This window comes from Labrys sedimenti (assembly GCF_034424805.1).
GTDB lineage: Bacteria > Pseudomonadota > Alphaproteobacteria > Rhizobiales > Labraceae > Labrys > Labrys sedimenti.
The window spans coordinates 1-52,628 of the sequence record NZ_JAXOUF010000027.1 but is presented as its reverse complement, the minus strand read 5'-3'; the positions used below and the strand labels follow the sequence as shown (position 1 = coordinate 52,628).

General features: G+C 64.5%; 40 protein-coding genes and 1 pseudogene. 21 read left to right on the top strand and 20 right to left on the bottom strand.

Annotated features, from left to right (window positions below; genetic code table 11):
* The coding region (locus U1R88_RS32600; RefSeq protein WP_322435052.1) for a PqiB family protein at positions 1–1,424 on the bottom strand (1,424 nt) is incomplete at its 3' end.
* Positions 1,421–2,689 carry a paraquat-inducible protein A gene (locus U1R88_RS32595; protein WP_162275049.1) on the bottom strand — a complete coding sequence of 423 codons (1,269 nt, stop codon included), beginning with the start codon at positions 2,687–2,689 and terminating at the stop codon, positions 1,421–1,423. The genes U1R88_RS32595 and U1R88_RS32600, both read right to left, overlap by 4 nt.
* A 395-nt stretch (positions 2,690–3,084) precedes the next feature.
* Here U1R88_RS32595 and U1R88_RS32590 point away from each other — a divergent pair, with 395 nt between their 5' ends.
* Together U1R88_RS32590 and U1R88_RS32585 are read left to right on the top strand one after the other, a co-directional pair.
* The gene (locus U1R88_RS32590; protein WP_322435051.1) at positions 3,085–3,975 is read left to right on the top strand and encodes a phosphotransferase; all 891 of its coding nucleotides are present in this window, start codon (positions 3,085–3,087) and stop codon (positions 3,973–3,975) included.
* 92 nt (positions 3,976–4,067) lie between these two features.
* Positions 4,068–6,512: a GcvT family protein gene (locus U1R88_RS32585; protein WP_322435050.1), complete on the top strand. Its 2,445-nt coding sequence runs from the start codon at positions 4,068–4,070 to the stop codon at positions 6,510–6,512.
* A gap of 241 nt (positions 6,513–6,753) precedes the next feature.
* Here the strand turns inward: U1R88_RS32585 and U1R88_RS32580 are convergent, their stop codons facing one another.
* Together U1R88_RS32580 and U1R88_RS32575 are read right to left on the bottom strand one after the other, a co-directional pair.
* Positions 6,754–7,788: an aldo/keto reductase gene (locus U1R88_RS32580; RefSeq protein ID WP_322435049.1), complete on the bottom strand. Its 1,035-nt coding sequence runs from the start codon at positions 7,786–7,788 to the stop codon at positions 6,754–6,756.
* Between the two features lie 30 nt (positions 7,789–7,818).
* Positions 7,819–9,000, bottom strand: coding sequence for an MFS transporter (locus tag U1R88_RS32575; protein WP_322435048.1), 1,182 nt, complete (start codon positions 8,998–9,000; stop codon positions 7,819–7,821).
* A gap of 116 nt (positions 9,001–9,116) precedes the next feature.
* On the opposite strand from U1R88_RS32575, the gene U1R88_RS32570 reads away from it, so the two are divergent.
* Positions 9,117–10,025: a LysR family transcriptional regulator gene (locus U1R88_RS32570; RefSeq protein WP_322435047.1), complete on the top strand. Its 909-nt coding sequence runs from the start codon at positions 9,117–9,119 to the stop codon at positions 10,023–10,025.
* Positions 10,026–10,179: 154 nt separating this feature from the next.
* Here the strand turns inward: U1R88_RS32570 and U1R88_RS32565 are convergent, their stop codons facing one another.
* Positions 10,180–11,544 (bottom strand): trimethylamine monooxygenase, encoded by a 1,365-nt coding sequence (locus U1R88_RS32565; protein ID WP_322435046.1) that lies wholly within the window; start codon positions 11,542–11,544, stop codon positions 10,180–10,182.
* A gap of 450 nt (positions 11,545–11,994) precedes the next feature.
* On the opposite strand from U1R88_RS32565, the gene U1R88_RS32560 reads away from it, so the two are divergent.
* Both U1R88_RS32560 and U1R88_RS32555 read left to right on the top strand, forming a co-directional pair.
* On the top strand, positions 11,995–12,201 hold the full coding sequence (locus U1R88_RS32560) for a DUF1674 domain-containing protein (protein ID WP_322435045.1): 207 nt from the start codon (positions 11,995–11,997) through the stop codon (positions 12,199–12,201).
* A gap of 210 nt (positions 12,202–12,411) precedes the next feature.
* A complete protein-coding gene (locus tag U1R88_RS32555; protein WP_322435044.1) occupies positions 12,412–12,648 on the top strand; it encodes a hypothetical protein in 237 nt (78 codons plus the stop codon).
* 27 nt (positions 12,649–12,675) lie between these two features.
* On the opposite strand, the gene U1R88_RS32550 is transcribed toward U1R88_RS32555, so the two are convergent.
* Positions 12,676–12,891, bottom strand: a complete 216-nt coding sequence (locus U1R88_RS32550) for a hypothetical protein (protein WP_322435043.1) — start codon at positions 12,889–12,891, stop codon at positions 12,676–12,678.
* 434 nt (positions 12,892–13,325) lie between these two features.
* Here U1R88_RS32550 and U1R88_RS32545 point away from each other — a divergent pair, with 434 nt between their 5' ends.
* The 5 genes from U1R88_RS32545 to gyrB all read left to right on the top strand — a co-directional run bounded on the left by U1R88_RS32545 (position 13,326) and on the right by gyrB (position 21,477).
* Positions 13,326–15,806 carry a PAS domain-containing sensor histidine kinase gene (locus U1R88_RS32545; protein WP_322435042.1) on the top strand — a complete coding sequence of 827 codons (2,481 nt, stop codon included), beginning with the start codon at positions 13,326–13,328 and terminating at the stop codon, positions 15,804–15,806.
* A 157-nt stretch (positions 15,807–15,963) separates the two neighbouring features.
* Positions 15,964–17,496, top strand: a complete 1,533-nt coding sequence (tsaE, locus tag U1R88_RS32540; RefSeq protein ID WP_322435041.1) for a tRNA (adenosine(37)-N6)-threonylcarbamoyltransferase complex ATPase subunit type 1 TsaE — start codon at positions 15,964–15,966, stop codon at positions 17,494–17,496.
* Positions 17,493–18,215, top strand: coding sequence for a nucleotidyltransferase family protein (locus U1R88_RS32535; RefSeq protein ID WP_068283757.1), 723 nt, complete (start codon positions 17,493–17,495; stop codon positions 18,213–18,215). Before tsaE ends, U1R88_RS32535 begins: the two co-directional genes overlap by 4 nt.
* Positions 18,216–18,316: 101 nt before the next feature.
* Entirely contained in the window at positions 18,317–18,934 is a 618-nt protein-coding gene (locus U1R88_RS32530; RefSeq protein WP_068283760.1) for a LysE family translocator, read from the top strand.
* A 116-nt stretch (positions 18,935–19,050) separates the two neighbouring features.
* Positions 19,051–21,477 carry a DNA topoisomerase (ATP-hydrolyzing) subunit B gene (gyrB, locus tag U1R88_RS32525; protein ID WP_322435040.1) on the top strand — a complete coding sequence of 809 codons (2,427 nt, stop codon included), beginning with the start codon at positions 19,051–19,053 and terminating at the stop codon, positions 21,475–21,477.
* Positions 21,478–21,578: 101 nt separating this feature from the next.
* On the opposite strand, the gene U1R88_RS32520 is transcribed toward gyrB, so the two are convergent.
* The gene (locus U1R88_RS32520; protein ID WP_322435039.1) at positions 21,579–22,076 is read right to left on the bottom strand and encodes a DinB family protein; all 498 of its coding nucleotides are present in this window, start codon (positions 22,074–22,076) and stop codon (positions 21,579–21,581) included.
* A gap of 450 nt (positions 22,077–22,526) precedes the next feature.
* On the opposite strand from U1R88_RS32520, the gene U1R88_RS32515 reads away from it, so the two are divergent.
* From U1R88_RS32515 to U1R88_RS32500, 4 genes are all read left to right on the top strand, one after another.
* Positions 22,527–23,477 carry a phosphoribosylaminoimidazolesuccinocarboxamide synthase gene (locus U1R88_RS32515; protein WP_322435038.1) on the top strand — a complete coding sequence of 317 codons (951 nt, stop codon included), beginning with the start codon at positions 22,527–22,529 and terminating at the stop codon, positions 23,475–23,477.
* 707 nt (positions 23,478–24,184) lie between these two features.
* Positions 24,185–25,258 carry an acyltransferase family protein gene (locus U1R88_RS32510; RefSeq protein ID WP_322435037.1) on the top strand — a complete coding sequence of 358 codons (1,074 nt, stop codon included), beginning with the start codon at positions 24,185–24,187 and terminating at the stop codon, positions 25,256–25,258.
* Between the two features lie 460 nt (positions 25,259–25,718).
* Positions 25,719–25,949 (top strand): helix-turn-helix domain-containing protein, encoded by a 231-nt coding sequence (locus tag U1R88_RS32505; RefSeq protein ID WP_156771368.1) that lies wholly within the window; start codon positions 25,719–25,721, stop codon positions 25,947–25,949.
* A 390-nt stretch (positions 25,950–26,339) separates the two neighbouring features.
* Positions 26,340–27,071 (top strand): glycerophosphoryl diester phosphodiesterase, encoded by a 732-nt coding sequence (locus U1R88_RS32500; RefSeq protein ID WP_322435036.1) that lies wholly within the window; start codon positions 26,340–26,342, stop codon positions 27,069–27,071.
* Between the two features lie 4 nt (positions 27,072–27,075).
* Here the strand turns inward: U1R88_RS32500 and U1R88_RS32495 are convergent, their stop codons facing one another.
* The 5 genes from U1R88_RS32495 to U1R88_RS32470 form a co-directional block, all read right to left on the bottom strand.
* Positions 27,076–27,819, bottom strand: a complete 744-nt coding sequence (locus U1R88_RS32495; RefSeq protein WP_322435035.1) for an MBL fold metallo-hydrolase — start codon at positions 27,817–27,819, stop codon at positions 27,076–27,078.
* A gap of 81 nt (positions 27,820–27,900) precedes the next feature.
* Complete coding sequence (locus tag U1R88_RS35760; RefSeq protein WP_425545518.1) at positions 27,901–28,974, bottom strand: ABC transporter ATP-binding protein; 1,074 nt, start codon at positions 28,972–28,974, stop codon at positions 27,901–27,903.
* Between the two features lie 13 nt (positions 28,975–28,987).
* Positions 28,988–29,779 carry an ABC transporter permease gene (locus U1R88_RS32480; RefSeq protein WP_322435034.1) on the bottom strand — a complete coding sequence of 264 codons (792 nt, stop codon included), beginning with the start codon at positions 29,777–29,779 and terminating at the stop codon, positions 28,988–28,990.
* Between the two features lie 2 nt (positions 29,780–29,781).
* Positions 29,782–30,645 (bottom strand): ABC transporter permease, encoded by an 864-nt coding sequence (locus U1R88_RS32475; protein ID WP_322435033.1) that lies wholly within the window; start codon positions 30,643–30,645, stop codon positions 29,782–29,784.
* Positions 30,646–30,739: 94 nt separating this feature from the next.
* Positions 30,740–31,825, bottom strand: a complete 1,086-nt coding sequence (locus U1R88_RS32470; protein ID WP_425545517.1) for a polyamine ABC transporter substrate-binding protein — start codon at positions 31,823–31,825, stop codon at positions 30,740–30,742.
* A gap of 108 nt (positions 31,826–31,933) precedes the next feature.
* Between U1R88_RS32470 and U1R88_RS32465 the strand changes: the two genes are divergently transcribed.
* Positions 31,934–32,548, top strand: a complete 615-nt coding sequence (locus U1R88_RS32465; RefSeq protein WP_322435032.1) for a TetR/AcrR family transcriptional regulator — start codon at positions 31,934–31,936, stop codon at positions 32,546–32,548.
* 23 nt (positions 32,549–32,571) lie between these two features.
* Here the strand turns inward: U1R88_RS32465 and U1R88_RS32460 are convergent, their stop codons facing one another.
* On the bottom strand, positions 32,572–33,870 hold the full coding sequence (locus U1R88_RS32460; RefSeq protein ID WP_322435031.1) for a CynX/NimT family MFS transporter: 1,299 nt from the start codon (positions 33,868–33,870) through the stop codon (positions 32,572–32,574).
* A gap of 234 nt (positions 33,871–34,104) precedes the next feature.
* Between U1R88_RS32460 and U1R88_RS32455 the strand changes: the two genes are divergently transcribed.
* Complete coding sequence (locus U1R88_RS32455) at positions 34,105–35,772, top strand: amidohydrolase (protein ID WP_322435030.1); 1,668 nt, start codon at positions 34,105–34,107, stop codon at positions 35,770–35,772.
* Between the two features lie 95 nt (positions 35,773–35,867).
* Here the strand turns inward: U1R88_RS32455 and U1R88_RS32450 are convergent, their stop codons facing one another.
* The 5 genes from U1R88_RS32450 to xdhA all read right to left on the bottom strand — a co-directional run bounded on the left by U1R88_RS32450 (position 35,868) and on the right by xdhA (position 43,194).
* Positions 35,868–36,203 carry a hypothetical protein gene (locus U1R88_RS32450; protein WP_322435029.1) on the bottom strand — a complete coding sequence of 112 codons (336 nt, stop codon included), beginning with the start codon at positions 36,201–36,203 and terminating at the stop codon, positions 35,868–35,870.
* 163 nt (positions 36,204–36,366) lie between these two features.
* Positions 36,367–38,310 (bottom strand): solute carrier family 23 protein, encoded by a 1,944-nt coding sequence (locus U1R88_RS32445; RefSeq protein ID WP_322435028.1) that lies wholly within the window; start codon positions 38,308–38,310, stop codon positions 36,367–36,369.
* A gap of 172 nt (positions 38,311–38,482) precedes the next feature.
* Positions 38,483–39,355 (bottom strand): xanthine dehydrogenase accessory protein XdhC, encoded by an 873-nt coding sequence (gene xdhC / locus U1R88_RS32440; RefSeq protein ID WP_322435027.1) that lies wholly within the window; start codon positions 39,353–39,355, stop codon positions 38,483–38,485.
* Positions 39,348–41,717 carry a xanthine dehydrogenase molybdopterin binding subunit gene (xdhB, locus tag U1R88_RS32435; protein WP_322435026.1) on the bottom strand — a complete coding sequence of 790 codons (2,370 nt, stop codon included), beginning with the start codon at positions 41,715–41,717 and terminating at the stop codon, positions 39,348–39,350. Before xdhB ends, xdhC begins: the two co-directional genes overlap by 8 nt.
* Positions 41,710–43,194: a xanthine dehydrogenase small subunit gene (xdhA, locus tag U1R88_RS32430; protein ID WP_425545516.1), complete on the bottom strand. Its 1,485-nt coding sequence runs from the start codon at positions 43,192–43,194 to the stop codon at positions 41,710–41,712. The genes xdhB and xdhA overlap by 8 nt, the downstream gene beginning before the upstream one ends.
* Before the next feature lie 657 nt (positions 43,195–43,851).
* Between xdhA and guaD the strand changes: the two genes are divergently transcribed.
* Both guaD and U1R88_RS32420 read left to right on the top strand, forming a co-directional pair.
* Complete coding sequence (gene guaD, locus U1R88_RS32425; RefSeq protein ID WP_322435024.1) at positions 43,852–45,183, top strand: guanine deaminase; 1,332 nt, start codon at positions 43,852–43,854, stop codon at positions 45,181–45,183.
* A 388-nt stretch (positions 45,184–45,571) separates the two neighbouring features.
* Positions 45,572–47,029 carry an NCS1 family nucleobase:cation symporter-1 gene (locus U1R88_RS32420; RefSeq protein WP_068283823.1) on the top strand — a complete coding sequence of 486 codons (1,458 nt, stop codon included), beginning with the start codon at positions 45,572–45,574 and terminating at the stop codon, positions 47,027–47,029.
* A gap of 43 nt (positions 47,030–47,072) precedes the next feature.
* Here the strand turns inward: U1R88_RS32420 and U1R88_RS32415 are convergent, their stop codons facing one another.
* The gene (locus U1R88_RS32415) at positions 47,073–48,065 is read right to left on the bottom strand and encodes a carbon-nitrogen hydrolase family protein (RefSeq protein WP_322435023.1); all 993 of its coding nucleotides are present in this window, start codon (positions 48,063–48,065) and stop codon (positions 47,073–47,075) included.
* A gap of 526 nt (positions 48,066–48,591) precedes the next feature.
* Between U1R88_RS32415 and U1R88_RS32410 the strand changes: the two genes are divergently transcribed.
* Positions 48,592–49,554 carry a hypothetical protein gene (locus U1R88_RS32410; RefSeq protein WP_322435022.1) on the top strand — a complete coding sequence of 321 codons (963 nt, stop codon included), beginning with the start codon at positions 48,592–48,594 and terminating at the stop codon, positions 49,552–49,554.
* 11 nt (positions 49,555–49,565) lie between these two features.
* On the opposite strand, the gene U1R88_RS32405 is transcribed toward U1R88_RS32410, so the two are convergent.
* The gene (locus U1R88_RS32405; protein WP_322435021.1) at positions 49,566–50,468 is read right to left on the bottom strand and encodes a LysR family transcriptional regulator; all 903 of its coding nucleotides are present in this window, start codon (positions 50,466–50,468) and stop codon (positions 49,566–49,568) included.
* Positions 50,469–50,696: 228 nt separating this feature from the next.
* Here U1R88_RS32405 and gcl point away from each other — a divergent pair, with 228 nt between their 5' ends.
* Positions 50,697–52,472 (top strand): glyoxylate carboligase, encoded by a 1,776-nt coding sequence (gene gcl, locus U1R88_RS32400; protein WP_322435020.1) that lies wholly within the window; start codon positions 50,697–50,699, stop codon positions 52,470–52,472.
* 58 nt (positions 52,473–52,530) lie between these two features.
* Positions 52,531–52,628, top strand: a pseudogene (locus tag U1R88_RS32395) (hydroxypyruvate isomerase); the annotation flags it as partial.

The window sequence follows — 52,628 nt, the reverse complement described above, 5'->3', positions numbered from 1 at the left end:
GCGAGCGAACGCAGCGATTCCTTGATTTCCGGTCCGGCGGCCAGGTCCTGGAACGACTTCATGGTGTCGTTGGCCTGGAGCACCAGCTTGTCCAGCGGCAGTTTCGAAATACGGTCGAGAATGTCGTTGACCGAGCGCAGGGCTGAATCGAACTGGTTCGGATTGGTCGGGATCACCGGATAGGCGTCGCCGGTCCCCAATTGCGCCGGTGCAGCCTTGGGATCGATGTCCAGCGACACGACGCTCTGGCCGGTGAGGTAGTTGCTGGTCTTGATCTCCGCGCGCAGCCCCTTGGCGACCAGCGACTTCAGCACGGTCTCGGGATCGATCGGGCCGGTGGCGCCAACCACCTGGACGCGCTGAGGCTCGATCTCGATCAGCACGGGCGCGCGCGGCGCATTCTTGGTGACGTCATATTGCAGGTTGACGTCGACGACCTGGCCGATCTTGAGGCCATGCCACTCCACATTGGAGCCGGCCACGAGGCCGCCGACCGAGGAGTCGAAATAGACCAGATAGCGCAGCCGGATGGTATATTTGGCCTCGTCGGCGCTGGCCTTGTCGCTGTAGAGCGTGAAAGCCGTTTTGGAAGGCGCCCGCCCGCCCGCCGGCACGCCGGTCGGCGTATCGAAGGCGATGCCGCCCGCGAGCAGGGCCTGGAGGGAATCCAGCTGCAGCCGGAAGCCCTGCGGGCCGGTGGTGAGCGAGACGCCCGAGGCACTCCAGAAATGACTGGAGGTGAGCACCTCCTTGTCATAGGGGTCGCGCACGAAAGCACGGATGGTGATGCCCTCGGAGGCGTTGGAAGAATCGTAGCCCAGGACCTGGCCGACTTCGAGGCCGCGATAGAAGATCGGCGAGCCTACGCCGACCGAGCCGATCTGAGTGGCCTTGAGGGCGAATTCGGTGCCGGGGGCATCGGTGGGGATGACGGGCGGGACTTCCAGGCCGGTGAAGCTGTCGGTCGTCTCGCCGGACGTGGCCGGATCGAACTCGATATAGACGCCGGACAGCAGGGTCGACAGGCCCGACACGCCCGAACTCGCCGACAGGCGCGGGCGCACCACCCAGAACAGGGAGTTCCGGCGCATCAGGGGCGCTGCCTGCTTGGACATCTCGGCGGTGGCGATGATGTGGCTGCCGTCGGGCGCCAGCGTCACGCTCTTCACCGTGCCGAACACGATGGCCTTGTAGCGCAATTGGGTCTTGCCCGGTTCCAGCCCCTCGGCCGTGCGGAAGGAGATGGTGATCTCGGGGCCCTTCTCCGACAGCGTGACCCAGGCCAGATAGAGACCGACCCCGATCGCGGCCAGCGGCACCAGCCAGATCAGGGGCAGGCGCCGGCGCGGCTTGCCGATTTCGGGTGTGGCCGGGCCGTCGCCATGCTCGAAAGCGCCATTCTGGGGGGCATCGGAATCGGTCAATGGCTTGGCTTTCCCTTCTGGCGGTCGAGATTGTCCCACATCAGGCGGGGGTCGAAACATTCGGACGCGATCATGGTGATGATCACCACGGCGGCGAAGGCGATGGCACCGACGCCGGGCTGGATGCTGGCCACCCCACCCAATTGCACCAGCGCCACCAGGATCGAGATCATGAAGATGTCGACCATCGACCAGCGTCCGATGAATTCGATCAGGCGATAGGCGACGGTGCGGTCCCGCAGGCGCCAGGTCGAGCCGCGCTGGGTGGTGATCAGCAAGGTCGCCAAGCCCACCAGTTTGAGCGTGGGTACCAGGATCGAGGCGATGAAGACCACTGCCGCCACCGGCCACATGCCGGCATCCGCCAACTGGATGATGCCGCCGATGATGGTGGAGGGATCTCCGCGCCCGAGCATGTAGACCGCCATGATCGGGTAGATGTTGGCGGGGATGTAGAGGATGGCGGCGGTGATCAGCAGGGCCCAGGTGCGGTTGATGCTGTCGGGCTTGCGTAGATGCAGCGCCGCCTTGCAGCGCGGGCAGTCGCCATGGCCCGAATCGGGCAGGTTGGATGCAAGCCCGCAGGCTTCGCACAGCGCCACGGGTCGCCTGGGGTTCACCACCGGCGGCGGCGGCACCAGGCCCTTGCGCTCGAAGCTGCGCCAGATGGTCTCGTCGTCGAGCAGGGCGCTGGTCGCTACCGTCACCAGCATCAGTACCGCCACCGCGAACACGGCGGGGCCGAGTTCGATGCTGGCGAGCTCGATCAGCTTCACATAGGCGACGATCAGGCCGAATATGTAGACTTCGATCATCGCCCAGCGGCCGACGAAGCTGGAGCCGCGATGAACCAGAGGCAGCCAGCGCGGCGGGCGCCGCATCCTCAGCCCGGTCAGGACCGCGAGGCGGGCGAGAATCTGCAGGCCCGGCGCCACCAGCATGGTGATGCCGACCACGATCGCCAGTTCCCACAGGCCCTGGTCGTAGAGTGACTTGATGCCGGTGACGAGCCCGGCGACCTGTATCCGGCCGGAAATCTCCAGCTTGATGAAGGGCAGGAAATTGGCCATGGCAAAGCAGGCCGCGCCGGCCAGGCTGTAGGCATAGGCATGGCTCAGCGAGATGGCGCGGTAATGCTCCATGGTGGCGCCGCAGCGCGAGCAGCGTGCCCGCATGCCGTCCTGAAGCGGCGGCACGTCATGCAGCAGTCCGCAGTCGTGGCACTCCATGATCTGGGTGGCACTTCGCGTCGTCGGGGTGATCACCCGATCTGTCCGCCCGGTCGCCATGTTACCGTTGCACTCGAATCACAAAAGAACTCCGGCCTTACCGTGGCGTCATTCTGCCAATGGAGACGACGAATCTTCCCTGAAGTCTCCCTTCGGGCCGACCGTAACTCCGATGTTTTGAGCCCGAACGGCCCTTTCCAAACGTGCGCGAGCGGACGACTGCATTGCTGCAATACGCCGCTTCCGATCCCCTTTTGTCGCATGCGGCACGAAAAGCCAAGGCTTAGGCGGTATTGGAATTGACGAGGCACCGGCTTCGAAGGCACCGAAGGGGCTCCGCCACCACGACCATTGTCTGGCGTGCCGTCTGGACGATTTGATACCGATCGGGTTAGGCTGCCCCAACCTTGAACAAACCATCCGGAGCCGCCATGCCCAAGGTGCCGCTTCACAGCCCCCGGGAGAGGGCGGCGACCCTGGCCTGCTGGCGCGGCAGGGTCGAGCCGCAGCCGCTCGGCGGCGGTATCACCAACACCAACTTCACCGTGGTGGACGGCGACGGCAAATATGTCGTGCGGATCGGTGACGACATTCCTCTTCATCAGATCAGCCGTGCCAACGAACTGGCAGCGAGCAAGGCCGCCTTCGCCGCCGGGATCTCGCCGGAGGTGGTGCATCACGAGCCCGGCGCGCTGGTGCTGCGCTTCATCGAGGGTCGCACCTTTACGCCCGAGGATGTGCGTGATCCACGCAACCATCAGGCCATGATCGAACTTGTCAGACGCTGCCATCGCGAGATGCCCCGCTTCTTCCGGGGCCCGGCGGCGATCTTCTGGGTGTTCCAGGTCCTGCGTGACTATGGCCATACACTGAGGGAGGGTTCCAGCCGGCATCTGGCGCTGTTGCCTCGCCTGTTGGCCGAGAGCGAGCGCCTGGAGGAAGGCGTCGGCCCGGTCGACATCGTTTTCGGCCATAACGATCTGCTCGCCGCCAATTTCCTCGATGACGGCAAGCGCCTTTGGCTGGTCGACTGGGACTATGCCGGCTTCAACTCGCCTCTGTTCGATCTTGGCGGCCTTGCCTCCAACTCCGAGCTCGACGTCGCTGCGCGTGACGGTCTGACGGAGGCCTATTTCGAGCGGCCCCTCGATGATGGATTGCGCCGGCGCCTGGCCGCCATGACCGCCGCTTCGCTGCTGCGCGAGACCATGTGGAGCATGGTGTCTGAAATCTATTCCACCCTCGATTTCGACTATGCCGCCTACACCGCCGAGAATCTCAGGCGCTATGAGGCGGCGTATCAGGCATGGCGGGACGAATAATCCCCGGGAGCGCGGGCGTCCTCGCCCGCTCTTTCCCCATGCGCCGTATTTCCAAGAGCGGGCGAGGACGCCCGCGCTCCCAGGAGATTTCCATGTCCGACCTGCCTTCCTCAGCCAAGATCGTCATCATCGGTGGCGGCATCATCGGCTGTTCCACCGCCTATCATCTCGCCAAGATGGGGCTGACGGACGTGCTGGTGCTCGAGCGCGGCAAGCTCACCTCGGGCTCGACCTGGCATGCGGCCGGCCTGGTCGGGCAGCTCAGGACCAATGCCAACATCACCCAGTTGCTCGGTTATTCCGTCGCCCTCTATGACCGGCTGGAACAGGAAACCGGCCTCGCCACCGGCTGGAAACGCAATGGCGGCCTCAGGCTCGCCTGCAACCAGGAGCGTTGGACCGAGGTGAAGCGCCAGGCCACCACGGCCACCTCCTTCGGCCTGGAAATGCAGTTGCTCAGCCCGAAGGAGGCGCAGGATCTCTGGCCGCTGATGCAGGTCGACGACGTGGTCGGCGCCGCCTTCCTGCCGACGGACGGGCAGGCTTCGCCCTCCGACATCACCCAGTCGCTCGCCAAGGGTGCGCGCATGGGCGGCGTGACGTTCCGCGAGGGCGTCACCGTCACCGGCATTGAGGTTGAGGGTGGCGTCGCCAAGGCTGTCTTGACCGACCAGGGGCGTATCCAAGCGGAGAAAATCGTCATTTGCGCCGGCCAATGGTCGCGTGAGATCGGCCGCATGGCCGGGGTCAACATCCCCTTGGTGTCGATGCAACATCAATATCTGATCACCGAGCGGATCGAGGGCGTCACCTCCAATTTGCCGACCTTGCGCGATCCCGATCGCCTCACCTACTGGAAGGAGGAGGTCGGCGGCCTGGTGATGGGCGGCTACGAGCCCAATCCCAAGCCCTGGACCAATAGTGGTGCAACCGAAAAGTTCGAGTTCCAGCTGCTGGACAACGATCTCGATCATTTCGAGCCGCTGATGGAGCTCGCCATCGGCCGTGTGCCGGCCATGGAAAATGCCGGCATCAAGCAGTTCATCAATGGGCCTGAGAGCTTCACGCCGGACGGCAATTTCATCCTCGGCGCGGCGCCGGAGACCAAGGGTGTCTATGTCGGCTGCGGCTTCAACGCCTTCGGCATCGCCTCAGGTGGCGGGGCCGGCATGGCCCTGGCCGAATGGGTGGCCAGGGGCGAGCCGCCCTATGACCTCTGGGCCGTCGATATCCGTCGCTTCGGCAAGAACACGCTCGATACCGGCTGGGTGCGCCAGCGCACCATGGAGGCCTATGCCAAGCACTACACCATGGCCTGGCCCTTCGAGGAATATCAGTCCGGCCGTCCCCTGCGCCGCTCCCCGCTCTATGACCGGCTGAAGGCGCAGGGTGCGGTGTTCGGCGAAAAGCTCGGCTGGGAGCGGCCCAACTGGTTCGCCGCAGCGGGCGAGGAGGCCAGGGACGTCTATACCTATGGCCGCCAGAACTGGTTCGAGGCCGTCGGCCGCGAGCACAGGGCCTGCCGCGAGGCTGCCGTGGTGTTCGACCAGACCTCCTTCGCCAAGTTCACGGTGAAGGGGCGTGATGCCGACAAGGCACTGTCCTGGCTCTGCGCCAACGACGTGGTCAAGAAGCCGGGCAGCCTGACCTATACCCAGATGCTCAACCGCAAGGGCGGCATCGAGACCGACCTCACCGTGGCCAGGCTCGGCGACGGCAGCTACTATCTCGTCACCGGCACCGGCTTCGCCACCCATGACCTCGACTGGATCCGGCGCAACATCCCCGACGGGCGCGACGTGCAGGTCGAGGACGTCACCTCGCAATTTTCCGTGCTGGTGCTGATGGGTCCGAAGGCACGCGCCATTCTCGCTGCGCTCACCGGCGAGGATCTCTCCAATGCCGCCGCGCCCTTCGGCAGCGCAAGGCCGCTGCACATCGCCGGGGCACGCGTTCTGGCCCTGCGCGTGACCTATGTCGGCGAGCTCGGCTGGGAGCTGCATGTGCCGATGGAGTTCGCGCTGACGGTCTATGACGCGCTGATGGCCGCCGGCACGCCGCTTGGTCTCGTCAATGCCGGCTATCGCGCCATCGAATCGCTGCGCCTGGAAAAAGGCTACCGGGCCTGGGGTGGCGAGATCGGGCCGGATCATTCGCCCCTGGTGGCCGGGCTTGGCTGGGCGGCGAAGCTGAAGAAAGACATTCCCTTCCTCGGTCGCGAGGCCCTGATCGAGCAGGCCGCCAAGCCGCTGCCGCGCTTGCTGGCGGGTTTTACCGTCGACGATCCCAAGGTGATCCTGCTCGGCCGCGAGACCATCTATCGCGACGGCAAGCGCTGCGGCTGGCTGGCCTCGGCCGGCTATGGCTACACGGTGGCTAAGAATATCGGCTACGGCTATGTCCGCGATCCCGCCGGCGTCGATGCCGACTATGTGCTTTCTGGCAGCTATGAGCTGGAAGTCGCGACGGAACGGGTGAAGGCGGAGGTGTTCCTGGAGTCGCTCTATGATCCGAGGATGGAGCGGGTGAAGGGGTAACCGAGATGTCGAATATTACAAGGGGGGGGCGAGGGGGACGTCAGCCGCGCGACTGCTACCGCTGCCGTCCCATCCCGCGTGCCGGCCGAGACAGCCAGCGCTTCGCGTGAGCCGTGGCGTGTGGAGATCGAAGCTGGCCTTGCCGACGCCAACCGTGGGGACTTTGCTACCGAGGCTGAGATTGGGGCGGTGCTCGGCAAATATCTATGGTCCTAGCCGAACACCGACGTCCCTCCGCCCCTTACACCGCTGGCGGGTTCAGCCGAGCAAAGCCTTCCTGGCGGCGATAGGGGAAGTAGGGATAGGCCGCTTCCACGCTGCTGGCCGCGTCGAGCTTCTGGCGCTGTTCCGGCGTCAGGCTCCAGCCGATGGCGCCGAGATTCTGCCTGAGCTGGTCCTCGTTGCGGGCGCCGATGATCACCGAGGAGACGGTGGGGCGGCTGGTGAGCCAGTTGATGGCGATCTGCGGCACTGTCTTGCCGGTCTCCTCGGCCACTTCGTTCAGGGCGTCGATGACGCGGAACAGGCGTTCGTCGTCCACCGGCGGGCCGAAATCGGCGGTTTGGTGCAGCCGGCTTCCAGCCGGCAGCGCCTGGCCGCGCCGGAGTTTGCCGGTGAGGCGGCCCCAGCCGAGCGGGCTCCACACCAGCGCGCCGACCCCCTGGTCGAGGCCGAGGGGCATCAGCTCCCACTCATAGTCGCGGCCGATCAGGGAGTAATAGGCCTGGTTGGCGACATAGCGTGTCCAGCCATGCCGGTCGGCGACGGCGAGCGACTTCATGAGCTGCCAGCCGGAAAAGTTGGAAACGCCGAGATAGCGCACCTTGCCGGCCCGCACGAGGCCGTCCAGCGTCGAGAGCACCTCCTCGATCGGCGTGGCCGCATCGAAGGCGTGCAACTGCAGGAGGTCGATATGGTCGGTGCCGAGGCGGCGCAATGCCGCCTCCACGGAACGGATCAGCCGCTCGCGCGAGGTGCCGTAGTCGCGCGGCCCGTCACCCATCGGCAAGGCGGTCTTGGTCGAGATCAGCACCTCGCTGCGGCGGCCCTTGATGGCGGCGCCGAGAACTTCCTCGGACGCACCATTGGAATAGACGTCGGCGGTGTCGAACAGGGTTACGCCGGCCTCGAGGCAGATATCGAGAAGGCGGCGTGCTTCCTTCTCGTCCGTAGTGCCCCAGGCGCCGAACAGGGGCCCCGAGCCGCCGAACGTGCCGGCACCGAAGCTGAGGACCGGCACTTCAAGGCCGGACGCGCCGAGACGACGATAGTCCATGGTAATGTCCTTTCGAGAAACGGAACTAGATCAGGCCGACTGGCCGATGGGTTGGGGCTGGCGGTCGAGCGCGGCGCTCCACAGCGTCAGCACCAGGGCGATGGCGACCAGGGCGGCACCGACCAGGGGCGTCAGGCCGAGGCCGAGCGGCGAGGCCACCACCAGCCCGCCGACCCAGGCGCCCAGGGCGATGCCGAGGTTGAAGGCGGCGATGTTGAGGGCGGAGGCGACGTCGACGGCAGCCGGGCGATGGGCCTTGGCCAGCTGCACCACATAGAGCTGCAGGCCGGGCACATTGGCGAAGGACAGGAAGCCCAGCGCGGCCAGCGTCACCAGGGTCAGCACCGGCGAGGTTGCGGTGAAGGCGAAGGCGGCCAGTACGGCGGCCTGCAGGGCGAACAGGACGATCAGGGCCTTGACGGGATTGCGGTCGGCGATGCGGCCGCCCACGAGATTGCCCACGGCGATCGCCGCGCCATAGAGCACCAGGATCAGGCTGACGCTGCCGGCGGCAAAGCCGGTAATCTTCTCCAGGATCGAGGCGAGATAGGTGAAGGCGACGAAGGTACCGCCATAGCCGAGCGCCGTCATGGCGAAGACCAGCAGCAGGCGGCCGCTGCCGAGAACCCGGACCTGGTCGATCAGCCTGGCCGGCGGCGCCTTGCGCAGCGTGGATGGCAGCAACACGGCGATGGCCGCGAAGGCGATCAGGCCGAGGCCCGCGACGCCCCAGAAGGTGGCGCGCCAGCCGAAGCTCTGGCCGATGAAGGTACCGAGCGGCACGCCGGTGACGATCGCCACCGTCAGGCCCATGAACATCATGGCGATGGCCGAGGCACGACGATCGGGCGCGACAAGATCGGCTGCGATAGTGGCGCCGACCGAGAAGAACACGCCATGGGCAAAGGCCGAGAGCACGCGCGCGACCAGCAGCAATTCATAGCTGGGGCTGAGCGCGGCCGCGCTGTTGCCGATGATGAAAAGCGCCATCAGGCCGAGCAGCAGGCCCTTGCGGCCGAGGCGGCCGGTGAGGGCGGTCAGGATGGGGGCGCCGAAGGTCACGCCGAGGGCATAGACGCTGACGATCAGGCCGGCGAGCGGCAAGGTGATGCCGAGATCGGAAGCGACCGTCGGCAGCAGGCCGACGATCACGAACTCCGTGGTGCCGATCGCATAGGCCGCGATCGTGAGGGCAAGGAGGGCAAGGGGCATGAGAAAGGTCCCAACAAGGGTGAATGAATATTGGGGCGAATATGATCGCTGCGCATTGCTATGATAATCGGGCATAATGAGCGAATAGCTTTGAATTCAATTCATAAGGGATGGCCATGGACAATCGGGCGGGTGAGATGGAGGTGTTCGTCACCGCGGCCGAATTGCGCAGTTTCTCGGCAGCCGGACGCAAGCTGCATCTCTCGCCCTCGGCAGTGAGCAAGCTCGTCACCCGCATCGAGGACCGGCTCGGAGCCCGCCTGCTGGTGCGCACGACGCGAACCTTGCAGCTCACGCCGGAAGGGGAAACCTATCTGGGGCGTGCCCAGGCCATTCTGGCCGACATCGCCGAGACGGAGCGCATGATCTCGAGCGGCGGCGAGGTCGTGCCATCGGGGCGGCTACGCGTCAGCGCCTCGGTGGGATTCGGCGCGCGCTGCGTCGTGCCGGTGCTGCCCGACTTCCTGGCGCGTTATCCCAAGGTGGAGCTCGACCTCTCGCTCACCGATGACGTCATCGACCTCGTCGAGGAGAAGGCCGACATCGCCATCCGCTCAGGACCCCTGCGCGATTCGACGCTGAAGGCGCGCAAGATCTTGGAGAGCCGCCGAGTGATCACCGCTTCGCCCGGCTATCTCGCCCGTCACGGCATGCCCGCTACACCCGAGGATCTCGAGCGGCATAACTGTCTGCTGTTCAACTTCCGGCGCGGCCTCGACAGCTGGCCCTTCCGCGATCCCGGTTCGGCTTCCTTGCGGCGGGTGCAGGTCTCCGGCAATCTCCAGGCCAACAATGGGCCGACTATGCGCAAGCTCTGCCTGGACGGTCTCGGCCTGGTGCGCCTCGGCCGTTTTCATGTTCAGCCCGACATCGATGCCGGCCTGCTGGTGCCGCTTCTGGAGGACTACAATGCCCTCGACGTCGAGTTGATCCACGCCGTTTTCGTCGGCCACGATCACCTGGCCGCCCGCATCCGGGCCTTCGTGGATTTCCTGGCGGAGCGGATCGGGGGAGCGGGGCACTGACCCACCCCTGCGACCGCCAGCATCATGCTGGCTCTTCCTCCCTGCCAATGCAACGGCTCCAAGAGCGGGCAAGATGCCGGCGGTCCCAGGAAACGCAAACGCCGGCCCCGCATATCTCGGGGCCGGCGTCACAAATGCCTATCATCTAGAGGCCTTACGCTACCTTGGTGGCCGCCTCCGGCTCGGTGCGCAGATAGGTTTCCATACTGTCGTCGAGCGCCTCGACCCAGCGCGTATGGTGCTTGGGCGCCATGGTGCCGGTCATCAGCGAGCGATAGCCATGGTCGCGGAAGCCCATGATGTCCTCCATCTTGTGGTGCTCCCACTCCATGAAGGTCTTGTTGGTGTTCTCGATGTCGAATTGCGGATAGTCGGTCTCGGCCAGCAGCTCCTTCACATAGTCGCCCTGGAACCAGATCATCTGCTCGGCATTTTCGAGGGTTTCCTCGCGAGCACGCCAGGCGTCAAAATTGGCCTGGAGCTCGGCTTCCGGCGGCAGATTGATACGGCCCATGATCACGTCGCGGGCCCACCAGGCCTGCACGTCGAACATGTTGAAGGTGTAGAACTGATCCTGCATGCCGATATAGAAGAGCTGCGGGTTCTTGTCGAAGATCACGCCCTTGTAGAGGTGGTCGGCCCAGAGCCGGTTGGCCGTCTTCAGGCGCAGGTCATCCGGCAGGAACGGGAAGTGGTGCTGGTAGCCGGTGCACAGGATCAGCGCGTCGACTTCCTTGCTGGAGCCGTCGGCGAAATAGGCCGTACGGTTTTCCAGGCGCTGCAGCAGCGGGCGCTCTTCGAAATTGGCCGGCCATTTGAAGCCCATCGGCTTGGAACGGTAGCTGGTGGTCACCGATTTGGCGCCATATTTCCAGCACTGCGAACCGATGTCCTCGGCCGAATAGGAACGGCCGACAAGCAGGATGTCCTTGCCCTTGAATTCCAGGGCGTCGCGGAAGTCGTGTGCATGCAGCACGCGGCCGTTGAAGCTCTTCACGCCTTCGAAATAGGGCACGTTCGGCGTGGAGAAGTGGCCGGAGGCCACCACGACATAGTCGAACTCCTCGTCATACATGCGGTCTTCGGTGCGTTCATGGGCGGTCACCGTAAACTTCTTGGTGGCCTCGTCGAAACGCACCATGCGCACCGGCGTGTTGAAGCGCACCCATTTGCGCACATCCGCCTTCTCGACGCGGCCCTTGATGTAGTCCCACAGCACCGCGCGCGGTGGATAGGACGGGATCGGCTTGCCGAAATGCTCCTCGAAAGAGTAGTCGGCGAATTCCAGGCATTCCTTGGGGCCGTTCGACCAGAGATAGCGATACATGCTGCCATGCACCGGCTCGCCATATTCGTCCAGGCCCGTGCGCCACGTATAGTTCCACAGGCCCCCCCAGTCCGACTGCTTTTCGAAGCAGACGATTTCGGGAATGGCAGCACCCTTGCGGGCAGCTGATTGGAAGGCGCGGAGCTGCGCCAAGCCCGAGGGACCGGCGCCGATGACGGCTACTCTTGTCATATATTCTTCCCCTCTGCCGATATGGCGGTTGGTTTGAGCTTCTGGATTTCTGTAGTTATTGGCGCTCCGCCAGCCTCCTCCGAAGCCGCCGTAGCACGACTTGACCGCCGTTGGCCTGAGGGAGCCTGACTGCATGGCGCCGGATGAGAGATGCTCGCCTGCCTGCAATCCAAGTCCCGCAGACTTCACTGCGGATAATATTTATTTCCTGACTATAATCTCACCTGCCGCCATGACAAGTCGGCTCTTCGTTTTTTTGATCCAGGCTCCCATCTATGAGAAGCCTGCAATGCGGACATGCCAGCCCGGTATCGTGAACTTTGGTTCCCAAAGGTCAAGTCTCACGGCGCGTTGTCCGCGGGCGGGGCACCCGTCGGTGCCGCCCGTGTAACCGAGCCAGTTTTCATAGAAGTGCTTGATCGAACATACCATATTTGCGATGGAGAACCCATGTCCGCTCCCGAATCCGACATGCCTCTCCATGCCGCGCCTGGCAAGACCTTGAGCGAAGCGGCCAGGCGCGCGCTCGCGGAGGCTGCCGAGCGCCGCAAAGCGGAAAAGCCGGCCGAGCGCCCGCGCGAGATCAATGGCCGCGACGGTCCCGAGCCCGTGCGCTACGGCGATTGGGAAGTGAAAGGCATCGCTTCCGATTTTTGAGGCAGCTGCAGCCGAAGCGATCGCATTTTTGCTGATCGCGGAATTGCCATAAGTATTGCTGGATTGTTTCCGGTCTATCTCTCTCGGTAAATTCGCCATCACGAATAGTTCACGCTTCATATCTCGCTCGTGAATTGCGAGATGGGACAGCGTGCCGTAGATTCAGATCATTGCTTGTTCGACCTCCTATGGATTTTCAAGGAGAAGATCATGAAGATCTTTACGATTTCTACGATTGCAGCGTTTGGTATTGTCATTGCCGCTACGGCTGCCAATGCCCATGGCCGTCTCGTTACCGGGCCTGAATTGTATGGCGCACCTGCGGCGGTTCAGCAGGCGGGCGAGAATGATCGCCAGATTGGCGCGAGAGACAATAGCGCTCAACCCCGCAAGGTCCATGCGGTTCGGCATGTCACCCGTCGATTGAGCAATAGTGAGGCCTACTGAGCCCGTTCGCGTCGGACGTTTCATCACCTAGGCGTAGAAAGACAGTCTTTTCCAGCCGATCATAGTGAAGCGATATTGCGCGCCGCCCCGCTTGCCGGGGCGGTTTTTTGTTGGAGTGCCGATCCGTGTTCCCTCGGCGATTTCCCGAGTGAACAGGGGTTTGTTAAGCCCGTGGTAACCATGATCGGTGCCAAGATGACGGGTCGCTTCGTCATGTCTGGTTCCCTCATCGGGAGCCTGCACCTTCAAATTTCCTTGCATAGCCGCCGAATGGCCTCTTCCGGCGGGAGTCAAGGGGAGGGTAAAGTGAACTGATTCGGAGGACGGGTTCACGGTCGTGCAGACCGGGAGGCCGTGCTTCCGCGCAAGACTGGATGTCATTCACAATGACAGCCGGTTCCCTTTGCGGGCAGGGCCGGTCTCCATTCGGTCCGCGGTGCCTGCAAATGTGCGAGGGCGGGGCGCATCGGTGCCTGCGCCCTTGGCAGACGGGGTCGCAGCAGCCTGGTGGTTTCCGCTCGTTCGAAGGAGGGGCGAGGCCGCCGCGGTCCTGCCAACGTCGCGTTGCGTTTCAGGGTGAGCGGAACGTCATTCGCCGGCGCCTGTCCGGTACCGAAGGGATTCGTCGAAGCAAGATGCGACAGGACAGACGGCAAGGCAGGCGACAGGAAGCGGGGTTGTCGGGGAGGGCCCGGCTCTCGGCCTTGCTGTGCACCGGCATTTTCCTGGCGGCCATGCTGCCGACGTCCGTCGCCCTGGCGGCCGATACCATGCCGGCGGCATCAGGCCTGTTCGGCAATCTCTCCAGCGCCGATCGCCGCATCCTCGCCATGCTGGCCCTGTTCGCCGGTCTCCTGATCCTGGCGACCGGCCTGGCCGTGTTCTATCTGCGCGCCCGCAATGCCTGGCTCCAGCGTGACCGGGCCGCCAAGGCCGAGGCGCAGGCCCTCGCCGCTCGCGCCGAGCGTGCCGAAGCCCTGCTGATGTCCGAGCCGCAGCTGATCGCGGTCTGGTCCGGCACCGAGGACCTGCCGCTGCTTTCGGGCGAATTGCCGGGGGTCACCATCTCGTCCTCCCGCCGCGGCCTGATCGGTACGGGCTGGCTCGACTATCACGATACCCGCGCGCTGGAAGAACAGATCGCGGCGCTGCGCGGGCGCGGCGAGAGCTTTCACATGGTGGCACGCTCGCGTCATGGCGGCTATATCGAGGCGGATGGCCGCGCCATCGGCGGGCGGGCCGTGCTCCGATTGCGCGACGTCACCGGTGACCGCCTGGAACTCGCCCGCCTCGCCGACCGGCATCGCCGCGCCAGCGAGGAGATCGAGGCGATTCGCTCCCTGCTCGACGAGGCGCCGGTGCCGCTCTGGCTGCGTAATGCCAATGACAAGCTGGTCTGGGTCAACAAGGCCTATGCCCGGGCTGTTGACGCCCAGGACGAGAACGACGTCCTCAGTGGCGACGTCGAGCTGCTCGACCGGCCGGCCCGTGAGGAGGCCAATGCTGCGCGGCACGACGGCAAGCCCTTCCTCAAGCGCGTGCCGGCGGTGGTCGGTGGCGCCAGGCGCACGCTCGACGTCATCGATATCCCTTCTTCGCGCGGCTCGGCCGGCATGGCGATCGATGTGTCGGAAGTCGAGACGATGCGGGCCGATATCGGCCGCCAGATCGAGGCGCATGTGCGCACGCTCGACCAGCTCGCTACCGCCGTGGCGATCTTCGACGCCGACCAGCACCTCACCTTCTACAACGCGTCCTTTGCCGCGCTCTGGCAGCTGGATGCCGCCTTCCTCGACGGCAAGCCGACTGACAGCGAGATCCTCGACCGCCTGCGTGCCCAGCGCCGCCTGCCCGAACAGGCCGATTTCAGAGCCTGGAAATCGAAGCTGCACGAGGCCTATCGCGCCTTCGAGCCGGCCGAACACTGGTGGCACCTGCCCGATGGCCGCACCTCGCGAGTGGTCACCACGCCCAACCCGGCCGGCGGCGTCACCTATCTGTTCGAGGATGTCACCGAGCGCATCGATCTGGAGGCCCGCTACAAGGCCTTGTCGCGCGTCCAGGGCGAGACGCTGGAGAATCTGAAGGAAGGCGTCGCCGCCTTCGGCTCCGACGGCCGCCTGCGCCTGTCCAACCCGGCCTTCGCCGCGATCTGGCGGTTGCCGCAGGAGATGCTGGAGCAGCGTCCTCATATCGACGACGTGGTGTCGCGCTGTTCGGTGCTGTTCCGCGACGAGGCGGTGTGGCAGGCGCTCAAGGGCGTGATCACCTCCTTCGGCGATGCCCGCCATTCCACCGACCAGCGCATGATGCGGGTCGACGGCACGGTCATCGACGTCGCCACCGTGCCGCTGCCGGATGGCGGTACGCTGGCCACCTTCACCGACGTCACCGATTCGGTGAATTTCGAGAACGCCCTGGTCGAGAAGAACGAGGCGCTGGAGGAAGCTGCCCGCCTCAAGAACGACTTCGTCCACCATGTTTCCTACGAGCTGCGCTCGCCGCTCACCAACATCATCGGTTTCGTGCAGCTGATGGCCGATGGCGCTGCCGGGCCGCTGAACGAGAAGCAGCGCCAATATGCCGGCTACATCAAGACCTCGTCCGATGCGCTCTATGCCATCATCAACAACATCCTCGACCTCGCCACCATCGATGCCGGCGCGATGACGCTGGACCTCGGCAAGGTAGACATCCGCGAAGCCATGCAGGGCGTGGCCGAGGCGGTGCAGCCGCGCCTGGCCGAGACCGGCGTCCGGCTGGAGATGAAGGCGAGCCAGGCGATCGGCAATTTCGAGGCCGATGGCCAGCGCGTGCGCCAGGTGCTGTTCAACCTGCTCTCCAACGCCATCGGCTTCTCGCAGGCCGGGGGCACCGTGACGCTCTCGGCCCTGCGCAAGGGCCAGGAGATCGTCTTCCGGGTCGAGGATCGCGGCCGCGGCATTTCCCAGGCGGTGATCGACCGCGTCTTCGACCGTTTCGAATCGCATGGCGGCTCGAGCGGCCATCGCGGCGTCGGCCTCGGCCTGTCCATCGTGCGCTCCTTCGTGGAACTGCATGGAGGCACGGTCGAGCTGGTCTCCGAGGAAGGCCGTGGTACCATCGTCACCTGTCGCTTCCCGGTCGACGCCTCCGTTCACAGGGAGGCGGCCGAATGAGAGGCCGGGGTCATCCCGGACGCGGCGCAATATGCAATATTGTGCCGCAGATCCGGGATCGCATGACAAACAAGTCTCACATCCAGAGCGGTCCCGGATCTGCGAAGCGTCGCTGCGCGCCGCATCGCGTCCGGGATGACATTAAAGGCCCAGCCCATTGACCGATCTCCTGACCCACCAATGGACCGTCGACCTGCCGAGCGAAGCGGCGACCGAGCTGCTGGCCCGTGACCTGGCGGCGACGCTGCGGGCCGGCGATCTCGTTACCCTGTCGGGCGATCTCGGTGCCGGCAAGACCGCCTTTGCCCGCGCCCTGATCCGCGAGATCGCCGAGGATCCGGAGCTGGAAGTCTCCAGTCCCACCTTCACGCTGATCCAGCTCTACGACACGCCGACCTTCCCGATCGTGCACGCCGATCTCTATCGTATCGGCCATGCCAGCGAGCTGGACGAACTGGGCTGGGACGAGGCGCCCGACGGCGCGCTGGTGCTGGTCGAATGGCCCGAGAAGGCCGGTGAGACGCTTCCCGCCGACCGGCTCGACATCCGTTTCGTGCATGCCGGCCGCAGCGAGACCGCCCGGCGCGCGACGCTGACGGGGACGGGCGATTGGTCCGCCCGGCTGCGCCGCTTTTCCCAGACCGGCGATTTCCTGCGCCATGCCGGCTGGCAGGATGCGGCGCGCGAACATGTCCAGGGCGACGCCTCGACCCGTTCCTATGCCCGGCTGAGGCGCGGGCAGAACACGGTAATCCTGATGAATTCGCCGGCCCGGACCGACCGCACGCCGGTGCGCTATGGCAAGACCTACAGCCAGATCGCCCATATCTCCCAGGATGTGAAGCCCTTCGTGGCGATGGCCAGGGGCTTGGCGGAACGCGGCTTTTCGGCCCCGCAGATCCTCAAGGAGGATCTGCTGCACGGCCTGCTCCTGCTGGAGGATTTCGGCACGGACTTCATTGCCGAGGACGGCAAGCCGGTGGCCGAGCGCTATGGCGTGGCCGTCGACCTGCTCGCTCACCTGCATGGCATGGAGCTGCCGGATACGCTGCCGGTCGCTTCCGCCATCAACCACAGGATCCCGTCCTTCGACCATGGCGCCCTCGATATCGAGGTCGAGCTGCTGATCGAATGGTACATGCCGATGATCGGCGCGCCGCAATTGTCGCAGCGCAACCGCGACCATTTCACGGCGCTCTGGCGCTCGGCACTCGCGCCCGTCGTCAAGGGCGAGCAGAGCTGGCTGCTGCGTGACGTCCACTCGCCGAACCTGATGTGGCTGCCCCGGCGCGAGGGCATCAAGCGCATCGGGCTGCTCGACTTCCAGGATGCGATGATCGGCCCGCCTGCCTATGACGTGGCCTCGCTCTGCCTCGATGCGCGGGTGAGCGTGGACCAGGAGCTCGAGCTCCAGCTGCTGACGCGCTATGTGAAGGCGCGCCGCGGCGCCGATGCCGCTTTCGATCCCGCCGGCTTCGCACGCGCCTATGCGGTGATGGCGGCCCAGCGCAACACCAAGCTGCTCGGCCTGTTCGCCCGCCTCGACAAGCGCGACGGCAAGCCCGCTTATCTCAAGCACATCCCGCGCATCCGCGCCTATCTCGACCGTGCTTTGGCCCATCCCACCTTGGCCGACCTCAGGGAATGGTTCGAGACCTTCGTCTTCGCGATAGAAGCCAGAGTATCATGACCCGCCCCTTTTCGACCGCCATGCTGCTGGCCGCCGGGCTCGGCAAGCGCATGCGTCCGCTGACCGACGTCCGGCCGAAGCCGTTGATCGAGATCGCGGGCAAGCCACTGATCGATCACGTGCTCGACCGCCTCGCAGCATCGGGCGTGGAGAAGGCGGTGGTGAACGTGCACTATCTCGCCGAGCAGATGGAAGCCCATCTTTCCGGCCGGCAGCATCCGAAGATCCTGATCTCCGACGAGCGTGCAGGCCTGCTGGATTCCGGCGGTGGCGTGCGCAAGGCCCTGCCTCTGCTCGGCAAGGCGCCCTTCATCGTCTGCAATTGCGACAGCTTCTGGATCGAGGGGCCGCAGAACAATCTCGAGGCCCTCGAGGCGGCCTGGGATCCCGAACGCATGGACATCCTGATGCTGGTGGCGGCGACGGCGACCAGTATCGGCTTCGACGGCCGGGGTGACTATCATCTCGACAGCGCCGGGCTGCTCTCCCGCCGGCGGGAGAACGAGACCGCGCCCTTCGCCTATGCGGGGGTGCTGCTGATCAAGCCGGACCTGTTCGAAGGCACGCGCGAGATCTTCTCGCTGAACCGGCTGTTCGACGCGGCCGAGACCAAGGGGCGGTTGTTCGGCCGGCGGCTCGACGGCATCTGGCTGCATGTCGGCACGCCCGAAGCGGTGGGAGAGGCAGAAGCCAAGATCGCGCAGTCGGCGGTGGACTGACTGACCGCCCTTTCCCGCAAGCCTGCGGGAGGCTGGCGGTTCCGGAAAGCTTCCCACTCCGGCCGCGACCGGCTATAAAGGCCTCCCACCGGAGCCTCCCCATGCTCGATCCCACCGCCCTCGCCGTCTATGCCGGCGCGCTGTTCGTGGCTGCGGCCCTGCCGGGGCCGGGCATTGCGGCGCTGGTGGCGCGCGTGCTCGGCAAGGGCGCGCGCGAAAGCCTGGGCTTTGCCGTCGGCATCGCTTTGGGTGACCTGGTCTGGCTCGGTTTCGCAGCGGCGGGCCTGGCCGTGCTGGCACAGAGCTTTTCAGGTGTCTTCCTGGCGATCAAATATGCAGGCGTCGCCTATCTGCTCTATCTGGCCTGGAAATTATGGACGACGGCGAACCTCGTCCAGGCCGTCGAGCGTGACACAAGCCGCGAGAACGGCTGGCGCAGCTTTCTGGGCGGCCTGTCGATCACCCTCGGCAACCCCAAGGTGATGGTGTTCTACACCGCGCTTCTGCCCAACCTGATTGATCTCGGCCATCTCTCGCCGGCAAGCTTCGTCGAGCTTGCCATCGCCACCGAAGCGGTGCTCGCCGCCGTGTTCGGCTTCTACATCGTCCTGGCCGGCCGGGCTCGCTCGCTGCTGACCAGCCCGCGCGCCATGCGTCTTCTGGCCAGGAGCTGCGGCACCGTGATCGCCGGCACGGCCGTGACGATCGCAACGCGATGAAAGATCGCCGTCATCCACCGATAAATATCTGATAAATCACAAAAATGTGCCGTTTTGGCATGAAATTCGGCACGGGAATCCCTATATTCCTTCCGAATCAAGGAATGAGTTGCTCAATGGCTGAACCCGCTTTGTCCGAAACGCCCGAAAATGACTACGGCGCCGACAGCATCAAGGTGCTCAAGGGCCTGGACGCGGTGCGCAAGCGCCCCGGCATGTATATCGGCGACACGGATGACGGCTCGGGCCTGCACCACATGGTCTACGAGGTCGTCGACAACGCCATCGACGAGGCGCTGGCCGGCCATGCCGACATCGTCACGGTGACGCTGAACCCCGACGGCTCGGTCACCGTTACCGACAATGGCCGCGGCATCCCCACCGCCATCCACGCCGAAGAGGGGGTCTCGGCGGCCGAAGTGATCATGACGCAGCTTCATGCCGGCGGAAAGTTCGACCAGAACTCGTACAAGGTCTCGGGCGGCCTGCATGGTGTCGGCGTATCCGTGGTGAATGCGCTCTCCTCCAAGCTCACCTTGCGCATCTGGCGCGACGGCGGGGAGCACACCATGAGCTTCAGCCATGGCGATGCCGATGCGCCGCTCAAGATGGTGGGGCCTGCCGGCGACAAGCGCGGCACCGAGGTGACCTTCCTGCCCTCGACGCAGACCTTCACCAAGACCGAATTCGACTATGCCACGCTGGAGCGGCGCCTGCGCGAGCTCGCCTTCCTCAATTCGGGCGTGCGCATCGTGCTGACGGATCGCCGCCATGGCGGGGAGAAGAGCGAGGAATTGATGTATGAAGGCGGCCTCGACGCCTTCGTGCGCTATCTCGACCGTTCCAAGACCGCCCTCGTGCCCGCGCCGATCTATGTGAAGGTCGAGCGCGACGGCATCGGCGTGGAAGCGGCGATGTGGTGGAACGACAGCTATCACGAGACGGTGCTGTGCTTCACCAACAACATCCCCCAGCGTGACGGCGGTACCCATCTCGCCGGCTTGCGCGGTGCGCTGACCCGCCAGGTTACCGGCTATGCCCAATCCTCCGGCATCTCCAAGAAGGAGAAGGTGGAGATGACGGGCGACGATTGCCGCGAGGGCCTGACCTGCGTGCTCTCGGTGAAGGTGCCGGACCCCAAATTCTCGTCCCAGACCAAGGATAAGCTGGTGTCCTCCGAGGTGCGGCCGGTGGTCGAGAGCGCCATGAACGAGGCGCTGTCGACCTGGTTCGAGGAGCACCCCGCCGAGGCCAAGACCATCGTCGGCAAGGTGGCCGAGGCCGCCGCCGCCCGCGAGGCAGCGCGCCGGGCCCGCGAGCTCACCCGCCGCAAGGGGGTGCTCGATGTCGCTTCCCTGCCCGGCAAGCTCGCCGATTGCCAGGAGCGCGATCCGGCAAAGGCCGAACTCTTCATCGTCGAGGGTGACTCGGCCGGCGGCTCGGCCAAGCAGGGCCGCTCGCGCGAGTTCCAGGCCGTGCTGCCCCTGCGAGGCAAGATCTTGAACGTGGAGCGCGCGCGCTTCGACAAGATGCTGTCGTCGGAACAGATCGGCACGCTGATCACCGCGCTCGGCACCGGCATCGGTTCGGAGGAGTTCAATCCGGACAAGCTGCGCTACCACAAGATCATCATCATGACGGACGCCGACGTCGACGGCAGCCATATCCGCACGCTGCTGTTGACCTTCTTCTTCCGCCAGATGCGCGAGATCATCGATCGCGGCCATGTCTATATCGCTCAGCCGCCGCTCTATAAGGTCTCCCGCGGCAAGTCCGAGCAATATCTGAAGGACGAGCGGGCACTGGAGGACTATCTGATCGACACCGGCGTCGAGGGCTCGGTGCTGCGGCTCGGCAGCGGCGAGGAGCGGGCCGGCCAGGACCTGCGCGGCGTCATCACCGATGCGCGCACCATCCGCACCCTGCTCGGCCAGCTCCACAGCCGCTATGACCGCGTGGTCGTGGAACAGGCCGCGATCGCCGGTGCGCTGAACATCGCCGTGGTTGCCGATCCCGAGCAGGCCCAGCAGGCCGCCGACGAAACGGCGCGGCGCCTCGATGCCATTGCCGAGGAATTCGAACGCGGCTGGACCGGCCGGGTCGACAAGGGCGGCTATGTCTTCGAGCGCATGGTGCGCGGCGTCAAGGAAGCCCATACGCTCGATGCCCAGTTGCTTGCCACCGTCGATGCCCGGCTGCTCGACGAGCGTTCGACCGCGCAGCGCGAGGTCTACGGGGTTCCCGCCAGCCTTACCCGCCGCGGCGAGGAGATCGAGATCCACGGTCCCGTGGCCTTGTTCGAGACGCTGACCAATGCCGCCCGCAAGGGCCTGTCACTGCAGCGCTACAAGGGCTTGGGCGAGATGAACCCCGACCAGCTGTGGGAGACCACGCTCGACCGCAATGTCCGTTCCCTGCTGAAGGTACAGGTCAAGGAAGTGGTCGAGGCCGAGGACATCTTCACCAAGCTGATGGGCGATGTCGTCGAGCCGCGCCGCGAATTCATCCAGGACAACGCGCTGACGGCCCAGGTCGACGCCTGAGCCTGACGGCCGACGCAATTTGCAGAAGAAGTTGGGGGGGCGCGCTTCAAAAGGAAGCGGACCTTCACCCTGGGTCCGAAGCCCGGCGGCGGCCGGGTTGGCTATGGCATGATCTCGAGATCGGTCGGTCCTGGCTGCGTCCCTGCTGCCGTCAACATCGCGTGGACCTGGCCGCGGTGATGGGTCAGGTGGTTGAAGAGTTGAACGGCGCACAGCGCCTTCGGCTTCTCGATCCGGGTTGAACCCGCTCCCGGACGCCAGGCGACCATGCCGGCGAGGTCCGCGTCGAGCAGCAGGGCTGCCCATTCCTCGATCTCTTCGTCTCGCCGCGATCGAAGCGTCTTGAAGTCATCCCAGTCCGATGGGCTGGTGAGAGAGTGCTTGATGTGTTCCTCCGGGCGCTCATTCCCTTTCAAGCGCTGCAGGATCAGGGCATCGGCCCAATAGAGATGGTTCAACGTCGCCGCGATCGATTGGAAGAAGGCGCCTCGATCCTTCCAGCGATCCGCAGGCGTGAGCTTATCGGCGGCAGCGAGCAGGGCGGCGTTCTGCCAGCTGTTGTACCGGGCCATGAGGCGGCAATAGGCAGCTGAGATCATCGTTTCAGGCTCCAAGGGCTGAGGGCCGCTGGTTGCGGATCGAGAGTTGGCACAAGCAGGGACCGCCGGCGCGCAAGCGGACCGTTGATCCCGGGCAAGCCAAGCGAATGCAGGGATGGCAGAGGAGAGAGGGAGGGAAGGGGCGGTTTGCTCTGAAGCCGCCAAAGTCGCGCCTAGTCATCCGGCGTTCGATAGGCCTGAGGCCTCATGGACTGGTTTGACCTGTCCTTGGCTGAGTCTATGGGCTCAGTCATCGAAACGGATCCGGTTCCCCACGATCCGTCGCCATCTACAATAGCAGAACTTCGGTGCAAGTTGAACCCTGGAATCACCTCCCGAAATCCATGTCCGGGAATCGCCTGACGCGGCCCGCAGCGAGGCGGACGGCGGGTGTGACAGGACGGGCTGGCCGTGCCATAAGCGATTTTCCCATTTCGACACGGTTACGCCATGCCAGATATTGCCGCCCTGCAAGATGCCTTCATCCCGGAATTGCCGAACTACTATCGTGGCAAGGTCAGGGAGAACTATGATCTTGCCGACGGGCGCCGCATCATCATTGCCACGGACCGCCTGAGCGCCTTCGACCGGGCGATCGCCAGCATTCCCGGCAAGGGGCAGGTGCTGACGCAGACCGCCCGCTACTGGTTCGAGCATACCGGCGACATCTGCCCCAACCATGTGCTCGACTATCCCGATCCCAATGTCGTGGTGGGGCAGAGATTGACGATCCTGCCGGTGGAAATCGTGGTGCGCGGCTATCTCGCCGGCACGACGGGTACTTCCATCCTGACCCTCTACAAACAGGGCCAGCGTGAAATGTATGGCGCGCGTTTTCCCGACGGACTGCGCGACAACCAGGCCTTGCCGCAGGCGATCATCACACCCACGAGCAAGGCCTTCGACGGGGGGCATGACGAGCCGCTTTCCGCCGATGAAATCATCGCCAAAGGCCTGCTCGGCCCGCGGCAATGGGAGGAAGTATCCGGTTATGCCCTGGCGCTGTTCGCACGCGGCCAGGCCCTGGCGCAGGAGAAGGGGCTGATCCTGGCCGACACGAAGTATGAGTTCGGCACCGATGGCGAGGGGCGCATCATCCTGGCCGATGAAATTCATACGCCCGATTCCAGTCGATATTGGTTTGGCGCCAGCTATCCCGCCCGCTTTGCCGCCGGCGAGAAGCCCGAAAGCTTCGACAAGGATTTCGTGCGCAACTGGGTTGCTGCGCGCTGCGATCCCTATAAGGAAGCGATTCCCGCTATCCCCGCCGAGCTGATCGCCGAAACCTCGCAGGTCTATATTCAGGCCTATGAGACGATAACCGGGCAAGCCTTCGAAACCCCACCCGGCGCAGAGAACCCGCTGGAGCGTATCCGTCGCAATCTCGCCCGTTATTTCTAGACCATCCTACCGGAAGACCGGCGCCGTTTCTTCGCAAATGGGACGTGATCTCAAAGGCCTGCTTCATCGGATCCGGTGAAGCGGGAAGCGAGGCCTGCTGACATCTTCCCCAACCCGTCAGGGCAGGTGCCTCCGTGCGAGGGGGCAGGCTTTACCGTCGCCTATGTTGCGGAGCCGGGGCAGCACTACTTAAGGGCAGGATACGGGATGGAACGAAGATCCCCTTCCCCGGAGCAAACTTCCTACAGGTGCATCTGCATTGCAGGCTGCTGAACTTGAGCGAATTTTCGTACGCCTTTTCTCAAGAAAACAAGAATCTTTAGATGTGTATTAAATATTGTTTCTGATGATTTGAATTTACTTTTTATATGAACAGCAAAAAGAACAATTATATATAAGATTGTTATTTTAAAGATAATGAGAAATGTTGCAATTGCTGAGCTCATGTGCAAATGTTCCTCTGCGTTATGAGGAAATTGCGGTGCGAACAAAATGCCGGGCCGCAATGCGGGCCAGTTGATGAGGCGGGTGCAGCCGGCGGCGATCAGGTGGGGCCGTCACATAGTTCTGCGGCTGTTGCCGGCAGGGCGGATGCTTCTTGAGCCTGGAAGGCACCTCGCATCGTTAAAGACGCGTGGAAACAAAAAGTTGGAACAAATAGGCGTCCAGGCGCGAGCGCGTATTGTTCTGGACAGGACGAGGTCAGGATGCAGCGTCATTCCATGTTCCCCGGCAATCAGGCGGCCAAACCGCATTTCCTGCTGCTCGACGGTTTGCGCGGCTTCGCTGCATTTTGCGTGATGCTGATCCATCTCGGCAGCTGGCTGGCTGTGCCGTGGGTCGCGAGGAACAGCTATCTGGCGGTCGACCTGTTCTTCTGCCTCAGCGGATATGTGCTGTCCTATGCCTATATGGGCCAGGCCCGCACCATGGATAGCTTCGAATTTCTGCGCGTTCGCCTGCTGCGCCTGCTGCCGTTGACGGTGCTCGCCCTTGCTATCAGCGCCAGTTACCTGGTCGCTCGCGGCGTCTTCGAGCACGCGCCTGTGCCCTATGCCGAGTTGCTGAATGCGCTGATGCTTTCGACCTTCAGCCTGCCGAACTTCAGCGCTCCCGCCGAGATCGGGGGGCCCAGTTTCTTCCCGCTGAACGCGCCACAATACACCATTCTGCTGGAGCTCGCCGCGAATCTAGTGTGGTGGCGCCTGCGACACACCAATCTGGAGAAGGTGGCGGCCGCTCTTGCCTTGGCCTGCCTGTGCATTCTGATGGTCACCGGTCTGGGCGGGGATACCCCCAATACCTTCCTCTCCGGCTTTCCGCGTGTCGGCGCCTCGTTCTTCATCGGCGTCGTACTCTACCAGATGCGAGACAGGCTGCCGGCGTGGCGGGGATGGACCGTGACATTCTGGCTGCTGGCCGGCGCAATGGCCGTCCTGTTCTTCTGGCCGGCGGAACTGCCGCGGGCCGTACAGCTCACCTGGGTGGCGCTACTCTCGCCCGCCCTGGTCGCCGTGGGCGCCAGGGTCCAGTGCTCGGGCGGGCTTGCCTCATTCTGTTCGGCGGCAGGCACTGTATCCTACCCGCTCTACTGCCTGCATTTCCCGATCTTCTGCTGGATCAATGGCCTCTACCGTTCCTTCTTCGGGGCGCAGAATTTCTATGTCGAGGCTCCCATCGTCGCGGTCGTCGCGATCATCGTCAGTCTGCTGGCGCATTACTGCTACGATGTGCCCCTCCGCCGCTATCTCGGTGCCCGGGCAAGGCGCGTGCATGCCTGATGCTTTGCGCGCTAATGCGTTGTTTCGAAAGGTTTTTGTAATTTCCCGTGACTGCATCGAACCGCAACATGCCGCGGCAGCGGCAGCCCGGGCAAACGATGGCTTGATCTCTCGGGCATGAGCTGTCAGTATCCGCGCCGGGCAACCATGGCAGGCGGGGTATAATCCCGCTGCTGGTCAAAAAGCCTGATTCGCTCCTGATCCAACCAAGACTGATCAAAGGCAATACCTAAGGAAAGGGCTGTTCTCCCGAGGCCTTTTCCGGCGTTTGATCGATATTGCAAAGCTGAAACAGTAACTTAAGTAGTCCCTCGCGCAGTTGTGTGCTCGCAATGCACATCTCGCGCAGCCCGATACTTGGCAAATCGTTAATTGGAAGGCATGTTGTGCCGCCTTCACCATCCAGGACGGGAGACAAATAGCAAATCCATTTCCCCGGTTCTCAACAAGGAGGATTTACATGTCCCATACCGGAAGCGATCATACCCTTGCTCAGACCTGCACTTCCTCGGTGCCTGTCGGGACGGACCTCTTCAGGCAGGCCCGTGAGGCCAAGGGATACAGCAGGGAAGACCTCGCGGTCACCTGCGGTCTCACGGTCGATGAGATAGAAGACCTCGAACTGGGCAACAATGCCAGCCCCGCCCATCTGCGTCGCGTCGCGGCCGCACTCGGCCTGCCCAGCGAATAACCGGCTGAGCTTCCCTTCCGAACCCCTCACGAGCCCGACGTCCCAAGCAGGCACGGGCCTTTAACGGCGGTTCAACGTAGCGAGCCGGTCCAAGAACCGAAAACCGGTGTCGCTGCAGTTCATTCAATCGTCTCATGACCAAAGATTTCAGGCTGGCGTTTCCCGGGGGGTAAACCCAGCCGATCCGAGATCGGTCTGAAGCACGGTCTTACGGAAAATCTGCAAAAACGAAACTGCGTCCCCGCCTCCATCCGGATGCGGGGACGGCGCGCATGAACCGGCCTGTCTTCGCGTGAAGAAGTGGGGGCACCCGGATTCGTGATCTTGCCATTGGCGGCACTTCGGGCCATGGAGCTTGTGATCCTCTCGATCCGCTTCTGGAGACCGGCGATGCCCCTCACCCTTCCTCGTGTCATCGGGCATCGCGGCGCCGCCGCGCATGCACCGGAGAACACGCTCGAATCGATCCGCTGCGCCGCAGCCTTCGGCGTTGCCATGGTCGAGATCGACGTGCAGCTCAGCAAGGACGAAGTGCCCGTCGTCATTCATGACGATACGCTTGAACGCACCACCACCGGCCGTGGCCCGGTGATCGACCTGACCTTCCGCGAACTCCAGGCCTTGGATGCCGGTTCTCCCTTCGGCCGCCCCTTTACCGGCGAACGCATTCCCGATCTTGCCGCGGTGCTCACTTTGTGCCGCGAGCTGAAACTGGGCCTCAATGTCGAGATCAAGCCCTCGCCCGGCACCGATGTGCGCACCGCCGAAGTCGCATTGAAGGCGATCGAAACCTTTGGCTCCATTGGGGCGCCGCTGGTTCTCTCTTCCTTCTCGGTCGAAAGCCTGGAAGCGGCCCGGGATCTCGCCCCGTATCTGCCGCGGGGCTATCTGATCTGGGAGCGGCCGGCCAATTGGGCCGACATCGCCGACAGAGTCGAAGCGGCTTCCATTAATTTCGACCATGAACAAGAGACGCCTGAGAGCATCGCCGCCTACAAGGCGACGGGGCGCCCGCTGCTGTCCTACACCGTGAATACCGCCGAACGGGCACGGGAATTGTTCGCTTTGGGCGTCGCCGGCGTGTTCACCGACTTTCCGGGCCGGATCCTGCGGGTGGCCTGAAGCGTCACGCCGGTGGCACGGTTCTGCCCTTGCCTTCGAGCCAGGCGCGGATCAACTGGCGGTAGCGCGCACCGTCGAAGCTCGGGAAATGCCCGCCATGCACGGTGCGGACGGGCAGGCGCAGCAACCGTTCTATCGAGGCCACATAGTCCCGCGCATTGGCGTGGTAGGTGTCCTCGATCAAGGGGCCGTCATAGAGGATGTCGCCGGAAAACAGCGTCGCCGTGTGCGCCTCCCATAGCGCGATGCCGCCCGGCGAATGGCCCGGCGTGTGGATGACCTCGAAGACGCGGTCGCCGAGATCGATGACGTCGCCGTCTTCCAGAATTCGGGTAGCCGGCGCCCGTTTCACCGCATAGCAGGCCGAGCAATAGGGCTCCGGCGGCAGGGCGTCGAAGATCTCGTCGGTGACATAAGGATCGGCCAGGGTGTTCTGTCGGGTCGGATTGGCGAGGAGATCGGCCTCGGCGGCATGCACCGCGCGGCACTCGAACTCGTGATGGCAGCCGATATGGTCGAAATGGGTGTGGCTCGCCACCGCGATCAGGTCGCGCTCGGTGACCACAGGCACCCATTCGCGCAGGGAGACGACGCCCATGCCGCTGTCGACCAGCATGTCGCGGTCACGCCCGCGGACATGCCAGATGTTGCAGCGATAGAACTCCTGGATATAGGGCTCGCCGATCGCCGTGACGTCGTCGGCGAGACGCCGCATTTCATACCATTTGTCGGGGCTGATCCGCTGCATCGGGTGTTTTCTCTTCTGGGTCATCCCGGACGCGCTGCGGCGCAGCATTGCATGCTGCACCGCGCGCGGGATGACAAGGTGCTACAAGATCACCACATCATCCGGCTTGACGGCAAGCGCCAGGGACTGGCCCTCGGCGAGGTGTGCCGATTGCGGCAGATGCGCCACCAGGGTCGGCCCGCCGGCAGGCTGGAGATGGCAGCGGTAATGCGTGCCGAAGAAGGCGCCGCCCGTGACCCTGGCCTCGCCCAGCGAGATCATCGGCTCCTGCTCGCCTGCCGTCGGCCGGAAATGCTCGGGCCGGATGCACAGCGTCACCGCGCTTTTCCTGCGGGGCTCGCCCGTGGTGAAACCGGCGCTGGGCAGCACGAGGCTGCCGAGGGCCGTGTCGATGCTGATATGGTCGCCCTGGAGATCGGCGACCTCGCCGGCAATGAAATTGGCCTCGCCCATGAAGCCGGCCGAGAACAGCGAGCGCGGCCGCATATAGACCGTGGCGGGCGGGCCGACATCCTCGATATGGCCTGCATTCATCACCACGATGCGGTCGGCGATGGCCATCGCCTCCTCCTGGTCGTGGGTGACATGCACGAAGGTGGTGCCCACCCGCTTCTGGATCGCCTTCAATTCGTCCTGCATCTGGCGCCGCAGCTTGAGGTCAAGCGCCCCGAGCGGCTCGTCGAGCAGCAGCACGTCGGGATCGACAGCGAGAGCCCGGGCGAGGGCGACGCGCTGGCGCTGGCCGCCCGACAATTCATGCGGCTTCTTGGCGGCAGCCTTGTCGAGGCCGACCAGGGCGAGATAGCCGAGTGCCTTCTCGTCGCGCTCCGCCCGGCCCATGCCGCGCATGCGCAAGCCGAAACCGACATTGTCGATCAGGCGCATATGCGGGAACAGGGCATAGTCCTGGAACATGGTGGTGGTCGGCCGCCGCGCCGGCGGCACATTCGTCATGTCCTGGCCGCCGATCAGCACCTGCCCGGAGCTCGGCGTCAGGAAGCCGCCCAGGATCGAGAGCAGGGTGGTCTTGCCGCAGCCGGAGGGGCCGAGCAGCACGATGAACTCGCCGGCCGTGATCTCGAGGCTGACATCGTCGAGGGCGGTGAAGGCGCCGAAGGTCTTGCTGGCATTGCGGACGGAAATCGAGGCGGTCATGATTTCGGTTCTCTCATGATTTCTTGGCCCTTCCGAAGACGGTGAGTTCGACGACGACCAGCACCAGGATGGAGATGAGGAAGACCAGCGAGCCGATGGCGTTGGTCTTGGGATTGAGCCCGGAGCGCAGGAGGTTCCAGATCTCGACGGGCAGGGTGACGTCGAAGCGCGAGAGCAGGAACGCGATGATGAACTCGTCCCAGCTGAAGGTGACGGACAGGAAGAAGGCGGCGAGGATCGACGGCATGAGCATCGGAGCGGTGACCAGCGCCATTACCTTGAGGTCACTGGCGCCGAGGTCGCGGGCCGCGCGCTCGATGTTGATGTGGTGGTCGCCCATCGAGGAATAGATGATGGCAAAGCAGAGCGGCAAATTGATCACCACATGGCCGATGCCGACGGTCCACAGCGAGAGCGGCAGATGCAAAGCGTTCAGCACCGTCAGCAGGCCCAGCGCGATGATGAGATAGCTCACCGTCATCGGGGCGATCAAAAGGCCCCGCTGCAGCGCCGAGCCCGGCAGCCTGTAGCGCGCCAGCGCATAGGCGGCGAGGAAGCCGAGCAGGCAGGCGGCGATCGAGGAGCCGATGCCCACCATGAGGGAATTGAGCATGGCGGCCATCAGCTTGCCGTCGACGAACACCGCCCGGTACCATTGCAGGGAGGCGCCGTTGAAGGGCGGTACCGGCAGGCGCCCGTCCTGGAAGGAGAACAGCACCAGCACCGCCACCGGCAGGAAGATGAAGCCGAAGATCGCGATGGCATAGAGGCCGGAGAGAGCATCGAACAGGGTCTTGCGCGTCATGCTCAGGCCCTCTCGATCTTCAGCCAGCGCGCACAGGCGACATAGGCCAAAGTCACCACCGCCATCAGCACGATGGACAGGGTGGCGGCCATGGGCAGGTCGGCCCGGCGTCCGAGCTGGAGCATGATGATCTGCGGCAGCACCAACTCGTTGTTGCCGCCGAGGATCTGCGGGGTGACATAGTCGCCGATGCAGAGCACGAAGGTGAGGAAGGCGCCGGTCATGATGCCGGGCAGGGTGAGCGGCAGCACCACGTGCCAGAAGGTCTGCAACCCGTTGGCGCCGAGATCGGCCGCGGCCCGCCGGTAGTTCGGGGAGAGCTGGATCAGATTGGCGTAGATGGTCAGCGTCAGCAGCATCACGAAGAAATGCACGAAGCCGATCACGGTGGCGGTGCGCGTGGAGGCGAGGTCGAGCGGCTCTCCGATTACGCCGAGCCCCAGCAGGGCCTGGTTGATCACGCCGGCCTTGGAGAGCACCAGCAGCCAAGCATAGGACCGCACCACATAGGAGGTCCAGAACGGCAGCACCGCCAGAATGAGGGCAAGGCGCTGATAGCGCTTGGGCACGCGCTCGGCGATGATCCAGGCGAGGGGATAGGCGAGCAGTACGGAGAGCACGGTCACCATCGCCGTGATCTCCAGCGAATTGGCCAGGCCCTTGAGCAGGGACGCCTTCTGAAAGAAGGCGAGGTAGTTGTTCAGGTCCCAGCTCTGGACGATCTGGCCGCCCTGCAGCGACCACAGGCTCATCGCCGCCATGAAGCCGAAGGGGACGACGAAGAAGGCCAGCGTCCAGCCGAGCGCCGGCAGGACGAAGCCCCAGGCCTTGCGACGCTCCGCCGCTTCGAGGCTGGATGCGGTCATGGTGGCTCTCCTGGGAGCGCGGGTATCCTGCCCGCTCTTGGAACTGCAGTGCTTGCAAAAAGGGAAGAGCGGGCAGGATGCCCGCGCTCCAATCTCACTGCTGCATCATGTCGGTCCAGGCGTCCTGCATCTTCTTGTCGAGCTCGGGATTGGGCGCGGGATAGAGCTGGGCCTTGGCGAGATAGCCGGCCTGGTCGTTCCAGCGCAGCGCCGCCTTCTGGGCATCGGTCAGGTGCTCGCCGGCCTTCTTGTTGGCAGGCATCGCCCAGTAGCAGGAAGAGGTGGCGAGGCGCGCCTGGCCTTCCGGGCTAAGGATGTACTGCACGAATTTCAGGGCGAGATCCTTGTGGGCGGCATCCTTCATCACCCCGATCGACTGTGCCCAGCGCACGGCGCCCTGATCCGGCACGGTCCAGTCGAGATTGGGCTTTTCGGCTGCGAGCGCGGCGGTGATCCATTCGCCGCCGCCGACCAGGATGTCGACTTCGCCGGTGGCCAGCGCCGTCTGCGAAGCGGTGACTTCGCTGACCTGCTTGGAGACCTTTTTCATGGCGGCGAGCTTGTCCTGGATGGCCGGCAAATCGGTCTCCGACAGCTCGGCCGTCTTCTTGCCGAGGCCGACCTGAACCAGGCCCATCACCGGCAGGTAATAGTCATAGATGGCGATGCGGCCCTTGTACTTGTCGGACCACATCACGCTGAGGTCCTTCATGTCCTTCGGGTCGACCTTGGTCTTGTCGTAGGAAATCGTGTTGTAGCCGAACTTCTCGGTGGCGGCGTAGATCTTGCCGTCCTTGGCGTTCTGCGCCTCCATGCGCACTTCCGGGAAGGTGTCGGCCAGCGGCAGGGCATCGGCCGGCATTTCGGCGAGGAGGTTCTGGTCGACGGCGCGCTTGACGTCGATGGCGTCGATCACCAGCACGTCCCAGTCGCCAGGCCGGGACTGGGCGATGATGGAAAGGCCCGCGCCGGTGCCCTCATAGGTCTTCAGGTTGACCTTGACGTTGTTGGCCTTCTCGAAGGGCTCGATCAGGGCCGGATCGGTATGGTCGCACCAGACCAGGGCGTTGAGCTCGTCGGCGGCACGGGCGGATACCGTGGCGGAGAGGCCGGTCATGCCGGCGAGAGCGGAGGCGAGGAGGAGACGGCGCGCGAAGGCGCGGCTTGCGGGCGATGTCATGGTTTACCTCTGGCTGGCGGCACGTCTTGATGGTGCTCTAATAAAGAAATTGAGTGAGTTCATTTTTTAAGTCAATATCAATTTTAGAACATGTTCAGAGGATGCGAGATGGCGGGGTTACGCGCAAAGCAGAAGGCGGACAGGAACCGGCGCATCCTGGAGGCCGCCACCCGCCTCTTCCGCGAGGGGGGCTATGACAGCGCGCGGATCGAGGACATCGCCGAACTTGCCGAGGTCTCGGTCGGCACGCTCTACAATTATTACCAGAACAAGGGCGACATCCTGCTCGCTGCCGTCACCATGGAGGTGGAGGAGGTGCTCGAGGCCGGGCGCCGGATCGTGGCCAATCCGCCACCGACCGTGCAGGCGGCCCTGCAGGTGCTGATCGCGCAATATTACGACCATTCCCTGGTCTATCTGTCCAAGGAGATGTGGCGGGTCGCCATGGCGCTGTCGATCCAGCAGCCCGACAGCCCGTTCAGCCGGCGCTATACCGAGCTTGATCGCCGTCTGTGCGGCCAGGTCTCCAGCCTGGTCCTGACCCTGCAGAAGCGCGGCGCCGTGCGCGCGGATGTCGATGCGGCGGCGGCCGGGGAAATGTTCTTCAACAACCTCAATCTGATGTTCATCGAATTCGCCAAGGACGAGGCGATGCCGCTGGATGCGCTGAAGGCCCAGGTCGAGCGGCAGAACCGGCCGTTATCGGGTTTGATTGCGGCGTGAGGCCATCGGGGCGGCAGTCGAGGCTATTGCTCGACCTGCACGATCTTGTCCTGCCCCGCTTCCAGGGCGCTCCAGGCGGCGACGAGGGCGAAGGCGATGAACAGGAGCGTCGGCGCGGCAAAGCTGCCGGTGATGCCACGCAGCACGCCGGCAAGCAGCGGGCCGAAACCGGCAATGATATAGCCGAAGCCCTGCGCCATGCCGGACAGGCGGGCCGCGACATGCGCATCGGGTGAGCGCAGGATGATCAGCGTCATCGCCACGGCGATCAGCCCGCCCTGGCCGATGCCGCAGAAAATGGCGCCGATCCAGGTGAGCGGCAAAGGCAGCCAGTAGCAGCCGGCAAAACCCACGGCGCCGCAGGCAAGCAGGGCAAGGCAGACGAGACGCTGGTCGCGCCCGCGCATGGCCAGGGGCGGCACCGCCAGGCAGGCCAGCATCTGCACCACCACGGAGCCAGACACCAGGAGGCCGGCACTGGTGCCTTCCATGCCGCGGTCGCGCAGCATCGGCGCCATCCAGCCGAAGACGATATAGGCCATGGCCGATTGCAGGCCCATGAACAGCGTGACCTTCCAGGCGAGCCTGTCGCGGAACAGCCCTTTCACGGCCGGCTTGGCAGAGGCGTGGTCATGGCCCGCTCGGAGGGCCTGCGGTGCCCAGATCACGGCCGCCGCGAGCGCCGGCACGCCCCATAGCGCCAGCGCAGCAGGCCAATTGCCCGACAGCGCCTTTTCGAGCGGCACGGTAAAGGCCGCGGCGGCGGCCGCGCTGCCGCACAGTGCCATGGTGTAGAGCCCCGTCATCAGGGCGATCTGCCTGGGGAAGTCGCGCTTGACCAGCCCGGGCAGCAGCACGTTGATCATGGCGATGCCGGCTCCGGCCAGGAAGGAACCGACGAAGAGGAAAGGCGCCTGGCCGAGGCCGCGCAAACCCGTGCCGAGCGCGATGGTCAGCATGGAGGCGAGGATGACGCGCTCCGCCGAGAAGCGCCGTGCGAGGCTGGGAGCCGGGAAGGAGAAGATGCCGAGGCAGACCACCGGCAGCGTGGTCAGTACGCTCGACCACAAGGAGTTGAGGCCGGTATCGCGCACGATTTCCGGCAGGACCGTCGACAGGCTGGAGAACACCGCCCTGAGGTTGGCGGCAATCAGCACCAGGCTGACACCGAGCAGGATGCGTGCCGCCAGGCTCGCGCCACCGGGCTCCGGACCTTCTTCGACATCGATCAGCGGCTCTCCCGGCGGCTGATGAAGCTGCGGATGGAGTTCCTGGGAATCCGCAGAAGGCCGGAGCTGCTTCTCGAAGGATCTGTCGGTCAAAGAATGTTCGATTCGAAATGGAGAAAATCGGGGCAGCCAGGATCGGAAAGCGGCGCGAATACCCTTATCAATAAAGAGATCGGCCTGGGCGCTCAACCATCCTGCATCCCGATGCGTGCAGGGGAGGCATGCGCCAAAACGCGGCAGGCCGTCGGCCTCTGTCCTGCTTGCCCGGCCTGCCGGAATAGGCTCTGTTGCGCACCAAACTGTAAAGGCAGCATTCCGGGGGCGCACATGCCGCAGGCCGATCTCATCATCCACAATGCCCGCATTCTCACCATGGACGAGCAGCGGCCGCGGGCGCAGGCCCTAGCGGTCGTCGGAAACCGGTTGCTCGCCGTGGGCAGCGACAGCGAGATCCTGGCTTTGGCGGGCGAAGGCACGAGGCGCATCGATGCCGGCGGCGGCACCGTGTTGCCCGGCTTCAACGAAGCCCATATGCATATTTTCGGTGGTTCGGTGTCGCTGACCCAGCTTTCCCTGTTCGGGGTGAAGGGCTTCGAAGCCCTCAGGCAGGCGGTCACGGCCTATGCGGCCGCCAATCCCGATCTGCGCCTGCTCGTCGGCCTGTCGGCCGACTACACCATCCTGTCGGAGACCGAGAAGGTTAACCGCCATCATCTCGATGCCATCCTGCCGGACCGGCCCTTCATGATGCTGGCGCCCGACCGCCACACCGCCTGGGCCAATACGGCCGCGCTGAAGGCCGCCGGCATCCTGGAAGGGCGCGACGTCGGGGTGGGCAACGAGATCGTCATGGGCGAGGACGGCCTGGCCACCGGTGAGCTCAAGGAAACCAATGCCATCGATCCGGTGGCGGAAATGGGCGTCACCGCCGGGCGTGACCATCTCGGCATCGGCACGGGTGGGGATCCCGACCATGTCACGCCAGAGGAGCGGGCTTCCGATCTCGCGCTGATCCGCCGGGGCCTGGCCTATTGCGCCGAGCTCGGCCTCACCAGCGTGCAGGCGATGGACGGCAATCTCTACCAGCTTGAGATCCTGGAGGAGATCGAGCGCGAGCATGGCTTGCCGGTGCGCGTGCGCATGCCTTTCCACATGAAGAACTTCATGGATCTTGATATGATCGAGACGAAGGCGGCCGGCTGGCGGCGGCGTTTCGACAGCGACAGGCTGCGTTCGGACTTCGTCAAGGTCTTCGTCGACGGCGTCACCGAATCCGGCACCGCCGTGATGGTGGACGACTATGCCGACGAGCCCGGCTGGAAGGGCGAGCCGCTGTTCACGGGCGAGCACTTCGCGCAAGTGGCGGTCGAGGCGGACAGGCTCGGCCTGCAGGTCGCCGTGCATGCCATCGGCGACGGCGCCGTGCGCATCGTGCTCGACGGTTACGAGGCCGCGCGCAAGGCCAATGGGCCGCGCGACAGCCGGCATCGCATCGAGCATGTCGAGGTGGTGCATCCCGACGATGTCGGGCGCTTTGCCGAGTTCGGCACGGTGGCGTCCATGCAGCCGACGCATCCGCCCGGCTCGGCGGGCCTGCCCCTGGAGCCCTATCTCACCCGCATCGGCGAGGCGCGCTGGCCGCTCGCCTTCGCCTGGCGCACCCTGAAGGATGCCGGCGCCCGCATCGTTTTCGCGACGGACTGGCCGGTCTCGCCGCTGTCGCCGCTCGGCTGCATCCAGGATGCGATGACCCGCCAGCCCTGGAAGGAGGGCATGCCCGACCAGCGCCTCAGCCTGATGGAAACGCTCGCCGCCTATACCAGCGAGGGGGCCTTCGTCGAGTTCATGGAAGACCGCAAGGGCCGGCTCAAACCCGGCTACCTCGCCGATATCGTCGTCCTCTCCGGCGATATCGAGGCGACGCCCGCGGCAGAACTGGCGGCCCTGCGCCCGCTCGTGACGATCTGCGACGGCAGGATCACCCACCAGGCCTGAGACCCGGTTCGTTCAGGCCGCCGCCACGATCTCGGTCGTTTTCTGCTTCGGAAAGAGCCCTGGCGTCATCGCCAGGCCTTACAGGCTATCGGGCCTCAGCCTTTTTTGGGCTTCTTCTCCGGCAGGGGCAGGCTTGCGGCCTTGGAGTCGGAGGCCTTGGCCTTGCCGGAACCCTCTTCCGCGGCTTCTTCGGCTTCATCTGCGCCGCTGCCGGCAAGCCTATGCTTGATGGCCAAAGCATAAATCGTGTTCAGTACATTGCGATCAGTCAGCGCTGGATCACTGAGAGCAAGAAATCCTGCCCTGGCGATGCGTTTGCTGTTAGCCTTCGAGACGCGCCCGACGATATACGTATAAAGAGCTTCGTCAGCGAGGCCAGACGTCGCTCCTTCGATCAAATATTCATAAATTTTCTTCTTGGTGTCACCCACGTGCCGGTCCTTCGATTGTGAATCGGGCAGACCATGCGTCATCGGGGTGTCACAAACAACCCTGCTCGGATCGGGCAGGCGTGAGGCGGAGATTACAAATGCCGAAAGCCCCCGGCGGGGTGTGCCGGGGGCTTTCCTTGCGATCGCTCTGGCGCAAGACGCTCTAGGCGAAGCGCTCCTGCAATTGCACCAGGTGGGAGGAGGCGATCGGATTGGCGTTGGCGACGAGCTTGTCGAAGCGATGGTTGGCGATCTTGGCGATCTCGATCAGGCCCGAGGAGCGCTCGACGGTTGGCGAGTTGGCCATGCGTGACCAGCCGGTTGCCAGCACCCGTTCGTAGCGCTCGACTTCATGCGCGCAGATGATCAGCGGGAAGCCGAAATGCTTGCGATAGGCCACGGCCAGCCTGTTGACCTCGGCCAGGTCCTCATTGTCGATGCCGGCATCGGCATGATCCAGCAGATAGGCATTGCCGGCATCGCTTTCGCTGCCGAGATCGGCGAAGGAGTTCAGCAATTGCAGCTGTTCCTCGGCCGAGCCGGTGAGCAGGGCGTCGTGGAAAGCCGAGCGCAGTGCGATGGTGTCGGCGAAGGGGCGCAAGGCATAGGCCCGCTCCAGCACCCAGGGCGTGTCCTCGACCAGGCCGCCGAAGGTCTTGGCGAACTCGGCGCTGCCCATCCTGTTGACGTCTGCAAGGGTGACCAGCGTGTGGCCGGGTCGCCCCGCCACGGCGGGGCTGTGCACCTTGCCGACATGGTTGAAGATGACGTTGAGCGCGATGGCGGAGATGGCGCCGAGCGTGATGCCCGAGCCGAAGATGATCTGCGCCCATTGCGGGAAGGCGTTGGCGACGAAGGGCTGCGCCGTCACCAGCATGCCCAGGCCCACGCTGGTCGAGACGATCACGATGTTGTTGTGGTTGTTGAAATCGACCTTGCTGAGCGTCTGGATGCCGACCACGGCCACCGCCGCGAACATGGCGAGCGCAGCGCCGCCGAGCACGGGATGCGGGATGCCGGCGACGATGGCGGCGGCCTTGGGCAGCGAGCCCAGGATGATCATGATCACGCCGGCGGCGACGATCACCCAGCGGCTCTTGACCTGGGTGAGGCGGACCAGGCCGACATTCTCGGCAAAGCAGGTATAGGGGAAGGAGTTGAGCACGCCGCCGATGAAGGTGGCGAGGCCGTCGGCCCGGATGGCGCGGCCGATATCTTCCGGAGCGATGCGCTTCTTGACGATCTCGCCGGTGGCGAAGACGTCCCCGGTGGTCTCGACCATGGTGATGATCATCACCACCATCATCGACAGGATGGCGGTGATCGAGAAGGTCGGCCAGCCGAAATAGAACGGCGAGGTGTAGCCGACCCAGCCGGCATTGGCGACTTCGCTGAAATGCGCATCGCCCAGGGCCCAGGCCGCCAGGGTGCCGGCGACCAGGCCGATCAGCACCGCCACCGTCTGCATGAAGCCCGTGAACACGCGCTGGATGCCGACGATCAACGCCAGCGTGCCGAAGGCATAGGCGAGGTTCTTGAGCAGGACCGGGTCCTGCATGGCGTTCGGCCCCTTGCCCACCACGATGTCGTTGGCGGCGACGGGCAGCAGCGCAACGCCGATGATCAGGATCACCGATCCCGTCACCACCGGCGGAAAGAAGCGGGTGAGCCTGGAGAAATAGGAGGCTGCGGCGAAGGTGAACAAGCCGGCCACCAGCACGGAGCCATAGATGGAAAGCAGGCCCTCGGTGCCGCCGCCCACCGCGAGGCCGATGGCGATCATCGGGCTCACGGCGGTAAAGGTCACGCCCTGCAGCAGCGGCAGCCGTACGCCGATATTGCCGATGCCGACCGCCTGGATGATCGAGGCGATGCCACAGGTGAAGAGATCGGCGTTGATCAGGTGAATCAACTGCTCCGGGCTGAGCTTGAGCGCGCTTGCCACGATGATCGGCACCAGCACGGCGCCGGCATAGAAGGCGAGCACGTGCTGGAAGCCGTAGGTCGCCAGCTTGGCAAAAGGCAGCACCTCGTCAACGGGATGCACCCGTGTGGTTTGCGCAATGGCGGCACTGGCCGCCGGGTTGGTCTGTGCAAGCGTCGTCATGGGACGTTTCCCCTCCTGATGTTGGGTCTCGCTCCGGTCTTCGGCCGGGTGGCGAGGGCAGGTTCAGTTCCGTGGCATGGACATGGGCTTGGGCGTGCAGCGGCGATCCTCGCCGCGAGCGGGAGGAGGATGCCGGTCTTCCGGGGTGGTTCTGACGAGGGCCGGCCGGGTGTCAGCCGGCCTTGGCTGGAGCCCAGCGGGGCCGTCGCAGCCGGGCGGCACGCTGGGCGAAGCACCGCACCAGCTCGGCCGCCGTCAGGCTGGCAATGATTTCGGGGCGCTTGTCGTCGACATCGGCGCCGCCGATCGGGCAGGTCAGCTCGCCGAGCATGGCATTGGTGCCGCTGTTGCGCAGGAACTGGCTTTCGAAGCGTTTGCGCTTGGTCTTGGAGCCGATCATGCCGACATAGGCGGCATCGCGGCGTTCCAGGGCCGCCTCGGTCAGGCGGTAGTCGAGCGCATGGCTGTGGGTGAGGATGATATAGGCGGCGCCGGCGGGAGCGTCCGCGATGGCATCGGCCGGATCCTCGAGATGAAGCGTGCGGCAATTCTCGGGCAGGCCGGTGAACATCTCGGCCCGATCGTCCACCAGCGTCACCGCGAAGGGCAGCAGCGAAAGCATGCTTGCGAGCGCCCGGCCGGTATGGCCGAGCCCGAACACCAGTACCGGTGGCCGCGCATCCAGGAGCTTGGCCTCGTGGTCGCCGAGCCAGGCGGCGACCTTCGTGGTCACCGGCTCGAAGCGCAGGGTGACATGGCCGCCGCAGCACTGACCCATCATCGGGCCGAGCGGCAGGTCCATGCTTTGGGAGGCGGGTCCGCGTCCTTCCTTGCCTTCGGCAATCATGGAGCGCGCCACGTCGATGGCATGGAATTCGAGATGGCCGCCGCCGATGGTGCCGGCAACCGCATCCGAGGTTACCAGCATCAGCGCATCGACGCCGCGCGGCGTCGAGCCCAGGGCTGCGGCGATCTCGACCAGGATGGCCTGGCGGCCATCGGCCTCGATCATGGCGAGGAGCTTGCCGATCTCGAGATCAACCATGACCCCCGCTCCTCTCCCGCATCTTGGCGCGCATCGCCTCGACCGCGAAGAGGACGCGCTCGGGCGTGGCGGGCGCGTCGAGATCGGGGAAGATCTTGTAGTCGCCGATGCTGGCTACCGCGTCCGACAGGGCATGCAGGACGGAGATCGGCAGTACCAGCGGCGGCTCGCCCACCGCCTTGGAGCGGTGGATCGAGGGCATGTGGTTGGGCTTGTTCAACAGGTCGATGTTGAAGATGCGCGGCCGGTCCGAGGCCACCGGGATCTTGTAGGTGGAGGGCGCGTGGGTGCGCAGGCGCCCCTTGTTGTCCCACCACAATTCCTCGGTGGTCAGCCAGCCCATGCCCTGCACGAAGCCGCCTTCGATCTGGCCGATGTCGATGGCCGGGTTCAGCGAGGCGCCGACATCGTGCAGGATGTCGACGCGCTCGACCCGGTATTCGCCGGTCAGCGTATCGATCGTGACTTCCGAGGCGGCGGCGCCGTAGGAATAATAATAGAAGGCGCGGCCGCGGCCGGCCTTGCGGTCCCAGTAGATATCGGGAGTGCGGTAGAAGCCGGAGGAGGAGAGCTGGATGCGGTTGCCATAGACCTCCTTGACGAAATCCGGCCACTCGATCTCGCGATTGCCGACCCGCACGCGGCCGGGCAGGAACTCCACCTGGTCCTCGGGCACGCCGTGCTTCTCCACGGCATAGGCGACCATGCGCTCCTTGATGTTGTTGCAGGCGTTCAGCGCCGCCATGCCGTTGAGATCCGTGCCGGAGGAGGCGGCCGTCGGCGAGGTATTGGGCACCTTGGCGGTGGTGGTCGGCGTGATCTTGACCATGTCGAGATCGATCTGGAAGGCCTGCGCCACCACCTGGGCCACCTTGATGTAGAGGCCCTGGCCCATTTCGGTGCCGCCATGGTTCACGCTCACCGAACCGTCGGTATAGACGTTCACCAGCGCTCCGGCCTGGTTCTGCCAGCTATTGGTGAAGGAGATGCCGAACTTGACCGGCGTGAGGGCGATGCCACGACGGAAGGTGCCTCCGCGGGCATTCTCCCTGATATTCTCGGCGCGGATTTCGGCGCGTCGGGCCTGGTAGTCGCTGGATTCCTCGAGCTTGGCGATGATCTCGGCCGAGAGGTCAGCCTCCACCGTCTGGTGATAGGGCGTGAGATCGCGGCCGGGCCCGCCATAGAAATTGAGCTTGCGGATCTCGAGCGGGTCCTTGCCGGTGGCATAGGCCACTTCCTCGATCAGGCGCTCGGCGCCGATCACGCCCTGCGGTCCGCCGAAACCGCGGAAGGCGGTATTGGAGACGGTGTGGGTGCGCCAGGGCTGGGCGTTGAGGCGCACGGCCGGATAGAAATAGGCGTTGTCGGCGTGGAACAGCGCGCGGTCGGTCACCGGGCCGGAGAGGTCGGCCGAGAAGCCGCAGCGGGCGGCGAACAGGATGTCGACGGCCAGGATGTGGCCTTCGTCGTCGAAGCCGACTTCGTAGTCGATCACGAAATCGTGGCGCTTGCCGGTGGCGACCATGTCGTCGTCGCGGTCGGGCCTGAGCTTGACCGCCTGGCCGGTGCGCTGTGCCGCCAGGGCGGCGATGGCGGCGAAGATGTTGCCCTGGGTCTCCTTGCCGCCGAAGCCGCCGCCCATGCGGCGGATCTCGCAGGTGATGGCGTTGCTCGGCACGCCAAGCACATGCGCCACCGCGTGCTGGATCTCGCTGGGATGCTGGGTGGAGGAATAAAGGGTTACGTCACCGTCCTCGCCCGGCACGGCGAGGGCGATGTGGCTTTCCAGATAGAAATGCTCCTGGCCGCCGAGATTCATCGAGCCCTTGATGCGCCGGGGTGCGGCGGTCATCGCCGCATCGAGATCGCCGCGGTTGAGGCTCATCGGTTCGGCGACGAGATCCTTTCCGTCCTTGCGGGCGGTGGCGATGTCGAGAATCGCCGGCAGCTCCTCATAGGTGATCTTGGCCTTGGCCGCAGCCAGGCGCGCCTCGTTGCGGGTACGGGCGATCACGGCGAAGATCGGCTGGCCGTAGAACATCACCTTGCCCTCGGCGAAAACCGGGTCGTCGTGATGGTTGGAGGGGCTGATATCGTTGACGCCGGGAATGTCGGCCGCCGTGAGCACCAACTCGACGCCGGGGCTGTCCTTCACCGCCGAGAGGTCGATCTCCTTGATCAGGCCATGGGCGCAGTGCGACAGGCCGAGGGCGGCGTGCAGCAGGCCGGCTGGTTCGGGCATGTCGTCGATATAGAGGGCCTCGCCGGCCACGTGCTTGTGGCCGGAATCGTGGCGGATGGATTGATAGACGCCGCCGGAGACCTGGTCGCGATTGGCTGCGAAGACGGGCTTATGCATGGGCGTCACTCCGGAGGATGCCGGCAACCCGGTGAACGGAGCCGGTGGCCGTCTCGGCCTGGAAACGGCGGATCAGATTGGCAGCCACCGTCGAGCGGTAGCGCGCACTGGCGCGCCAGTCGTCGAGCGGCTTGAAATCGCTGGCCAAAGCGAGGGCTGCGGCCTCGGCGGCTTCGGCATTGAACGCCCGGCCGGCAAGGGCCGCCTCCGCGGCGGCGGCGCGCTTGGGCGTGGCAGCCATGCCGCCGAAGGCCAGCACGGCATTCGTAGTGAGGCCCGCCCCATCCCGCTCGAGGCGGAAGGCGGCGCACACGGCCGAGATGTCCTCGTCGAAGCGCTTGGAGATCTTGGAGACGTGGAACAGCGTGCCCGGCTTCGGCTTGGGCACGATCAGGGCCTCGACGAAATCGCCCGGCTGGCGGTCCTGCTTCTTGTAGGCGATGAAGAACTGTTCCAGCGACACGATGCGCCGCTCGCCGCCGCGCCGCAGGATCACGCTGGCGCCGAGGGCGATCAGCACCGGCGGGGAATCGCCGATGGGCGAGCCATTGGCGACATTGCCGCCGATGGTGCCGGCATTGCGCACCTGCTCGGAGCCGAAGCGGCGGATGAGCTCGTCGATCTGCGGGTCGAGAGCGCCGAGCGCGGCGCGCGCGTCGCTGACCGAGACCAGGGCGCCGATGACGAGATGGTCGCCCTTGTCCTCGATGCGGTCGAGTTCGCCGACGCGGCCGAGGGTGATCACGGTGGCCGGACGCATCAGCATCTTGGTGATCCACAGGCCGACATCGGTAGCACCCGCCACCAGGGTGGCGTCGGGATGAGCGGCCGTGAGTTCGGCGAGCTGATCCGCGGTGGCGGGGGCGAACAGCTTGCGGCTGCCCTCGGAAATCTCGATGACCTCCTGGTCGGCGAGGCCGGCCAGCTTGCGGGCGATCTCGGCGCGACCGACATTCAGGGAATCGGAGCTGGACGCCTCGATCTCGTAGGCCCGGTCGAGCGCCGAGATGATCGGGCCATAGCCGGTGCAGCGGCACAGATTGCCGGCGAGGGCCTCCTCGATGCGATCGCGCGAGGGGGGCTCGGCGGTGCCCAGCCATAGGGCGGTCAAAGACATCACGATGCCGGGCGTGCAGAAGCCGCATTGCGAGCCGTGCAGCTCCACCATGGCCTGCTGGACGGGATGCAGGCCGCCGCTTGCCTTCTTCAAATGCTCGACGGTGACGATGTGGCAGGCATCGAGGGTTGCCAGGAAGCGGATGCAGGCATTGATGGCTTCATAGCGCAGCTCGCCGTCACGAAGCCGGCCGATCAGCACGGTGCAGGCGCCGCAGTCGCCCTCGGCGCAGCCTTCCTTGGTGCCGACGAGCCGGCGCTCGTTGCGCAGCCAGTCCAGCAGCGTCAGCGTGGGGTCGAAGCCCTCCAGCGAGAACTGGCGATCGTTGAGTAGGAATCTTACGGTCCGGCGCATGATCATCCGTGTGGTTTGGCGAGGTCTGTCTACCGGTTTCCCGGCTTGCCGACCCTGCAGCATAATCGATGAAGGCACTGAAGCGAGCCAGGCAAGAAGCATGCCCGGCCCCGAACATACCAACGCATGCCCGGCGACTGGCGACCCGAGGACGGGTGCACGGCGGCGAACATGCCAAGGAACTGGAACCGGGGCTGGAGCCCGGCCGATCCGCAACGGGATCGGAATGTGATTGGGGGATGTCGATCCGGCCTCCCTGCGCCGGCGCCTCCTCCCAAGGTCTCCTAGAGCAAAGCGCGTTCACACACGAACGCTTGTTTGCTCTAACTCTTTGTTCCGACGCGTCTTTGCGATTCTCAGTGATTCCGAGAAATCACAAAACGCTTTAGTCAGGCTCGTTTGTGGCCTCTTTGTAGCACTTATAATTTCCCGTGGGGCGTCACAGCGGTAGATATGCCTCGCATGAAGGACTTCCCAATAAAATGTGACAATCGCCCGAAGACGATATGGTTATGATGTCTGGCATGATCGGTGAGCCATGCCGTGGGATCCTGGTGTATTTGCAGGATCCTGGTTCGTGCCCGCATTGAAGGCACGGCCTCTTCACCAGAACAAAGCACTTTAGTCGTGCGCCCCTCGCGCCAGCCAGAAGGAAGTGACGTTGTGACGACGAAGGATCTCTCGCGGGCGGATAAGGCCCTGCGCGGCCGCCTGCTCTGGTTCGTGGAGCGTCCCGAAGAGCATGGCGAGAGCGCCGTGCGCTATGTCGAGGACGGGCTGCTGGTCCTGGCCGGCGGCAAGATCCTGGCGGCCGGCGAGACCTCCGTTCTGCGCCCCCAGCTTCCCGCCGCCACCGTGATCCATGATCATTCGGGCCGCCTGATCACGCCCGGTTTCATCGATCCGCATATCCATCTGCCGCAGACCCAGGTGGTGGCGTCGTGGGCGGCCCAACTGCTCGACTGGCTCAACACTTATACCTTCGTCGAGGAACAGAAATATGGCGATCCGGCCCATGCGGCCCGCGGCGCAGCCTTCTTCTTCGACGAATTGCTTTCCAACGGCACCACCACGGCCGTGGCCTTCTGCTCGGTGCATTCGGCCTCGGCCGAGGCCTTCTTTGCCGAATCCGAGCGGCGCAACACCCGCATGGCCGCCGGCAAGGTGATGATGGATCGCTATGCGCCCGACGCGCTCACCGACACCGCTCAATCCGGCTATGACGACAGCAAGGCCCTGATCGGGCGCTGGCATGGCCGCGGCCGTCAGCTCTATGCGATCGCGCCGCGCTTTGCCATCACCTCGACGCCCGCACAGCTCGAAGCCGCCGCAACCCTGTCGCGCGAGCATCCGGACTGCCTGGTCGAGACCCATATTTCGGAAAATCTGGAAGAAGTCGCCACTGCCAAGCGGCTCTATCCCGAATGCGCCGACTATACCGCGATCTATGAGAAATACGGGCTGCTCGGCAGCAAATCGCTGATGGGGCATTCGATCCATCTGTCCGAGAGCGAGCGCCAGCGTTATGCGGATGCCGATGCGGTCGCCGTGTTCTGCCCGACCTCCAACCTCTTTCTCGGTTCGGGGCTGTTCGATTGGAAGGCGATGCGCGATCCCAACAGGCCGGTGCGCATCGGCGTTGCCACCGATATTGGCGGCGGCACCTCCTATTCCATGCTGCAGACCATGAACGAGGCCTATAAGGTGCTGCAATTGCAGGGCCAGCGCCTGGATTCGCTGGCGCTGTTCCACGCCATGACCCGCGGCAACGCCATCGCCATCGGCCTTGAGCATCTGATCGGCAGTTTCGAACCGGGTCTTGAATGCGATGCCGTGGTGCTCGACGCCAGAGCGACTCCCGCCATGGCGCATCGCATGGAGACGGTGACTACCCTGGCCGAGGAGCTCTTCGTGCTGGTCACGCTGGGCGACGACCGCGCCGTCGAGGAGACCTATGTGATGGGCGAGCCGAAGAAGCCGCGCAAGCGCGGCTGAGGCTTATTTTAGGGATGTGCGGACTTCCGGTTCGCCTCCCTCTCCTCCAGAAGGTTCTGCGCCCCCGGCCTGGTAACAGCCCGCCATCGCGATGCGAGAGGCGGGTTTTTTCTTGCCATGTCGGCGCGTGGACGCGCGTGTTCGCCGCCGGACTGTGCAGGCTGCCGCTTATTCAGACAGTATTGCCGGCAACGATGGTCAGGCGGAGTCAGTACAGGTAAAATATCGGTGCTCATTGCATGGATGCTGATTGACTTGCATCTTTCGAGCGCTCTGACTTGCAGGATGCGGCGCCAAGATTCGGCTCAGCAATGACGCATGGAATGCCGCCGGACATTACCATGCGTCAGGTTGTAACCTCCGGCGGACGAGCGCGGGAGAGGGGATAATGGAGATCAAAGGGGCATCGCCCGACCTCTACAACGAGGATCTGGCCCCGGCGAAAATTCGCAATTGGGGGCCGTTCAGCATCTTCAACGTCTGGACCTCAGACGTGCACAGCCTGTGGGGCTATTATCTCGCCGCGAGCCTGTTCCTGTTCTGCGGCGGCTTCGTCAATTTCATCGTGGCCATCGGCATCGGCTCGCTGGTCATCTATGCGCTGATGAATCTGGTGGGTTATGCCGGCGTGAAGACCGGCGTGCCCTATCCGGTGCTCGCCCGCGCCTCCTTCGGCATCTGGGGCGCCAACCTGCCGGCCTTGGTACGGGCCGTGGTCGCCTGTTTCTGGTATGGTGCCCAGACGTCGGCCGCTTCAGGCGCCATCGTGGCGCTGCTGATCCGCTCCGACAGTTTCGCCCAGTTCCATCGCGACGTGCATTTTCTCGGCCATTCCGGGCTCGAAGTGATCTGTTTCGTGGTGATCTGGGCCCTGCAGCTGCTGATCATCCAGAAGGGCATGGAGACGGTGCGGCGCTTCCAGGACTGGGCCGGCCCAGCGGTGTGGGTGATGATGCTGATCCTGGCGATCTATCTGTGCGTCAAATCCGGCAAGTTCGCCTTTTCCAGCGATATTCCGCTCGATGTCCTTCTCGACAAGACCAAGGATGCCGGGGTGCCCGGCACGCCCGGCTCCTGGACCTCGCTGTTCGCGGTTGCCGCGATATGGGTGACCTATTTCTCGGCACTCTACCTGAATTTCTGCGACTTCAGTCGCTATGCGCCCGACAAATCGGCGGTGCGCACCGGCAATCTCTGGGGCCTGCCGGTCAATCTGGTGCTGTTCTCCATGGTGGCCGGCGTCACCACCATCGCCGCCTACGACGTCTATGGCGAGGTGCTGCTGCATCCCGACCAGATCTCGGCCAAGTTCGACAGCTGGTTCCTGGCCCTCCTTGCCGCGCTGACCTTCGCAGTGGCGACGCTGGGTATCAATGTCGTGGCCAATTTCGTCTCGCCGGCCTTCGATTTCGCCAATGTCTTCCCGCGCGCCATCGACTTCAAGAAGGGCGGCTACATCGCGGCCTTCATTGCTCTGGTGCTCTATCCCTTCGCGCCTTGGGAAGGCAGCGCCGCCAGCTTCGTCGGCATCATCGGCGCCACCATGGGGCCGATCCTCGGGGTGATGCTGGTCGACTATTATCTCATCCGCAAGGGTGAGATCGACGTCGAGGCGCTCTATCGCGAGGATGGCGAGTTCCGCTTCCAGGGCGGCTGGCATGTCAACGCCCTGATCGCCGCCGGCATCGGCGCACTGTTCTCCTCCATCCTGCCCAACCTGACCAATTGGCTGCCGGCCTGGTGGGGTATCTATGGCTGGTTCTTCGGCGTCGCCATCGCGGGCATCATCTACTACGCACTGCGCTCGCTTGCGCCGGGCGTGAAGGTGTCGGGCGCGAAGGCCTGAGCGGCAGCGGTAAGGCAAAGGGGGCTTTCGCCCCCTTTGCCGGTCAGAACGAATTGCGGGCGTCGCTTCTGGGATCGCCGTCGATTTTATGCGCCTCGTAGAGATCGGAACGGGCGGTTCGCCGCCATGGCCGCGCGGGATGGTCTCGATCCGTCGTGATGTCGGTAACGGCGATGGCCGGTGTGCCATCTGCCGGGCATTGGGCGTTCCACCGGCCGTCCGGTGCAGCTATTCCGGAGGGGACCATCACGCTCTGCGGCGCATGGGCGGCGTAGCTGACCCAATAGGCATTGCTGGCCGCGTGTCCCAAGGCCTCTGCCGCGAAAGGCGGCGCGGCCGACGGGCTCTCGCCCGTTGTCGAGAACAGGACGCAATCGACATCGAGCCTTTCATAGTCGGTGAATATCTCGGGATAATGCGCCTCCATGCCGAGCGCACAGCCGAAACGCAGATCGTCGACCTCGAAGGTCACCGGCTGCTTGCCCGGCGAATAAATGAAGGAGATCTTGGTGTTCGAGAGCATGCGCTCGTCATAGCGGGTGACGAGATCTCCGCGATTGGAGACGACATAGAGGCTGTTATGCGGCCGGTGCGGTGGGGTCAGGCGATGGACCGCCCCGAACACCGTCCATAGCCCGAGCGCCCGCGCGAGCGTGCTGATCGCGTCGAGTTCCTCGCCGAGAACCGCCCAATCGAATCGGGTCCAGTCTGAGGGGCCAACGTCGCGCGGACCACTCGCAGACATGATGCGCTTGTTGGGAGAGCAGGTCGCACCCTCCGGGAAATGGATCAGTCGCGCGCCGGCCCTGTGGGCGTCGCACATCAGCTGTCGCATTTCCATGCCGCTGGTGCGAAGTGCGGAGCTGTCGCGAGGATCGTTGAAGAGCGAGGATTGCACCACCGCCAGCCGCACCGATTGGGTGTCGGCGTGGCGCGGTTGTGCCTCACGAACATGTCTGAGCGCCGCGGTGTAGGACTCGCCCGTCTTGGCCGCGCGCGCACGGACACGGCGCTTGAGATTGCCATTCTGCGTCATTGTCAGGCCTTTCACGCCCCGGACGCAAGTTCCCCAGCAACCACGCCCGAAACGATCGGACCAGGACGACGACCCGAGACGGAAGTCCCTTTGCCTCCGTTTAAGGCCATGCTGGGGAAGGCCTTGGGAGGTTGGGCGTGGGCCACGCCTGGGTAAAAATGTCGGTCCTGCACCGGTTCGTCAAGGGGCTGCGGACTTGTGCAACCCTGCCGCGGTACCCTCCTCAGTCCGTACCACCCAGGGAGTTGCCTGGCACGAAGCCCCCTATCCCGCGTTCCGAGATCTGGAGGAGAATGCGAACGAGATGCTGGGGACCTGCCGCTGGTCTTTCTTCGTCAAGGCCAGGGAATAATTGCCTATTCCCACAGTAATTCATTCCCGGGATGCAGATTGTGTCGAATTTTTTTCAGTAGGTATGAAAATGCCGCGTATTAATTTATATTATTGTCAAATAATACTTCTTGAAGAACATTATGGTGACCATATAGACTGCTTCATATACTGCGCAGATCATTCGGGGCGGGCAATGAACTGGAATGGCGCTTTTCCCTTCGATAGCCACGACATGTCGGTGCTCTACACCAGGGAGGTCGCGCGGTACGAGGAGCAGCGCCAGCGCGATGCTCAGGCCGCGGCGGCCAATGCGGCCCTCGACATTTATGCCGGCATCGATGGTACCGGCCCCTATTCCGACCGGGCCTATGAGGCGGAGTTCCGCAACAGTTTCGTGCAGCGCCTTTATCGGAGCTGGGGCAACGAGGCCCGATATTACCGGCGTGGCCCGAGCCGCGACGGTGTCTCGACGCCGGCCCTGGGCATCGGTGCCTATCGCTCCGTGCGGGAGCGCTATCGGCACAAGGCGTCCGGGCCCAAACGCATTTTCTTAGCCGGCTATAGCCGGGGTGGTGCGGCCGTGGTCTATGCCGCCTCCCTGCTCGCGCTGGAGGGCCTTCCCGTCGATGGCCTCTTCCTGTTCGATGCCGTCGACAGGCAGCCCTTCAATTCACCGCTCTTCATTCCGCCCAATGTCCGGGTGTGCTTCCATGCCCGCCGTGATCCGAAGACGGGGTCGCGGCTGCTGTTCGGCAGCTATGCGACGCGGCGCACGCCGGGTGCCTCGACCATCTACAAGCAGCAATATTTCTTCTGCACCCATGGCGGTATGGGCGGCACGCCCTGGGGTGTCGCCGATCCCGACGGCTATATCAACGAATCCAATGATTACCGGCCGCCCGGTGCCGGTGGTGCACAGCGTCCTTCCGCTTCGCCCGTAGATCGTCTGGCCGGCGACCGGACGACGCGCGAAATCCTGAAATATACCGGGCCGGGGGCCAATGGCGCCCTGGAAGCCTATGACGCCTACAGGCATTTCAGCCGGACGAAGGTCACCCTGGCCCAGGAACAGGCCGAGTCAGCGCGGGTGTGGATCTGGATGTCGACGGCCCTGAAGGTCTTGCGCCGGGAACTGGCCGCCATCCCCGTTTCCTGAGCAGCGGAAGTTCATTGGCGGCCCGGCTGCGCGCGCCAATCTGCAAGGAAGCGGCGCGCAAAGGCTAGGAAGCGGGCCAGCACCGGGCTCGGCTCGCGCTGATAGACCATGCTGACGTCAGCGCTGGGGGCGGGCGGCACCAGGTCGCGATAAATCACCTCGGGCCGCGACAGGGCGCTGACGCTGCGGGGGGCGAGGGCGACGCCGAAGCCGGCCGCCACCAGGCTGGTCAGCGAATAGGATTCGATCACCTGCTGGCTGATGCGCGGGATGAAGCCTGCCTCCACACAGCATTGACGCAGATAGACCGCAAAGCTGGAATCACGCAGGCGCAGGAAGACATGTTCGTCCTCATGGAGCTCGGCCAGAGCGATGGCGCCGCACTCGGCGAGGCGGTGGCCTGATGGCAGGAAGACGCCGACGGGCTCGCGCCAGGCGGTTTCGTGCACCAGTTCGGCATCCTCGGGTGGCATGCGCAGGAAGCTGATGTCGACGGCCCGGGTCGCGAGCGCGTTGAGCTGGGCCTCGGGTGCCATTTCATGCAGGCCGATCACCACGCCCGGAAAGCGGCGTCGATATTCCGCCATCAGGGCGGCGAGCGGACCGAGCAGCATGGAGCCGGTCGCTGCCACGTTGAGTGCGCCCGTCATGCCCTGGCCGATCGCCTTGACCTGCGTCGCCGCCAGTTCGGCACTGGCGATGATGCTGCGGGCATGGGCGAGGAAGGCCGTGCCGGCTTCGGTCAGCTCCACCTTGCGGCTGGTGCGCAGGAACAGCACCGCGCCGAGCTCGTGCTCAAGGTCGCGGATCTGCTGGCTCAGTGGCGGCTGCGAGATGTGCAGGCGCTGTGCCGCGGCCGTGAAGCTGAGCTCCTCCGCCAGGGCGATGAAGTAGCGCAGATGGCGCAATTCCATGGCAGTCCAGCATCCATATGTTTGAGATATTGATTATACCGAACCATATATTGGACTAATAGCCCTTCCCCTGCAATCTTCAGGCAGCAATGGGCGGGAAACACCGCTCCGTCGAAGAATTCAACCACGCCCTGGATTCGATCCCATCGGTTGTCTGCAAGGCGTGATTTTCAAAAGACAGACGCAATTCCGATCCGCGGATCGAAGAATGCTTGAGGAGAAACGCTCATGGCCCGCATGACCGCGGCGGAAGCTGCTGTGCACATCATGGAAAAGGAAGGTGCGACCTGCGCTTTCGGCGTTCCGGGTGCTGCGATCAACCCGCTCTATGCCGCGCTGCGCCCGCGCAACCAGATCAAGCACGTACTGGCCCGCCATGTCGAGGCCGCTTCCCACATGGCCGAGGGCTATACGCGCGCCAAGGCCGGCAATATCGGCATCTGCATCGGCACGTCCGGCCCGGCCGGCACCGACATGATCACCGGCCTCTATTCGGCGTCGGCCGATTCCATTCCGATCCTGTGCATCACCGGCCAGGCGCCGCGCGCCCGCCTGCACAAGGAGGATTTCCAGGCCGTCGACATCGCCGCGATCGCCAAGCCGCTCACCAAGATGGCCGTGACCGTGATGGAGCCGGCCCAGGTTCCCGGCACCTTCCAGCAGGCCTTCCACCTGATGCGCTCGGGCCGTCCCGGTCCGGTGCTGATCGACCTGCCCTTCGACGTGCAGACCGCCGAGATCGAGTTCGACCCGGAAACCTATGAGCCCCTGCCGGTCTACCGGCCCAAGGCGACCCGCGCCCAGATCGACAAGGCCATCGCGCTCCTGCAGGACGCCGAGCGCCCGTTGATCGTGGCTGGTGGCGGCATCATCAATGCCGATGCCTCCGACAAGCTCGTCACCTTCGCCGAACTGACCGGCGTGCCGGTGATCCCGACCCTGATGGGCTGGGGCACGATCCCGGACGATCATCCGCTGATGGTGGGCATGGCCGGCCTGCAGACCAGCCACCGCTATGGCAATGCCACGCTGCTCGCCTCCGACTTCGTGCTCGGCATCGGCAATCGCTGGGCCAACCGCCACACCGGCACGGTCGAGGTCTACACCCAGGGCCGCAAATTCGTGCATGTCGACATCGAGCCGACCCAGATCGGCCGCGTCTTCGCGCCCGACTACGGCATCGCCTCGGATGCGGGCCTTGCACTCGACGTCTTCATCGAGGCCGCTAGGGAACTCAAGGCGCAGGGCAAGCTCAAGGATCGCTCCGCCTGGCTGGAGGAGTGCCGCGAGCGCAAGAAGACCCTGCTCCGCCGCACCCATTTCACCGAGACGCCGATCAAGCCGCAGCGCGTCTATGAGGAGATGAACAAGGCTTTCGGCCGCGACACCACCTATGTCTCGACCATCGGCCTGTCGCAGATCGCCGCCGCCCAGTTCCTGCATGTCTACAAGCCCAGGGGCTGGATCAATTGCGGCCAGGCCGGCCCGCTCGGCTGGACCCTGCCGGCCGCCCTCGGCGTCTGCGCCGCCGATCGCAGCGCCTCGGTGGTGGCGATCTCGGGCGACTACGACTTCCAGTTCATGATCGAGGAACTGGCGGTGGGCGCCCAATTCAACCTGCCCTATGTGCATGTCCTGGTGAACAACGCCTATCTCGGCCTGATCCGCCAGTCGCAGCGCGGCTTCAACATGGACTTCCAGGTCCAGCTCTCCTTCGAGAACATCAACACGCCGGAGCTGGGCGTCTACGGTGTCGACCATGTCAAGGTGGCCGAGGGCCTGGGCTGCCGCGCCATCCGCGTCACCGATCCCGAGAAGCTGCATGAAGGCTTCGTGGAGGCCAAGCGCCTGGCAGCCGAACTGCGCGTGCCGGTGGTGGTCGAGGTCATCCTCGAGCGCGTCACCAACGTCGCCATGGGCATTGATCTCGACAAGGTCACGGAGTTCGAGGACCTCGCCCTCGATGCCAAGGACGCGCCGACCGCGATCGCGCTCCTGGATTGAGCATTTGATCGGTTTTCACCCTCCCCTCGATGGGGAGGGTAAAAGAGGGCCATAGAATATGCCTAAATTTGCCGCCAACCTGACCATGCTGTTCAACGAAGTGCCGTTCATGGAGCGCTTCGCGGCAGCCGCCCGCAACGGCTTTGCGGGCGTGGA

Excerpts from the sequence above, each read along its gene's own strand:
- U1R88_RS32465 (WP_322435032.1), top strand. The coding sequence starts at position 31,934 with ATGGCGGGGTTACGCGCAAAGCAGAAGGCGGACAGGAACCGGCGCATC.
- U1R88_RS35760 (WP_425545518.1), bottom strand. The coding sequence starts at position 28,974 with ATGACCGCCTCGATTTCCGTCCGCAATGCCAGCAAGACCTTCGGCGCC.
- U1R88_RS32560 (WP_322435045.1), top strand. The coding sequence starts at position 11,995 with ATGTCCGCTCCCGAATCCGACATGCCTCTCCATGCCGCGCCTGGCAAG.
- gcl (WP_322435020.1), top strand. The coding sequence starts at position 50,697 with ATGGCCCGCATGACCGCGGCGGAAGCTGCTGTGCACATCATGGAAAAG.
- U1R88_RS32505 (WP_156771368.1), top strand. The coding sequence starts at position 25,719 with ATGTCCCATACCGGAAGCGATCATACCCTTGCTCAGACCTGCACTTCC.
- xdhB (WP_322435026.1), bottom strand. The coding sequence starts at position 41,717 with ATGCATAAGCCCGTCTTCGCAGCCAATCGCGACCAGGTCTCCGGCGGC.
- U1R88_RS32585 (WP_322435050.1), top strand. The coding sequence starts at position 4,068 with ATGTCCGACCTGCCTTCCTCAGCCAAGATCGTCATCATCGGTGGCGGC.
- U1R88_RS32590 (WP_322435051.1), top strand. The coding sequence starts at position 3,085 with ATGCCCAAGGTGCCGCTTCACAGCCCCCGGGAGAGGGCGGCGACCCTG.
- xdhA (WP_425545516.1), bottom strand. The coding sequence starts at position 43,194 with ATGATCATGCGCCGGACCGTAAGATTCCTACTCAACGATCGCCAGTTC.
- U1R88_RS32415 (WP_322435023.1), bottom strand. The coding sequence starts at position 48,065 with ATGACGCAGAATGGCAATCTCAAGCGCCGTGTCCGTGCGCGCGCGGCC.
- U1R88_RS32480 (WP_322435034.1), bottom strand. The coding sequence starts at position 29,779 with ATGACGCGCAAGACCCTGTTCGATGCTCTCTCCGGCCTCTATGCCATC.
- U1R88_RS32535 (WP_068283757.1), top strand. The coding sequence starts at position 17,493 with ATGACCCGCCCCTTTTCGACCGCCATGCTGCTGGCCGCCGGGCTCGGC.
- U1R88_RS32445 (WP_322435028.1), bottom strand. The coding sequence starts at position 38,310 with ATGACGACGCTTGCACAGACCAACCCGGCGGCCAGTGCCGCCATTGCG.
- U1R88_RS32510 (WP_322435037.1), top strand. The coding sequence starts at position 24,185 with ATGCAGCGTCATTCCATGTTCCCCGGCAATCAGGCGGCCAAACCGCAT.
- U1R88_RS32405 (WP_322435021.1), bottom strand. The coding sequence starts at position 50,468 with ATGGAATTGCGCCATCTGCGCTACTTCATCGCCCTGGCGGAGGAGCTC.
- U1R88_RS32515 (WP_322435038.1), top strand. The coding sequence starts at position 22,527 with ATGCCAGATATTGCCGCCCTGCAAGATGCCTTCATCCCGGAATTGCCG.
- gyrB (WP_322435040.1), top strand. The coding sequence starts at position 19,051 with ATGGCTGAACCCGCTTTGTCCGAAACGCCCGAAAATGACTACGGCGCC.
- U1R88_RS32500 (WP_322435036.1), top strand. The coding sequence starts at position 26,340 with ATGCCCCTCACCCTTCCTCGTGTCATCGGGCATCGCGGCGCCGCCGCG.
- U1R88_RS32555 (WP_322435044.1), top strand. The coding sequence starts at position 12,412 with ATGAAGATCTTTACGATTTCTACGATTGCAGCGTTTGGTATTGTCATT.
- U1R88_RS32580 (WP_322435049.1), bottom strand. The coding sequence starts at position 7,788 with ATGGACTATCGTCGTCTCGGCGCGTCCGGCCTTGAAGTGCCGGTCCTC.
- U1R88_RS32570 (WP_322435047.1), top strand. The coding sequence starts at position 9,117 with ATGGACAATCGGGCGGGTGAGATGGAGGTGTTCGTCACCGCGGCCGAA.
- U1R88_RS32420 (WP_068283823.1), top strand. The coding sequence starts at position 45,572 with ATGGAGATCAAAGGGGCATCGCCCGACCTCTACAACGAGGATCTGGCC.
- xdhC (WP_322435027.1), bottom strand. The coding sequence starts at position 39,355 with ATGGTTGATCTCGAGATCGGCAAGCTCCTCGCCATGATCGAGGCCGAT.
- U1R88_RS32495 (WP_322435035.1), bottom strand. The coding sequence starts at position 27,819 with ATGCAGCGGATCAGCCCCGACAAATGGTATGAAATGCGGCGTCTCGCC.
- U1R88_RS32575 (WP_322435048.1), bottom strand. The coding sequence starts at position 9,000 with ATGCCCCTTGCCCTCCTTGCCCTCACGATCGCGGCCTATGCGATCGGC.
- U1R88_RS32565 (WP_322435046.1), bottom strand. The coding sequence starts at position 11,544 with ATGACAAGAGTAGCCGTCATCGGCGCCGGTCCCTCGGGCTTGGCGCAG.
- U1R88_RS32410 (WP_322435022.1), top strand. The coding sequence starts at position 48,592 with ATGAACTGGAATGGCGCTTTTCCCTTCGATAGCCACGACATGTCGGTG.
- U1R88_RS32530 (WP_068283760.1), top strand. The coding sequence starts at position 18,317 with ATGCTCGATCCCACCGCCCTCGCCGTCTATGCCGGCGCGCTGTTCGTG.
- U1R88_RS32520 (WP_322435039.1), bottom strand. The coding sequence starts at position 22,076 with ATGATCTCAGCTGCCTATTGCCGCCTCATGGCCCGGTACAACAGCTGG.
- U1R88_RS32470 (WP_425545517.1), bottom strand. The coding sequence starts at position 31,825 with ATGACATCGCCCGCAAGCCGCGCCTTCGCGCGCCGTCTCCTCCTCGCC.
- U1R88_RS32475 (WP_322435033.1), bottom strand. The coding sequence starts at position 30,645 with ATGACCGCATCCAGCCTCGAAGCGGCGGAGCGTCGCAAGGCCTGGGGC.
- U1R88_RS32455 (WP_322435030.1), top strand. The coding sequence starts at position 34,105 with ATGCCGCAGGCCGATCTCATCATCCACAATGCCCGCATTCTCACCATG.